The organism is Limnohabitans sp. 15K, assembly GCF_002778285.1.
Lineage (GTDB): Bacteria > Pseudomonadota > Gammaproteobacteria > Burkholderiales > Burkholderiaceae_C > Limnohabitans_A.
The window spans coordinates 1182848-1240397 of record NZ_NESM01000001.1 but is presented as its reverse complement, the minus strand read 5'-3'; the positions used below and the strand labels follow the sequence as shown (position 1 = coordinate 1240397).

50 protein-coding genes (2 of these 50 cut by a window edge) are annotated in these 57550 nt (G+C 61.0%); 25 read left to right on the top strand and 25 right to left on the bottom strand.

All coding sequences use genetic code 11. The features are described from left to right. The 6 genes from B9Z40_RS05870 to B9Z40_RS05845 all read left to right on the top strand — a co-directional run. Positions 1-755, top strand: the 3' portion of a protein-coding gene (locus B9Z40_RS05870; protein ID WP_100172955.1) for a peptidase M29. It extends 331 nt beyond the left edge of the window; the window shows 755 of its 1086 coding nt (coding positions 332-1086); the start codon falls outside the window, past its left edge; its stop codon occupies positions 753-755. Then, entirely contained in the window at positions 752-1630 is an 879-nt protein-coding gene (locus B9Z40_RS05865; RefSeq protein ID WP_233204800.1) for an alpha/beta fold hydrolase, read from the top strand. Before B9Z40_RS05870 ends, B9Z40_RS05865 begins: the two co-directional genes overlap by 4 nt. Next, positions 1630-2898, top strand: a complete 1269-nt coding sequence (locus B9Z40_RS05860; protein WP_369823410.1) for an acyl-CoA dehydrogenase family protein — start codon at positions 1630-1632, stop codon at positions 2896-2898. Before B9Z40_RS05865 ends, B9Z40_RS05860 begins: the two co-directional genes overlap by 1 nt. Further along, positions 2898-4448: a class I adenylate-forming enzyme family protein gene (locus B9Z40_RS05855; RefSeq protein WP_100172307.1), complete on the top strand. Its 1551-nt coding sequence runs from the start codon at positions 2898-2900 to the stop codon at positions 4446-4448. The genes B9Z40_RS05860 and B9Z40_RS05855 overlap by 1 nt, the downstream gene beginning before the upstream one ends. A gap of 85 nt (positions 4449-4533) precedes the next feature. Continuing rightward, complete coding sequence (locus B9Z40_RS05850) at positions 4534-5544, top strand: tripartite tricarboxylate transporter substrate binding protein (protein ID WP_100172952.1); 1011 nt, start codon at positions 4534-4536, stop codon at positions 5542-5544. Continuing rightward, complete coding sequence (locus B9Z40_RS05845) at positions 5544-6527, top strand: alpha/beta fold hydrolase (protein WP_100172306.1); 984 nt, start codon at positions 5544-5546, stop codon at positions 6525-6527. Before B9Z40_RS05850 ends, B9Z40_RS05845 begins: the two co-directional genes overlap by 1 nt. Before the next feature lie 132 nt (positions 6528-6659). Here the strand turns inward: B9Z40_RS05845 and B9Z40_RS05840 are convergent, their stop codons facing one another. The 11 genes from B9Z40_RS05840 to B9Z40_RS05790 form a co-directional block, all read right to left on the bottom strand. Next, a complete protein-coding gene (locus tag B9Z40_RS05840; RefSeq protein ID WP_100172305.1) occupies positions 6660-7436 on the bottom strand; it encodes a YecA family protein in 777 nt (258 codons plus the stop codon). Positions 7437-7453: 17 nt separating this feature from the next. Next, a complete protein-coding gene (locus tag B9Z40_RS05835) occupies positions 7454-7912 on the bottom strand; it encodes a putative toxin-antitoxin system toxin component, PIN family (RefSeq protein ID WP_100172304.1) in 459 nt (152 codons plus the stop codon). Next, positions 7909-9219 (bottom strand): class I SAM-dependent RNA methyltransferase, encoded by a 1311-nt coding sequence (locus B9Z40_RS05830; protein ID WP_199172498.1) that lies wholly within the window; start codon positions 9217-9219, stop codon positions 7909-7911. Before B9Z40_RS05830 ends, B9Z40_RS05835 begins: the two co-directional genes overlap by 4 nt. A gap of 10 nt (positions 9220-9229) precedes the next feature. Continuing rightward, on the bottom strand, positions 9230-10774 hold the full coding sequence (locus B9Z40_RS05825) for an RNA polymerase factor sigma-54 (protein ID WP_100172303.1): 1545 nt from the start codon (positions 10772-10774) through the stop codon (positions 9230-9232). A gap of 37 nt (positions 10775-10811) precedes the next feature. After that, positions 10812-11570 carry an LPS export ABC transporter ATP-binding protein gene (gene lptB, locus B9Z40_RS05820; protein WP_100172302.1) on the bottom strand — a complete coding sequence of 253 codons (759 nt, stop codon included), beginning with the start codon at positions 11568-11570 and terminating at the stop codon, positions 10812-10814. Further along, the gene (gene lptA, locus B9Z40_RS05815; protein WP_100172301.1) at positions 11567-12196 is read right to left on the bottom strand and encodes a lipopolysaccharide transport periplasmic protein LptA; all 630 of its coding nucleotides are present in this window, start codon (positions 12194-12196) and stop codon (positions 11567-11569) included. The genes lptB and lptA overlap by 4 nt, the downstream gene beginning before the upstream one ends. Before the next feature lie 148 nt (positions 12197-12344). Further along, positions 12345-13001: a thiol:disulfide interchange protein DsbA/DsbL gene (locus B9Z40_RS05810; RefSeq protein ID WP_100172300.1), complete on the bottom strand. Its 657-nt coding sequence runs from the start codon at positions 12999-13001 to the stop codon at positions 12345-12347. A gap of 30 nt (positions 13002-13031) precedes the next feature. Further along, positions 13032-13682, bottom strand: coding sequence for an SPOR domain-containing protein (locus B9Z40_RS05805; protein WP_100172299.1), 651 nt, complete (start codon positions 13680-13682; stop codon positions 13032-13034). 11 nt (positions 13683-13693) lie between these two features. Then, positions 13694-15403, bottom strand: a complete 1710-nt coding sequence (gene argS / locus B9Z40_RS05800) for an arginine--tRNA ligase (RefSeq protein WP_100172298.1) — start codon at positions 15401-15403, stop codon at positions 13694-13696. A gap of 9 nt (positions 15404-15412) precedes the next feature. Further along, positions 15413-16339, bottom strand: a complete 927-nt coding sequence (locus tag B9Z40_RS05795; RefSeq protein ID WP_100172297.1) for a LysR family transcriptional regulator — start codon at positions 16337-16339, stop codon at positions 15413-15415. Positions 16340-16412: 73 nt separating this feature from the next. Further along, entirely contained in the window at positions 16413-17342 is a 930-nt protein-coding gene (locus tag B9Z40_RS05790) for a hydroxymethylglutaryl-CoA lyase (RefSeq protein ID WP_100172296.1), read from the bottom strand. Between the two features lie 175 nt (positions 17343-17517). On the opposite strand from B9Z40_RS05790, the gene B9Z40_RS05785 reads away from it, so the two are divergent. The 5 genes from B9Z40_RS05785 to B9Z40_RS05765 all read left to right on the top strand — a co-directional run bounded on the left by B9Z40_RS05785 (position 17518) and on the right by B9Z40_RS05765 (position 23198). Beyond that, positions 17518-19749: a malate synthase G gene (locus B9Z40_RS05785; protein WP_100172295.1), complete on the top strand. Its 2232-nt coding sequence runs from the start codon at positions 17518-17520 to the stop codon at positions 19747-19749. Positions 19750-19898: 149 nt separating this feature from the next. Then, entirely contained in the window at positions 19899-20159 is a 261-nt protein-coding gene (locus B9Z40_RS05780) for a cysteine-rich CWC family protein (protein ID WP_100172294.1), read from the top strand. Further along, the gene (locus tag B9Z40_RS05775; protein WP_233204799.1) at positions 20156-21679 is read left to right on the top strand and encodes an MFS transporter; all 1524 of its coding nucleotides are present in this window, start codon (positions 20156-20158) and stop codon (positions 21677-21679) included. The genes B9Z40_RS05780 and B9Z40_RS05775 overlap by 4 nt, the downstream gene beginning before the upstream one ends. Positions 21680-21682: 3 nt before the next feature. Then, positions 21683-22450 (top strand): class II glutamine amidotransferase, encoded by a 768-nt coding sequence (locus B9Z40_RS05770; RefSeq protein ID WP_100172293.1) that lies wholly within the window; start codon positions 21683-21685, stop codon positions 22448-22450. 43 nt (positions 22451-22493) lie between these two features. Then, a complete protein-coding gene (locus B9Z40_RS05765) occupies positions 22494-23198 on the top strand; it encodes a hypothetical protein (RefSeq protein ID WP_199172497.1) in 705 nt (234 codons plus the stop codon). A gap of 35 nt (positions 23199-23233) precedes the next feature. Here B9Z40_RS05765 and gshB read toward each other — a convergent pair whose 3' ends face one another. The 3 genes from gshB to B9Z40_RS05750 all read right to left on the bottom strand — a co-directional run bounded on the left by gshB (position 23234) and on the right by B9Z40_RS05750 (position 26674). Continuing rightward, complete coding sequence (gshB, locus tag B9Z40_RS05760; RefSeq protein ID WP_100172292.1) at positions 23234-24181, bottom strand: glutathione synthase; 948 nt, start codon at positions 24179-24181, stop codon at positions 23234-23236. Positions 24182-24265: 84 nt separating this feature from the next. Further along, on the bottom strand, positions 24266-25165 hold the full coding sequence (locus B9Z40_RS05755) for a diacylglycerol kinase family protein (protein ID WP_100172291.1): 900 nt from the start codon (positions 25163-25165) through the stop codon (positions 24266-24268). A gap of 12 nt (positions 25166-25177) precedes the next feature. Beyond that, positions 25178-26674: an AMP nucleosidase gene (locus B9Z40_RS05750; protein ID WP_100172290.1), complete on the bottom strand. Its 1497-nt coding sequence runs from the start codon at positions 26672-26674 to the stop codon at positions 25178-25180. A gap of 105 nt (positions 26675-26779) precedes the next feature. Here B9Z40_RS05750 and B9Z40_RS05745 point away from each other — a divergent pair, with 105 nt between their 5' ends. After that, the gene (locus B9Z40_RS05745; RefSeq protein ID WP_100172289.1) at positions 26780-28786 is read left to right on the top strand and encodes a PhoX family phosphatase; all 2007 of its coding nucleotides are present in this window, start codon (positions 26780-26782) and stop codon (positions 28784-28786) included. A gap of 78 nt (positions 28787-28864) precedes the next feature. Here B9Z40_RS05745 and icmF read toward each other — a convergent pair whose 3' ends face one another. Then, positions 28865-32155, bottom strand: coding sequence for a fused isobutyryl-CoA mutase/GTPase IcmF (gene icmF / locus B9Z40_RS05740; RefSeq protein ID WP_100172288.1), 3291 nt, complete (start codon positions 32153-32155; stop codon positions 28865-28867). A 181-nt stretch (positions 32156-32336) separates the two neighbouring features. On the opposite strand from icmF, the gene B9Z40_RS05735 reads away from it, so the two are divergent. Next, on the top strand, positions 32337-32771 hold the full coding sequence (locus B9Z40_RS05735) for a rhodanese-like domain-containing protein (protein ID WP_100172948.1): 435 nt from the start codon (positions 32337-32339) through the stop codon (positions 32769-32771). A gap of 30 nt (positions 32772-32801) precedes the next feature. Here the strand turns inward: B9Z40_RS05735 and B9Z40_RS05730 are convergent, their stop codons facing one another. Further along, positions 32802-34247 (bottom strand): amidase, encoded by a 1446-nt coding sequence (locus B9Z40_RS05730; RefSeq protein ID WP_100172287.1) that lies wholly within the window; start codon positions 34245-34247, stop codon positions 32802-32804. Between the two features lie 60 nt (positions 34248-34307). On the opposite strand from B9Z40_RS05730, the gene B9Z40_RS05725 reads away from it, so the two are divergent. The 7 genes from B9Z40_RS05725 to B9Z40_RS05695 all read left to right on the top strand — a co-directional run bounded on the left by B9Z40_RS05725 (position 34308) and on the right by B9Z40_RS05695 (position 43202). Then, a complete protein-coding gene (locus tag B9Z40_RS05725; protein ID WP_100172286.1) occupies positions 34308-35882 on the top strand; it encodes an ABC transporter substrate-binding protein in 1575 nt (524 codons plus the stop codon). A gap of 34 nt (positions 35883-35916) precedes the next feature. Beyond that, entirely contained in the window at positions 35917-36870 is a 954-nt protein-coding gene (locus B9Z40_RS05720; RefSeq protein WP_100172285.1) for an ABC transporter permease, read from the top strand. Then, positions 36870-37751 carry an ABC transporter permease gene (locus B9Z40_RS05715; RefSeq protein WP_100172284.1) on the top strand — a complete coding sequence of 294 codons (882 nt, stop codon included), beginning with the start codon at positions 36870-36872 and terminating at the stop codon, positions 37749-37751. Before B9Z40_RS05720 ends, B9Z40_RS05715 begins: the two co-directional genes overlap by 1 nt. Then, on the top strand, positions 37748-39376 hold the full coding sequence (locus B9Z40_RS05710) for an ABC transporter ATP-binding protein (protein WP_100172283.1): 1629 nt from the start codon (positions 37748-37750) through the stop codon (positions 39374-39376). The genes B9Z40_RS05715 and B9Z40_RS05710 overlap by 4 nt, the downstream gene beginning before the upstream one ends. Before the next feature lie 23 nt (positions 39377-39399). Continuing rightward, complete coding sequence (locus B9Z40_RS05705; protein ID WP_100172282.1) at positions 39400-40899, top strand: M81 family metallopeptidase; 1500 nt, start codon at positions 39400-39402, stop codon at positions 40897-40899. A gap of 46 nt (positions 40900-40945) precedes the next feature. Then, complete coding sequence (locus B9Z40_RS05700) at positions 40946-42364, top strand: amidase (protein WP_100172281.1); 1419 nt, start codon at positions 40946-40948, stop codon at positions 42362-42364. Positions 42365-42428: 64 nt separating this feature from the next. Next, a complete protein-coding gene (locus tag B9Z40_RS05695) occupies positions 42429-43202 on the top strand; it encodes a type III pantothenate kinase (protein WP_100172280.1) in 774 nt (257 codons plus the stop codon). A gap of 34 nt (positions 43203-43236) precedes the next feature. Here the strand turns inward: B9Z40_RS05695 and B9Z40_RS05690 are convergent, their stop codons facing one another. Further along, on the bottom strand, positions 43237-43905 hold the full coding sequence (locus B9Z40_RS05690; protein ID WP_100172279.1) for a TetR/AcrR family transcriptional regulator: 669 nt from the start codon (positions 43903-43905) through the stop codon (positions 43237-43239). A 22-nt stretch (positions 43906-43927) separates the two neighbouring features. Beyond that, positions 43928-44467 carry a phasin family protein gene (locus B9Z40_RS05685; RefSeq protein ID WP_100172278.1) on the bottom strand — a complete coding sequence of 180 codons (540 nt, stop codon included), beginning with the start codon at positions 44465-44467 and terminating at the stop codon, positions 43928-43930. 109 nt (positions 44468-44576) lie between these two features. Between B9Z40_RS05685 and rfbB the strand changes: the two genes are divergently transcribed. From rfbB to slmA, 4 genes are all read left to right on the top strand, one after another. After that, positions 44577-45647 (top strand): dTDP-glucose 4,6-dehydratase, encoded by a 1071-nt coding sequence (gene rfbB / locus B9Z40_RS05680; RefSeq protein ID WP_100172277.1) that lies wholly within the window; start codon positions 44577-44579, stop codon positions 45645-45647. Beyond that, the gene (rfbD, locus tag B9Z40_RS05675) at positions 45644-46540 is read left to right on the top strand and encodes a dTDP-4-dehydrorhamnose reductase (protein WP_100172276.1); all 897 of its coding nucleotides are present in this window, start codon (positions 45644-45646) and stop codon (positions 46538-46540) included. Before rfbB ends, rfbD begins: the two co-directional genes overlap by 4 nt. A 66-nt stretch (positions 46541-46606) precedes the next feature. After that, a complete protein-coding gene (gene argB / locus B9Z40_RS05670) occupies positions 46607-47506 on the top strand; it encodes an acetylglutamate kinase (RefSeq protein ID WP_100172275.1) in 900 nt (299 codons plus the stop codon). 46 nt (positions 47507-47552) lie between these two features. Beyond that, positions 47553-48182, top strand: a complete 630-nt coding sequence (gene slmA, locus B9Z40_RS05665) for a nucleoid occlusion factor SlmA (RefSeq protein ID WP_100172274.1) — start codon at positions 47553-47555, stop codon at positions 48180-48182. Between the two features lie 73 nt (positions 48183-48255). On the opposite strand, the gene B9Z40_RS05660 is transcribed toward slmA, so the two are convergent. Beyond that, positions 48256-49242, bottom strand: a complete 987-nt coding sequence (locus tag B9Z40_RS05660) for a tripartite tricarboxylate transporter substrate binding protein (RefSeq protein ID WP_233204798.1) — start codon at positions 49240-49242, stop codon at positions 48256-48258. Positions 49243-49262: 20 nt separating this feature from the next. Then, entirely contained in the window at positions 49263-50003 is a 741-nt protein-coding gene (locus tag B9Z40_RS05655; protein WP_100172273.1) for a GntR family transcriptional regulator, read from the bottom strand. 39 nt (positions 50004-50042) lie between these two features. Between B9Z40_RS05655 and B9Z40_RS05650 the strand changes: the two genes are divergently transcribed. Then, entirely contained in the window at positions 50043-50843 is an 801-nt protein-coding gene (locus B9Z40_RS05650; RefSeq protein WP_100172272.1) for an amidohydrolase, read from the top strand. Between the two features lie 8 nt (positions 50844-50851). Here the strand turns inward: B9Z40_RS05650 and manD are convergent, their stop codons facing one another. The 5 genes in view from manD to B9Z40_RS05625 are tightly spaced (at most 52 nt apart) and all read right to left on the bottom strand, a layout consistent with a single transcriptional unit that may run on beyond the window. After that, positions 50852-52072, bottom strand: coding sequence for a D-mannonate dehydratase ManD (gene manD / locus B9Z40_RS05645; protein ID WP_100172271.1), 1221 nt, complete (start codon positions 52070-52072; stop codon positions 50852-50854). 16 nt (positions 52073-52088) lie between these two features. After that, positions 52089-53492, bottom strand: a complete 1404-nt coding sequence (locus tag B9Z40_RS05640; RefSeq protein WP_100172270.1) for a mannitol dehydrogenase family protein — start codon at positions 53490-53492, stop codon at positions 52089-52091. 50 nt (positions 53493-53542) lie between these two features. Further along, positions 53543-54595 carry a malate/lactate/ureidoglycolate dehydrogenase gene (locus B9Z40_RS05635; protein WP_100172269.1) on the bottom strand — a complete coding sequence of 351 codons (1053 nt, stop codon included), beginning with the start codon at positions 54593-54595 and terminating at the stop codon, positions 53543-53545. A 52-nt stretch (positions 54596-54647) separates the two neighbouring features. After that, positions 54648-56177 carry a UxaA family hydrolase gene (locus tag B9Z40_RS05630; RefSeq protein ID WP_100172268.1) on the bottom strand — a complete coding sequence of 510 codons (1530 nt, stop codon included), beginning with the start codon at positions 56175-56177 and terminating at the stop codon, positions 54648-54650. A gap of 45 nt (positions 56178-56222) precedes the next feature. Beyond that, positions 56223-57550, bottom strand: the 3' portion of a protein-coding gene (locus B9Z40_RS05625) for a TRAP transporter large permease (protein ID WP_100172267.1). Its footprint extends 67 nt past the window's final position; 1328 of the gene's 1395 nt are visible here — the last part of the coding sequence; its start codon lies beyond the right edge, outside the window — the gene reads right to left on this strand; the stop codon is at positions 56223-56225.

Below are 57550 nucleotides of genomic sequence, written 5' to 3'. Positions count from 1 at the left end.
TGCCCACCATCATGAAGGGCGTGGACGGCCACATGCCGCGACTGCTCATGGTGTCCAACGAGCACCCTGAAATTTTGGAGCGCACCGTGCCCGATCCGGCGCTCGAAGGCGTGGTGCGTGCCGCCATGAAGAAACTGCGTGGTGCGCAGCAGATGCACGTCACGTCTGCCGCAGGCACCGACCTGCGGGTGAACCTGAAACATGGCGACAAACAGGCGGTGGTGGGTGGTGTGTGGGGCTTTTGCCCCAAGCCGGGCATGGTGTCGCACTGGCCCGCTGGGCTGGCGCTGGCATTCCCGGCCGCAGGCAGTGTCAACGGCACGCTGGTCATGGCCCCCGGTGATGTGAACCTGACCTTCAAAAGCTATTTGCGCGACACGATCCGCCTGACGATCGAGAACGACAGCGTGGTCGCCATCGAGGGGCAGGGCGTGGATGTGGACATGATGCGCGGCTACTACAAGGCCTGGGAAGACGCCGAGGGCCACCGCGCCGCTTATGCCGTCTCGCATGTGGGCTTTGGCCTGAACCCGGCGGCGCGCTGGGACGCCATGGCGTTCTATGACAAGCGCGACTGCAACGGCACCGAGCTGCGCGCCTTTGCGGGCAACTTTTTGTATTCGACCGGGGCCAACGAGGTCGCGGGTCGCCACACGCTGGGCCACTTTGACCTGCCCATGCGCGGCTGCACCATCCGGCTCGACGACACGGTGGTGGTCGATGCGGGCCAAGTCGTGAGCGCGGCGCTGGCATGAGCACCCTGATGTCTTGCGTGGCTGTGCCCGCCTGTGGGGGCGATGCCCCCATCGCGAAGAGCTCTGAGATGACTTGTGGGAGCGACGCCCTCGTCGCGAAAAGCACGTCTGATCGCCGCGAGGGCGCGGCTCCCACAAAGCCCACGCTGGTTTTTCTGCATGGCATCGGCGGACGGGCCAGTTCGTGGACGGCCATCCAGCAGACCTGCGCCCAAGCCGGTTACGCCAGTGTCGCCTGGGACATGCCGGGCTACGGCGACAGCCCGATGATCGAGCCTTGCACTTTTGATGACTTGGCTGCTGCGCTGGCCGCGCTGATGGACGCACAGGGTTTGCAGCAAGCCGTGTTGGTGGGCCACAGTCTGGGCGGCATGGTGGCCTTGCAAATGTGGGCACGTCACCCTGAGCGCGTGGCAGGCTTGGTGCTGGCCGCCAGCAGTCCGGGTTTTGGCCAAAGCGGCGGCGATTTTCAACAAGCCTTCATCGCGCAGCGTCTGGCCCCATTGGAAGCAGGCCAAAGCATGGGCGATGTGGCCAACGGCTTGGTGCCGACCATGGTGGCACCGGGCTTTGACGGCCCGGGTCTGTCACAGGCCAAAGCCTGCATGGGCTCTATCACGCCAGCCGCCTACAAAGCGGCGCTCAGCGCGTTGGTGCAATTTGAGCAGCGCAGCGCCTTGCCCACGATCACCGTGCCCACGCTGTGCATCGCGGCCGAACACGACCGCACCGCTGCGCCCGCTGTGGTGCAGCGCATGGCCGAAAAGATTCCTCATGCGCAATACCTGTGCCTGACGGACGTGGGCCATTTGCTGACGTTTGAGCAACCCGACAGCTTTGCCGATGCATTGCTGCCTTTTTTGCGGAGCTTTTGATGACCGACGTGCAAGATAAAACTCAGCCCACCGTCATGCCCATCTGTGGCGACGATTACCCCCTGACCGAGAAGCAGCAAAAGCTGATGGCCCTGGCTCGGCAACTGGGCCGCGAGAAGTTCGTCCCGCGTGCCGCGCAGCTCGACCGCGACGCCCAGTTCCCGTTTGCCAACTACGACGACATGCGCGACTCAGGCCTGCTGGCGCTGTGCGTGCCCGAAGCGCATGGCGGCCAGGGTGCCGATTACGCCACCTATGCCATGGTCTCGGCCGAGATCGGCCGCTACTGCGGCGCCACCGCGCTCACGTTCAACATGCACGTCTGCACCATGCTCTGGAGCGGCTTGTTGTCTGAAGATCTGGAGATGACGCCCGAGCAACGCGCCAGCCACCGCACGCACCAGGCCACGCACTTTGCCCGCGTGGTGAAAGACGGCGCGATTTACGCGCAACCTTTCTCGGAGGGCGGTGCTGCAGCGTCAGGCGCTCAACCCTTCGGCACCCTCGCCGTCAAGGTCGATGGCGGCTGGAAGATCAACGGCAAAAAAATCTTCGCATCCCTGTCAGACGCGGCCGATTACTTTGGCGTGCTCTGTACCGAGAAAAAAGAGGGCGCTGACCTCTCGCGCCGAGACACCTTGTACCTGGCCATACCCCGCACCGCGCCAGGCCTGACGATCGAAGGTGACTGGGACCCGCTGGGCATGCGCGCCACCGTGTCGCGCAATTTGATTTTCAAAGACGTGTTTGTGCCCGACGACGCGGCGCTCATGCCGCAAGGCCTGTACTTTCAGGCCGCCAGCCGCTGGCCGCACATGTTCATGACGCTCTCGCCCACGTACATGGGCATCGCGCAAGCGGCGTACGACTTCACTGTGGCCTACCTGCGTGGCGAGATCCCGGGCACGGGCCCCATCAAACGCCGACAGTTCGCGACCAAACAGATCGCCGTGGCCGAGATGTTCATCAAGCTCGAACAAACCCGCAACCTCTTCTTGCGAGCCATTGAAGACGCCAAGGTCGATCCAGCCAAGTCCACCCGCCTGCGGGCCTACGCCGCGCAGTACACCATCATGGAAAACGCGCAAGACATCGCCCGCTTGGCCATCCGCACTTGCGGCGGTCAGTCCATGCTCAAAAGCCTGCCGCTCGAGCGCCTGTACCGCGATGCGCGTTGCGGCTCGCTCATGCTGCCCTGGACAGCAGAGTTGTGCATGGACCGCATTGGCCGCGAAGCCCTGTACGAACCCGGCGAAAAAGACGAGTGATGCAGGCCCCCGAGACCAGCCCCCTCGCGGCGCGCTTTGCACAGCTGGCGCAGGACTGCGGCACGCAGCCCGCCATGACCTTCCGGGGCGATGAGCGCAAGGCCAAACAGACGGGTGACAGCACCTTCGCCTGCGACTTTGCCAAGTTCTGGCGGCGCGTGGAGCGCGTCACCGCTCACCTGCAATCCACCTGGGGTGTGCAGACGGGCGACCGCGTGGCCTGGCTAGGCTTCAACCACGAGCTGCAACTGGTCACGTTGGTGGCCTGCGCCCGTTTGGGCGCGGTGTTCTTGCCGCTCAACTTTCGCCTGGCTGTGCCCGAGTTGCAGCAGGTCATGCAAGACGCTCAGCCGCGTCTGCTGGTGCACGACAGCCACCATGCCACCACGGCGCAGGCACTGCAAGGCGCGGACCTGCAGCACACGCACCACGACACCCTGATCGCCACCGCCTCACCACGCGGCCTGCCTCGGCCCACTGTGCACAGCGACCTGCCGATGCTGCTGGTCTACACCTCGGGCACCACAGGCGTGCCCAAGGGGGCGGTGCACACGCAAGCGGCGCTGTTGGCCAATGCCCGCGCCAGTGCCTGGGCGCACGACTTTGTGCCCAGCGACAAGGTGCTGTCCACGCTGCCGATGTTCCATGTGGGCGGCCTCTGCATCCAGACCCTGCCCGCGTTGTTGGCGGGGGTGGAGGTGGTGCTGCACCCGCGCTTTGACCCCACGGCTTGGCTGGATGAAATGCACACGAGCCGCCCCACGCTGTCGCTCTTGGTGCCCGCCACCATGCGTGCCTTGTTTGAACACCCGCGCTGGGCCGACACCTCGCTCGCCTGCCTGCGCGGCATCATGACCGGCTCGTCCACCTTGCCTGTGGCTTACCTCGAAACCCTGCACGCTCGCGGGGTGCCCGTGGGGCAGGTCTATGGCACCACCGAAACTGGTCCCGTGTCCATCGTGCTGCGCCTGCCCGAGGCCATGGCCCGCGTGGGCGCTTCGGGCTGGCCGCACCCGGAGGCGCAGGTCAAATTGATCGACGCCCAAGGGCAGGAAGTTGGCCCCGGAGAAACGGGCGAAGTCTGTATCCGCGCCGCCAACCTGATGCGCGGCTACTGGCGTGCCGACGGCGAACTCCACGCGGGCCTGCACGAAGGCTGGTTCCATTCCGGTGACTTAGGCCAGCGCGCCGAAGACGGCTGCATCACCATCGTGGGTCGCAGCAAAGACATGATCATCTCGGGTGGCGAGAACATCTACCCGGCCGAAATCGAAAACCAGCTCGTCACCTTGCCCGGCGTGGCCGACAACGCGGTGGTCGGCGTGGCCGATGCCCGCTGGGGCGAAGTGCCTGTGGTGGTCCTGGTGCGGAGCCCTGACGCCGCAGGGCAAGCCTTGAGCGCCGAAGCCGTTCTGCAACACCTGCAAAGCCGCATCGCCCGCTTCAAGCTGCCGCGCCGCGTGGTCTTCATGGACAGCCTGCCCAAGAGCGCTTTAGGCAAAGTGCAAAAGCCTGCTTTGCAGGCTCTTTTGACCGGGACAAACCCTTAAATCCAGCCGTTTTCTTCGCGTCTGCGACAGGATTTTTCGGCCTGCGTGGCATCATCAACTGATGCATCAAAACAAGGAGATACGCATGGTCCAACTGTCACGCCATTTCACTCGCCGCCCGGTTCTGGGCATCGCGGCTGCTATCTTGCTGTCGACCACGTCTGTGGCTTGGGCGCAAACCGCCTGGCCCAACAAGCCCGTCAAAATCGTGGTGCCTTTCACGCCTGGTGGCACCACAGACATCCTGGCCCGTGCCATTGCGCCCGAATTGAGCAAAGCATTTGGTCAACAATTCGTGGTCGAAAACAAAGGCGGTGCTGGCGGCAACCTGGGGGCCGAACAAGTGGCCAAGTCGGCGGGCGATGGCTACACTCTGCTCATGGGCACCGTGGGCACACACGGCATCAACCGCGCCCTGTACGCCAAGCTGCCTTATGACCCTTTCAAAGACTTTGCGCCCATCACCTTGGTCGCAGGCGTGCCCAATGTCATGGTGGTCAACACCGAAAAGGCAGCGGCCAACAAGATCAACACCGTCAACGACTTCATCAAATACGCCCGTGCCAACCCCGGCAAACTGAACATGGCCTCCAGCGGCAATGGCACTTCCATCCACTTGGCGGGTGAGTTGTTCAAGTCGCAAACTGGCACCTTCATGGCGCACATCCCTTACCGTGGCTCCGGCCCAGCCTTGCTGGATTTGGCGGGCGGCAGCATGGACGTGATGTTCGACAACTTGCCCTCGGCGATGCAACTCATCAAGGCGGGCAAACTCAAAGCCCTGGCTGTGACCAGCGCCCAGCGCTCGGCCGCTTTGCCTGACTTGCCCACCGTGGAAGAGGCCGCAGGGCTCAAGGGCTTTGAGGCCAGCAGCTGGTTTGGTTTGTTGGCACCTGCCGGCACACCCGCCGATGTGGTCAGCCGCATTCAGCAAGAGGTCGCCAAGTCATTGGCCACGCCTGCCATGAAAGAGCGTTTGGCCACCTTGGGCGCGATCCCCAGTGGCAACACGCCCGCGCAATTCGCAGCGCTGATTGAGTCCGAGCACAAAAAATGGGCCGAGGTCGTCAAGGCTTCGGGTGCCAAGGTCGACTGATGGCCTGGTTTGAAGGCTTCGAGCAGCAAACGCTCACGGTGGCGGGCTTGCCCGTCTGCTTTCGGCAATCGGCCCATTGGGCTGCGCAAGCGCACTTGCCGGTGATGGTGCTGCTCCACGGCTTTCCACAAACCCATGTCATGTGGCACCGCGTCGCGCAAAACCTGCGCGGCCGTTACCGCCTGGTCATGCCCGACCTGCGGGGTTACGGCGATTCGTCGCATGCCGTGGGTGATACCGAGCACGCGCACTACAGCAAACGCGCCATGGCGCAAGAGGTGGTCGGTTTGCTCGATGCCTTGGGCGTGGGCGACTTCTTTTTGTGTGGGCACGACCGTGGTGGGCGCGTGGCGCATCGGCTGGCGTTGGACCATGCCCAGCGCGTCAAGAAGTTGTGCGTCATCGACATTGCGCCCACCTTCGACATGTACAGCGGTCACTGGGGGACAGTGCCGGGCAAAACCCCGGAGGTCTCCGGCCCGGTGGCTGATCCGTACTTTGCGTTTGCGCAGGCCTACTACCACTGGTTCCACCTGACGCAGCCTGCACCACTGCCCGAGTTGATGATCGGCGGCAACCCTCAAGCCTACCTGCACGCCAAGCTGGGCGGCTGGGGCAGCCAAAGCCTAGGCTACATCGAGCCTGAGGCCTTGGCCGAATACGAGCGTGCCTTTTGCAACCCCGCGCTCAACGACAAGGGCTGGCCCGCTGCGATCCACAGTGCGGCGGAAGACTACCGCGCCAGTGCGGGCATCGACCTGCAGCACGACCGCGAAGGCCGAGAACGCGGCGACAAAATCGCTTGCGATACGCTGGTTTTGTGGGGCAGCCGAGGCGTGGTCAACCGCATGTTCAAGCCGGTTGAGTTGTGGCAAGCGCAGTGCGCTGGCCATGTTGCGGGGCAGGTCATGGCCTCTGGCCACTTCATTCCCGAAGAACTGCCCGAAGCCACCAGCGACGCGCTGGCTCAGTGTATGGTTTGATTTTGTAGGAGCTACGCCCCCGTCGCGAAAACGCTTGCAGACCACTCATCGCCCCGAGGGCGGGGCTCCTACAAATTCTGTGGGAGCGGCGCCCTCGCCGCGAAAAGGGGATACGGGTGAAGAGCTAAGCGCTCAAGCCCCGCAGCACTTTTTGTACTTCTTACCGCTGCCGCATGAGCATGCGTCGTTGCGTCCCGGTGTGGCTTCTTTGATCACTTGCGCTACGCGAGGGCCGATGTTGCGCCAGATCTCGCGCAAGTCATAAATGGCCCACAACGCTTCGCCATAAGCGTTCAAACGGTTTTCGCTCACGCTCGGCGGGCCGTCTTCTGACAATGCAGACAAGGTGGGCACATCGGTGTCGTCTTCGGTCAAGGCAACGACCGCTTCGAGCGACAAGTCGTACCACTTGGCCGCGTCCTTGTCTTTCGGGGTGGCCCATTCGTCAGGCCAGTTTTCCACGGCGAACATGAAGCCCAGCGCCCACACCTGTGCAAACGACGGGATCTCGCTGTCCTCTATTTCTTCGCGCTCTTCGGGCGGCAATGACCCAATCGCGCCGCGCACATCCATCACTTCAGGCGCATAGGCCTTGTCGTCGTCCAGCGCTTCCACGGGGGTGTCGAGCGCGAGCTTGATTTCATCAAAACGGCGCTGCCACAAGGCCATGAACTGCTGGCGCTGGGCGTCGTCGGCAAAGCTGCCACCTTCGGCCTCGTCCGGGTCAATGCCCAGCAGCATCGGCAGCCACTCGCTGTCGGGGATGGCGCGGCGGCAGCAAACCAGCGCCGCCATGAAGCCCTCACAAAACTCCCACTGCGGCGTCTCTTCAAAGCGCTCGCGCAGGTCGTCCAGGATGTTGTCCAAGGTGTCAAAGTCTTCGGCTTCCAAGCCAGCAGTGGTGTTCATGGTGTTCTTATTAAAAATCAGGCCGCATTCATTGCGACCATCGAGGAAATGGTGGGGTTCATCGCCACGCCGCAGCGCTCTAAGCGTTTTTTCATGCAAAGCACTTGTCCGTCTTTGCTGTGCAAGACTGCGGTGTGGGCTACTGCCAGGTCGATGAATTTTTGGTCGTCTGCGTCTTTGCAGGCGTAGGGCGCTTTGGGCGCGTCGGGCTGCAGCTGTGCGTACTGATCAAAGTGGCCCAGTACGGCGTTGGCGGGCAGCTCGCGGTGCGTCAGGCGTTTGACGATTTGCGGGTAGGCCAGCACACGGACCAGCTCTTCGCGCATGGCGGCGGTGGCCAGCCACTGTGTGCTGCCGCTCTCTACGCTGGTGCGCAGGGCTTCGGCCTTGGGTTCGTCAAACACCCACAGGTCGAGCACGATGTTGGTGTCCAGCACGCGGCGCACCGGGGCTTGCGCATCTGCGGCTGCGCTCATGACGCAGGCGTTTCGTCAGCCCCCGGTGTGTCGGCAGTGGGGGTGGCATTGCGCTTCAAGCTGCCTTTGACCATGTCAAAGCGGAACAGACGGCATTCGATGGGGCCGTTCCACATGGGCACGCGGCGCGACTCTTTCAAGCGCATCTTGCTGGGCAGCTTCAGGTCTGGCGTGAGCATCCAAGCGCTCCAGCCGCTGTAGTTTTTCTTCCAGTGGCTGGCCAGTTGGGCAAAGAAGTCGACGCTGTCGTCGCCGTCTTGGGTTTGGGCGGTTTCGCGGTGGTGGCTCTGCTCGGAGGCTCGTGCGTTAGCCAAGGCTCCCGGCTGGAAGTTGTCGCGCCCGCGCCCGGCCACACCCGCTGCGGCGATGCGTTCGCCATAAGGCGGGTTGAGCAGCATCACGCCGGGTGTCTCGCTGGGCGGCATGCGTTGCAGCGCATCACCACCTCGGAACTCGATCACGCCGGACACGCCAGCACGCTCGGCATTGCGCTCCGAAAAGTCGACCATGCGGAAGGCCACATCGCTACCAAAGACGGGCGCGGTGGGTTCGTGCTCCAGGTCTCGGGCTTCTTCGATCAGTCCTTGCCAGACGTGGTTCTGGAAGGGCAGTAGTTTTTCGAAACCAAAGCGACGTTGCAAACCTGGTGCGATGCCACAGGCGATTTGCGCCGCTTCGATCGGGATCGTGCCGCTGCCGCAGCAGGGGTCGTACAAGGGCACAGTGGCGTCCCAGCCGCTGGCCGCAATCATGGCGGCGGCCAGGGTTTCCTTCAACGGCGCGTCGCCCTTGTCGGTGCGCCAGCCGCGCTTGAACAGCGGCTCGCCCGAGGTGTCGATGTAGAGCGTGGCCGTTTCGGGCGTCAGGTGCGCATAGATGCGCACGTCGGGCCAGGTGGTGTCCACGCTGGGGCGCTCGCCGCGTTTGGCGCGAAAGCGATCAGCCACCGCGTCTTTGATTTTGAGCGCCGCAAAGTTCAGGCTGGTCAGTGGGCTGTGCTGCGCCGTGATGTCGATCTTGAAGGTTTGCTTGGGGGTGAACCAGATTTCCCAGGCCACTTCGCTGGCGGCGTTGTACAAGTCGTTTTCGTTGCGGTAATCGGTGACCGACAGCTGCACCAGAACGCGCTGCGTCAAGCGGCTGTGCAGGTTGATGCGCATCGCATCGCGCCACGAAGCGCGTGCCATCACGCCACCGCGCCCGGTCATCAGGTCGTGGCCTGTCAGGCCCGTGATGGCGTGGACTTCGTCGGCCAAAAAGCCCTCAACGCCAGCGGCGCAAGGCATGAACAGGTTCAATGAATTCACTCAAATACTTTCACAGGGTTTTGCGCAGGTTCGCAGGGGCGATCTTCAGGGCTTCGCGGTACTTGGCCACCGTGCGACGTGCGCAGTCGATGCCTTGCTCTTTCAGCATCTCGGAAATCTGGTTGTCCGACAGCGGTTTGGCGGGTTTTTCAGCGGCCACAAACTGCTTGATGAGCGCCCGCACGGCGGTGCTCGATGCCGCGCTGCCGCTGTCGGTGCCCAGGCCCGAGCCAAAGAAATACTTCAGCTCAAACGTGCCTTGTGGCGTGGACATGTACTTGGCCGTGGTCACACGGCTGATGGTGGATTCGTGCATGCCCAGCTCGTCCGCGATCTCGCGCAGCACCAGCGGGCGCATGGCCAACTCGCCGTGCGTGAGGAAGTTTTTTTGCCGCTCCACGATGGCAGTCGACACGCGCAAGATGGTGTCAAAGCGCTGCTGTATGTTCTTGATGAACCAGCGCGCTTCTTGCAAGCGCTGCTGCAAACCCGCGTGCGATGAGCCTTTGCTGCCGCGCAGGGCGTTGGCATAAATGTCGTGCACACGCAGTTTGGGCATCACGTCCGGGTTGAGCTGGATGCGGAACTTGGGCGTGGCGATCTTGCTGGTGTTCACAACCAGCACGTCGGGGATGATGATGTTTTGCTCGGCCTGCACAAAGGGGCGGCCGGGCTTGGGTTCGAGCCGAGCGATGAAGGGGATGGCGGCTTTGACCACCGATTCGTCCAGGCCGCAGGCCACGGCCAAACGTTTGTAATCGCGCTTGGCCAGCATTTCCAAGGGCTGGGCGCAAACGGCCAGCGCGGCTTGGGCCACTTCATCTTCCGGATCGTCTTTGAGCCAGGCTTTGATCTGGATGCGCAGGCATTCGGCCAAATCGCGAGCGCCCACGCCCACGGGTTCGAGCGATTGCAGCAAACCCAGCGCCACAGTGAAGCGGTGCACCAGCTCGTCCAGCTGCTCGTAATCGTCGCTGCCCGCCAAGCTGGCTGCCAGCTCGGGCAATGTGTCGGTCAGGTAGCCGTCGTCGTTGAGCGATTCAATCAAAAAGCGCAGGGCGGCACTGTCCACTTCGGACAGGCGCAGCGACAGCGCTTGGCGGTGCAAAAAGTCGGTCAATGAGCCTCTGCTGCGGGCCAGGTCGATGGCGTCGGCGGTTTCTTCGCCGTTGTTCTGGCGGGGTCCAGCATCGCCGCCCCATTCGCTGTCGTCGGGGCGCATGTCCACGCTGCCGTCACCGTCCCAACTCTCGGCCACATCGGTCACGGCTTCATCGTTGCTTTCGCTGGCGCTGTCATCGCTGCTGCTGCTCGACGTGCTGGCGCTTTCGCTCACGCGGTCGCCCAAGCTCATTGGGGTGTCGGTTTGGTCCAGTCCAAAAGCCTCGGAGGCGGCCTCTTCTTCGCTGCGCTCCAAAAACGGGTTGTCGTCCAGCATCTGGTCGACCTCTTGCGACAACTCCAGTGTGGACAGTTGCAGCAGGCGAATGGATTGTTGCAACTGGGGCGTGAGCGCCAGGTGCTGGGACATGCGAAGCGACAGGCCGGGCTTCATGGCTGCACTTTCATGTCAAGGAAAAGGCTCGTGTGCATCACATCCTGAAGTGTTCGCCCAGGTACACCCTGCGTACCTCGGCATTCGACACGATCTCGTCGGGCGTGCCTTCGGCAAGCACGCGCCCTTCGCTGATGATGTAGGCGTGGTCACAAATGCCCAAGGTCTCGCGCACGTTGTGGTCGGTGATCAGCACGCCGATGCCGCGCTGCTTTAAGAAGGCGATGATGCGTTGGATTTCGATGACGGCAATCGGGTCGATGCCGGCAAAGGGCTCGTCCAGCAAAATAAAGCGTGGGTCGGTGGCCAGGGCGCGGGCAATTTCCACGCGTCGCCTTTCACCGCCCGACAATGCCACGGCGGACGAATCGCGCAGGTGGTCGACCCGCAAGTCGGCCAGCAGTTCGCCCAGGCGTTTTTCGATGTCGGCGGACGACAAGGGCTCGCCCTTGGCATCGGTTTGCAGTTCCAAAATGGCGCGCACGTTTTGAGCCACCGTGAGCTTGCGAAAGATCGATGCCTCTTGTGGCAGGTAGGACAAGCCCATGCGCGAGCGCTTGTGGATGGGCATGCGGGTGACGTCTTCGCCGTCGATCATGATTTGCCCACCGTCGCCGCGCACCAAGCCGACGATCATGTAAAACGAGGTGGTTTTGCCCGCACCGTTGGGGCCGAGCAAGCCCACCACTTCGCCTTTTTCAACCTTCACCGACACATCGTGCACCACCTTGCGGCTGCCATAGGCTTTTTTCAGGTGGTGCGCCACCAAGCTGCTGCTGATGACGGGCTCGCTCATGGCTTTTTGCTTTCGGTTGCTGCTGGGCTGACCCGCAAAGCCGGAAGGGCCGAGTTGGTCGCTGGCGGCGCAGTGACCGGGGTGGTTTTACGAGGGGTGAGCACGGCCCGCACGCGTTGATCCCGAGGGTCGGTGGCTTTGGTGCCGGGTGAGGGCCGGTCGACCGTCATCACTTCGGTGGTGTTGTTGAAGACAATTTTTTGGCCTGTGATTTGATCGGCCAACACCGTGCCGCGCAAGATCCGCACTTCGGCCCGCTGGACCAGGGTCACCATGTCGGCTTGGCTGTCGTAAATCGCCATTTCGCCTTCACCCTCGGTGAACTCGTCGACGCCTTCACGCTTTTGGCGAAAGAACACGCGTTCATTGGGCGCAGCCCAGATTTGCGCGATTTGCTGGCCATTTTTGTCCTGTTGCACTTCCATGCGCGCACCGCGCAGCACCATCGTGCCTTTGTAGGCCACCACTTGGCCGGTGAAGTGGGTCAACAATTTGTTCTCGTCGTGACGCATGGCGTCCGCTTCAATCAGCAGCGGCTTGTCGCGGTCGGCTTTTTCGGCCCAAGCGGGCATGCCCAGCAAACCCATCCCTGAGGCGAAGAGGCCGATGGCGAGCTGTATTTTCATTGAGGGCATGAATCTTGCTGATAAATTTCTTTGGATTGTAGGGGCAAGCGCGGCCAGATCGGCCCTGGTGCCCGCGGTTGGCGCATAAAAAACCCGGCCAAACATGCATTTGGCCGGGTATTGTCCATGTGTGAACGTGGAGCGGGTCTCAGCTCTGTTTGGGAGGCGCCGACCGGGATTGAGCGATCAGTGATTCGGCCACTTTCAGCGCCCGGTCCATGTTGCCGGCCAAATTGCCATCGATGTAATAGCGGCCAGCCACGCCCAGAGAGGGCACGCCTTCAACCTTGAAGTCGTTTTGCAGCTGCACGGCACGCTTGAGTTTGCTGGCCACACCAAAAGACTTGTACACCTCGTTGAACTTGGTTTTGTCCACGCCTTGCTTTTCGGCCCAGGCCAGCACGCTGGCGTCGGTGTTGAGCATCAGCTTTTCCACATGGATGGCGGCAAACACTTTGGGGTGCAGCGTTTCCATCAGGTTCATCGCCTCAATCGTGAAAAACAAACGCTGCTGCGGGGCAAAGTCATCGCGGAAAGAGACGGGCATGCGGCGCACCACCACGTCTTTGGGCGCATTTTTGACCCATTGGGCAAAGTTGGGCTCAAACATGTTGCAGTGGGGGCAGCTGTACCAAAAAAACTCGATCAGCTCTATTTTGCCGGTACCAGACTCGGTGGCCACGGGGCGGTCCAAGGTCAGGAAGTCCTTGCCGGACTTGAACATAGCGGCTTGAGCCCATGCCAAAGGGGCGCTCAACCAAGCGCTGGCGGTCACGGCCAAGGTGGAAAACAAACGGCGTTTCATGTCGGTACTCCAAAGATAAGGGCGACGGGTTCAGCGTTGAACGCGCACCAAGGTGTTTTCGAGGCCACTGCCTTCCAAGCGGGTGCGGATGCGTTCTGCGGTGGTTTTGTCTGTGAACGGGCCCAAGCGTACGCGATATACCGTCCGGCCAGCCTGGTCGCGCTCAGAAACCTTCGCGTCCAAGCCCATTAAGGCGAGCTTGGCTTTTTGGGCGTCGGCATCTGCAAGGGTTCGGTACGCACCGACCTGGATCACGTAGTCAAAAGGGTCGGCCGCATTGCCGGAGGCCGCTGGTGTGGAAAGGCCTGACTTGGACTTGGCCAAGTCACCCAAGGGGTCTGCTGTAACGGCTGGGCGCGGTTCGGACTTTGCAGCATCTGCAGAGGCTTTGCCTGCCTCCCCAGATGGGGTTTTCTCTTTGCCTGAATCGGTTGTGGAGGCTGTTGGGGCAGCTGGCACCTCCGCGGGCGGTTTGGGTTGGAACACGCTGTTGGGGTTCCAGTCTTTGTTCTTCTCGGTTTCCTGAACGTCCTGGTCGTTCGTGCGGGGCTGGTTTTTGTTGGAAAACGGTGTGGGCACCTTGGTCACATAAACGGCCACGGCCAGGGCCACACCCAAGCCCAGCACCAAACCGATGATGAAGCCCAGAAAAGTACCGCCGCGTTGGCTGTGGAGTTGCATGACCTGTCCCTTTACATTTTTTGCGGGGCTGACACGCCCAGCACTTTGAGACCGTTGCGCAGCACCTGTGCGGTGGCTGCCACCAAGGCCAGGCGGGCTTGTTTGACCGCTTCGTCGTCCACCAAAATGCGCTCGGCGTCGTAGTAGCTGTGGTACAGCGAGGCCAGGTCGCGCAGGTAAAACGTCACGTCGTGCGGCGCGAAGTCGGTGGCTGCCGACGTCAGCATTTCTGGGTATTTGGCCAATGCCAACATGAGCGCGTGGGCTTGCGGGCTTTGCAGTGGCGACAGATCGACCTGGGCCAGCTTGGCAACATCACCTCCGTCTTTTTCCTTCCAGGCCGCCAGCACCGAGCAGATGCGTGCGTGGGCGTATTGAACGTAATAGACCGGGTTGTCGTTGTTCTGGGCCAGGGCCAGGTCAATGTCGAAGATGTATTCGGTGTCGGGCTTGCGTGAAAGCAAGAAGAAGCGCACCGCGTCCTTGCTGGTCCACTCGATCAAGTCGCGCAGTGTAACGTAGCTGCCCGCACGTTTGGAGATCTTGACCTCTTCGCCGCCGCGCATCACACGCACCATGGTGTGCAAGACGTAGTCGGGGTAGCCCTCGGGTATACCAACATTGGCCGCTTGCAAACCTGCACGGACCCGGGCGATCGTGCCGTGGTGGTCGGTGCCTTGGATGTTGACCACACGGGTGAAGCCGCGTTCCCACTTGGCGATGTGGTACGCCACGTCGGGTACAAAATAGGTGTAAGTGCCGTCGCCCTTGCGCATGACGCGGTCTTTGTCGTCGCCGTAGTCGGTGGATTTGAGCCACAAGGCGCAGTCTTGCTCGTAGGTCTTGCCTGCGTCCTTGAGCTTTTGCACGGCCGCATCGACCTTGCCGCTGGTGTAGAGGCTGGACTCGAGGTAGTAGTTGTCAAAGCGAACGTCAAAGGCTTTCAAGTCCAAGTCTTGTTCACGGCGCAAATAGGCCACGGCGAACTCGCGCATGCCGTCCACGTCGTTCACATCGCCGCTGGCCGTGCAGCTGCGGTCGTCGGACTGCACGGTTTTGCCCGCCAGAAAATCGTTGGCGATGTCCTGGATGTAGTCGCCGTTGTAGAAAGCCTTGCTTTCGGGATTATCGGGGTCGGTGGGCCAAGTCGCATCGCCCGGCTTGATGCCAAGAGAGCGCATGTGCGTGCTCTTGGCCAGAGTGCCGATTTGCACGCCCGCGTCGTTGTAATAGAACTCGCGGTAGATCTGTTGGCCTTGCGTGACCAGCAAGTTGCAAATCGCGTCGCCCAAAGCCGCTTGGCGGCCGTGGCCCACATGCAAGGGGCCTGTGGGGTTGGCGGACACAAACTCGACCAGCACTTTGTTGGATTGGGCCGGTTGGTCACCAAAGCATTCAGCGGCTTGCAGCACTTCGTGCACCACGGCCTGCTTGGCAGCGTCTTTCAGGCGGATGTTGATGAAGCCCGGACCCGCCAGCTCAATGGCGTCAACCCAAAGTTGAAAAGCCGGGGTGGCCAGCAGGGCTTCGCGCAGGGCTTCGCCCAGTTGCCGGGGGTTTTGCTTGAGGGCTTTGGCCAATTGCATGGCGGCCGTGCAGGCCAAGTCGCCATGGGCAGCCACTTTGGGCGATTCGAAGGCCGCGCGTGCACCAGCACCGGGTTGAAGTTTGTCGAGTTCAGCGGCCAGGGCCGTGAGCAATTGGTGTTTGGCAGAAAGCATGGGGGGATTTTACGGGGCTGGGGTTTGCCAGTAACCGGGTTGGGCGTAATGGTGTTTCAGGTGGTCAATCCAGAGCCGCACACGCAGCGGCAAGTGCTTGCGCTGAGGAAAGACCACAAAAATGCCGTTGGGTGGTGCAGCAAAGTCTTCCAGTACCGCCACCAACTGACCTGAGCGTATTTCGCCCTCCACTTCCCAGGTGCTGCGCCAGGCGATGCCGTAACCGGCCAGGCACCAGTCGTGCAGCACTTGGCCATCCGAACAGTCGAGTGGCCCCCCCGGGCGCAAGTGAACCACGCCTTGGCCATCATCGGCCGGGTTGCGGAAGGCCCAGCCTCGGGTTTGCGAGGCATCGCTCGACAGGGTCAGGCAGTCGTGCTGCAGCAAGTCGGAGGGCTGAGTCGGCGTGCCGCGCCGGGCCAGATAGGCCGGAGTGGCCACGCACAGGCGGCGGTTGTCGGCCATCCGCACACTGACCAGCGAGCTGTCGGGCAGGTCGCCTACGCGCACCGCGCAGTCAAAACCCTCGGCGGCCAGGTCCACCACCCGATCGCTGAGGTTCAGCGAAATCGACACATCGGGGTGCAGCTCGCGAAAGCGCGGCACCAGTGGGGCCACATGACGGCGGCCAAACCCGGCCGGAGCCGTGATGCGCAAATGCCCACTGGCCTTGACGCCACCCGCCGAGACACTGGCCTCGGCATTGGCCACATCGGAGAGCAAGCGCTGACAGTCTTCCAAGAAAGCGCTGCCTTCGTGGGTGAGGGTGATGCGCCGGGTGGTGCGCACCAGCAGCTTCACGCCCAGGCTTTCTTCCAGCGCATCGAGCCTGCGGCCGATGATGGCTGGTGCCACGCCCTCGGCCCGGGCTGCGGCGGTCAGGCTGCCTTTGGTGGCAACCGAGACAAAGGTTTCGAAGGCTTTGAGCTTGTCCATGCGGCCCAATTATGCGCGTCCAAGGTTGGAATGCCGGCCCTCAGATGGGTGATTGATGCGCCAGAAGCGCTGCTTAAACGCTTTTCCAGCCCTTGGGCAAACCAGCTTCGGGCGTCATGCCGTAAAGCGGCTCACCAGGCAAGCCGGCTTTGAGCGGTGCCCGTGCGGCCATGAGTTTTTCCAAGTTCACACCCGTGTCCACGCCCATGGCTTCGAACATGAAGACCAAGTCTTCGGTCACCACATTGCCCGAAGCGCCGGGCGCGTAGGGGCAACCGCCCAGGCCGCCGAGCGAGCTGTCGAAGGTGCGAACGCCTGCCTCATAAGCGGCCAGGCAATTGGCCAGGCCAAGGCCCCGGGTGTTGTGCATGTGGGCCGCGCCCGTCAAGGCACCCACTTCGCTGAACAGCGCCTTGAACAAGCGTGAGACCTGCGCCGGGTTGGCCATGCCGGTGGTGTCGGACAGGCCGATTTCGTCCACACCCGCCTCGGCCAAGCGGTTTGCCAGGTGCAGTACATCGTCTTCGGGCACTGCTCCTTGAAGCGTGCAGCCGAAAGCGGTGGACATGCCGACTTCGACGGGCACGCCGGGCGCGATCTCGTCGCGCAAGCGCAAGACGGCCCGCACCTCGTCGACCATGGCTTCGGGTGTTTTGCGCACATTGGCCATGGAGTGCGCCGGGCTGGCCGATACCGGCAAGGTGAGCTTTTGTGCCCCAGCTTGCAGCGCGGCTTGCGCGCCACGCAGGTTGGGCACCAGCGCCATCACCCGCACGCCGCTGTGGCGCAGCGCATGCTGCACCACCTGCGCGGCATCGGCCATTTGCGGCAGCAGCTGGGCGGGCACGAACGAGGCGACTTCAATTTCGCGCAGGCCCGTCGCCGCGAGTGCATCGATCCAGCGCAACTTGTCGGCTGTGGGCATGGTGGCTTTGACCGATTGCAGGCCATCGCGCGGGCCAACTTCGCTGATCAGGACGTCAGGGACGTGGATGCTTGTCATGACCAGATTAAACAACAGTGGATTTGTGCGCAAAAGTCATGGGTCTATGCAGTTTCGGCGTCTTTATCGGTGTCTAAATTTAGAATAGAGTGCTTCGTATCTTTGGCCGCTCTGCAGATGTCACTTTGCACGCCTCGGCCCGATCTGATTTTTTGACTTGACCCGAGAGGTTTTCATGACTGCACGCACCACGATCCACAACCTGCAAGTGGCCAACCCGCTGCTGAACTTCATCAACGACCAGATGCTGCCCGCCACGGGCGTGGACAAAGACAAGTTTTGGCAAGGCTTCAATGACATCGTGGCCGACTTGGCCCCGAAAAACATCGCCTTGCTGGCCGAGCGTGACCGCATCCAGACCGCCATGGACCAGTGGCACACCGCCAACCCTGGACCTGTGGCTGCAGGCAAGGCCATGAAGGACTACCGCAAGTTCCTGAGTCAGATCGGTTACCTGGTGCCCGAGCCCCGCAACGACCAAGCCACCACCGCCAACGTGGACGCCGAGCTGGCCAAGCTGGCGGGCCCTCAGCTGGTGGTGCCGATTTTGAATGCCCGCTACGCCCTGAACGCCGCCAACGCCCGTTGGGGTTCTTTGTACGACGCGCTGTACGGCACCGACGCCATTTCTGAGGCCGACGGCTGTGAAAAAGGCTCGGGCTACAACCCCAAGCGCGGCGCCAAAGTCATCGACTACTGCCGCAACGTGCTCGACCGCACGGCACCCCTGAAGACAGGCTCGCACGTGGGCAGCAAGGGCTACGCTGTCAAAGCGGGCAAGCTGGTCGTGACCTTGGCCAACGGCAAAAATTCGACCTTGGCCGATGCCAAGCAATTCGTGGGCTACACCGGTGATGCCAAGGCCCCAGCATCCGTGCTGTTTGTGCACAACGGCATCCACTTGGACCTGCAAATCAACAAGTCCACGCCGATTGGCAAGACCGACCCGGCTGGCGTGTCCGACCTGATCGCTGAAAGCGCCTTGTCCACCATCCTCGACCTGGAAGACTCCGTGGCCGCCGTGGACGCTGACGACAAAGTGCTGGCCTATGCCAACTGGCTGGGCATCTTGCAAGGCAGCCTGAGTGAAGAAGTGCAAAAGGGCGGCAAGACTTTCACGCGCACCATGAACGGTGACCGCGAATACACCAAGCCCGCTGGCAAAGGCACCGTCAAGCTGCACGGCCGCTCGCTCATGTTTGTGCGCAACGTCGGTCACCTGATGACCAACCCTGCCATCCTCTACAAAGCCGCTGATGGCAGCATGAAAGAGATCCCCGAAGGCATTCTGGACGCCATGGTCACCGTGACCTGCGCCTTGGTCGACCTGCAGAAAAAGTCCTCCCACCCCCTGCGCAACAGCCGCACGGGCAGCGTCTACATCGTCAAGCCCAAGATGCACGGCCCGGCCGAAGTCGCGTTTGCCGACGAGTTGTTTGGCCGCGTCGAAAAAGTGATCGGCATGAAGCCTTCCACCGTCAAGCTGGGCATCATGGACGAAGAGCGCCGCACCAGCGCCAACTTGAAAGCCTGTATCGCCGCCGCCAAGAGCCGTGTGGCTTTCATCAACACCGGCTTCCTGGACCGCACCGGCGACGAGATGCACACCTGCATGTTGGCCGGCCCCGTCATGCGCAAGGGCGACATCAAGAACAGCACTTGGCTGGGCGCTTATGAGAAGAACAACGTCAACGTGGGCCTGGCCTGCGGCTTGCGCGGTCGCGCCCAGATCGGCAAAGGCATGTGGGCCATGCCCGACCTGATGGCCGACATGCTTAAGGCCAAAATTGGCCACCCCCTGGCCGGTGCCAACACCGCTTGGGTGCCCAGCCCCACGGCTGCCACGCTGCACGCCATGCACTACCACCAAGTGGACGTGCCCGCCCTGCAAAAGCAGATGGAAAAGGCTGTGGCCAAGCAAGACCCGAAACAGTTGCGCGAAGACACGCTCAACGCTTTGTTGCAGTTTCCTGTGGTGGCCAAAGACGCCGCCAACTGGTCGGCTGAAGACAAACAAAAAGAACTCGACAACAACGCCCAAGGCATTTTGGGTTATGTGGTGCGCTGGATTGACCAAGGCGTGGGCTGTTCCAAAGTGCCTGACATCAACGGCGTGGGCCTGATGGAAGACCGCGCCACGCTGCGCATCAGCAGCCAGCACATGGCCAACTGGATGCAGCACGGCGTCGTGACTGAAAAGCAAGTCAAACAAACCATGGAACGCATGGCCGCTGTGGTCGATGCCCAAAACGCCGGTGATGCGGCTTACCAACCCATGGCCGGTAACTTTGCCAAGTCGGCAGCTTACAAAGCGGCTTGCGACCTGGTCTTCAAAGGCAAGGCGCAACCCAGTGGCTACACCGAGCCGCTGCTGCACGCTTGGCGCTTGAAGGTCAAAGCGGCCTGAAAGCCCAGGGGCCGGACACGGTCCGACACTTAAAAAAACGGCTCCCTCGGGAGCCGTTTTGCTGTGCATGGTTGAAAATGGTGTTTTGAGGAGGGCGCGATGCGCTGGATTGACCGGTTACCCCCATCTGAAACTGAGAGTCCGCTGTCATGACAGCACCTCTGAGCATTGACCCTTGCCACTGCCCCTTGTGCGGGCAGCCCAATGCTTGCGCCATGGCCATGCCCCAAGCTGGCGCTGAGGCCCCCGGGCCCTGCTGGTGCACGCGGGTTCAGTTCAGCGCCGATTTGCTGAAGCAAGTGCCCGAAGCGGCACGCAACAAGGCCTGCATTTGCGCGGCCTGCGTAGCGGCGTCCGAACAGTCATCCCAAGGCACAAGCCAAGGTGAAAACCAAGGCGAATACGCGTGAGCCTGGCCCAAGGCCCCCACAGCCTGCAGGCGCTGCAAGCGCGTTATGGCGATCGGCATCGCTGGTTGCTGCTGCTGTCGGTCATGCTGGGCTCGATGGCGGCGGTGATGTCGTCCACCATCATGAACGTGGCCATCCCCGACATGAGCGCGCACTTCACGCTGGGCCAAAGCCGGGTGCAGTGGGTGACCTCCGGCTTCATGGTGGCCATGACGGTGTCCATGCTCACCACGCCCTGGCTGCTGTCGCGCTACGGTTACCGCCGGGTGTACGAGGTGTGCATGTGGCTGCTGCTGGGCGGCGGTGTGGTGGGTGGCTTGGCCAACGATTTCCCTTGGGTTTTGGCAGCACGCGTGGCCGAGGGTTTGGCTGCCGGCGTGGTGCAGCCCATTCCGGCCATCATCATCTTGCGCGCTTTTGCCTCTGAGGAGCAGGGCCGTGCCAGTGGTTTGTTCGGCATGGGCGTGGTGCTGGCCCCGGCCATTGGCCCCAGCATTGGCGGTGTGCTGGTCGATGTGTTCGGCTGGCGTTCGATCTTTTTCATGGTGGTGCCGCTGGCCATGGTGGCGCTGTGGTTGTCTCGCCGCTATGTGCCCACCTCGGCTCCGGGCGGCGTGCAGGCCGATGCCGACAGCCCAGGCTTGGACTGGATTGGGCTGGCGCTGGCCAGCGCCTCGACCTTGATGCTGCTCAACGGCCTGGTGCAGCTGCGCGGCGATGACCACACGGTGGCCGTGGCCCTGCTGGTACTGGCGGGCGTGGGCATGGCCTTGTTTGTAGCCTGGCAGCGGCATTTGCTGCAGCCTGGGCGGCGCATGCGACGCGCATCTTCTGGCCGAACAGGCCAAGTCCACCAAGCGAGGAGAGGCCCGCTCATGAACCTGCAGGTGTTTGGCCACCGCCATTTCGCCATGGGGGCGTTGGTGTCTTTCACCTACGGTATCGCGCTGTTTGGCTCGACCTATTTGCTGCCGGTTTACATGCAAATGGGCTTGAGGCTGTCACCCTCCTACATTGGCGCGGCCTTGTTGCCTGCGGGTATTTTGCTGGCCGTGACCATCGCAGCCGTGGGGCGTTTGTCGCACCGCATGCCGCCCGCCCATTGGGTGAGCTGGGGCTTGGCTTTGCTGGCGCTGTCGTTTGCGCTCATGCCCTTGGTCCACCCAGCAGCGGGTTTGGCGCTGCTCTGGATTTTGGTGATCCTCGGGCGCATTGGCTTGGGCTTCATCTTGCCGTCGCTCAACCTGGGCGCGATGCGGGGCTTGCCCAAAGACCTGATCCCTCAAGCGTCGAGCGTGATCGGTTTTGTGCGCATGCTGGGTGGTGCGGCGGGCGTGAGCATTTGCGCCATCGTGCTCGAGTGGCGTTTGGCGGTGTATGCCTTGGCTTCAAGCAGTTCGGGCGACGCCGATTTGCGGGCCTTCAACGAAACCTTTGTATTTCTGGCTACGACCACCGCGCTGGCCCTGTTGGCTGCATGGAAAATGGGTGAAGCCCAAACGATTGCCAAGAAAGACTGAACCATGTGCCAACTGCTCGGCATGAATTGCAACACCCCCACCGATGTGACTTTCAGCTTCAGCGGCTTTGCGCAACGCGGTGGTATCACCGACCACCACGGCGATGGCTGGGGCATCGCCTTTTTTGAGGGGCAGGGCGTTCGCCATTTTGTGGACCACCAAAGCGCCAGCACTTCGCCCATCGCCGATCTGATCCGCCGTTACCCGATCAAAAGCCAGAACGTCATTGCCCACATTCGCAAGGCCACGCAGGGGGAGGTGAGTCTGGAAAATTGCCACCCGTTTGTGCGTGAGTTGTGGGGCCGCTACTGGGTGTTTGCGCACAACGGCAACTTGCTGGACTACGCACCACGGCTGCACGGCAGTTTCAGGCCTGTGGGGCAGACCGACAGCGAACGGGCCTTTTGCTGGCTCATGCAAGAGCTGGCCAAGTCACATGCCAGCGTGCCTACTGTGCAGGAGTTGTCGCTGACTTTGCGGGAGCTGGTGCCCCAAATTGCCCAGCACGGCACCTTTAATTTTTTGTTGTCGAATGGACAAGCCCTGTGGGCGCACGCCAGCACGAACCTGCATTACGTGCTGCGCAGACACCCGTTCACGCAAGCCACATTGAGTGATGAGGACTTGAGCGTGAATTTTGCCGATCACACGCGCGAGTCTGATCGCGTGGCGGTGGTGGTGACGCAGCCCCTGACCACCGACGAAGCCTGGGTCGCTTTGGATGCTGGAAGGGTTTACACCTTCCAAGACGGCGATCTGCTAAAGCCTTGAAACCGTCATCTGGGCGTCACTGACAAACCTATAATTTATTCGTATGACTATCAAAATGCTTTTACCGCTGGTGGCCTTGATGACTTGCTGGCATGGCAGCAGCCAAGCGGCTCGTCCATTCATGACCGACGATGCACGTTTGACCACCGAGGGTTCTTGCCAGGTTGAAAGCTGGACGCGACGCTACGCCGATCGAACAGAAAACTGGGCCTTGCCCGCCTGCAATCCAACGGGCAATCTGGAAGTCACGCTGGGCGGGGGGAGTTTCAAAGACCCACAGCAGGGCGCAAGCCAGGATCAAGTCATTCAAGCCAAAACCTTGTGGAAACGCATGACGCCCAATGGTTGGGGCGGCGGCGTGGCTCTTGGGCAATTTCGCCACCCTTCGGCCAATGTGGGGCCTAACAACCTGGGCAACACCTTTGTTTATGTGCCGCTCTCGGTGTCCTTCATGGACGACCGTTTGGTGAGTCACACCAACTTGGGTTGGTCTCGTGACAAGTCATCGCGGAACGACCAATTCAACTGGGGGATGGGGATGGAATACCAGGCCACCGGTCGCTGGTTGTTGATTGCAGAAACCTTTGGCGATGACCGACAAAAACCTTTTTGGCAAAGCGGTCTGCGTTTTGGCGTGATCCCAGGGGTTTTGCAGGTGGATGCAACCCGAGGGGCCCAATGGGGGGCGGGTTCAAAGAACCGTTGGTTGTCCATGGGTGTGCGCTTCACACCCGAAAAGCTGTTCTGACCGACCGCATCGAGCGGTTCAAAAGCGAAGTGACTTCATGATTTCAAGGCGGCCTCGACCGCATCCATGAACAGCGCCGCCACATCGCAGCCCATTTGGTCGGTGATCTCCTGAAAGCAAGTGGGGCTCGTCACGTTGATCTCAGTGAGGCTGTCACCGATGATGTCCAGACCCACCAGCATGAGACCGCGTGCGAACAGGATTGGGCCTAATGTTTCTGCGATTTCGCGGTCTCGAGCGGAAATCGGCTGCGCTACGCCTTTGCCGCCTGCAGCCAAATTGCCACGCACTTCGCCGCCTTGCGGAATACGCGCCAGACAAAACGGCACCGGTTTGCCACCGATCAGCAGCACGCGTTTGTCGCCTTGCGCGATGCCAGGCAAAAACTTTTGCACCATCACGGTTTGTGTGCCGCCTTGGTTCAGGGTTTCGATGATCACACCCAAATTCAGGCCGTCGGCACCCACCTTGAAAATGCCTGTGCCGCCCATGCCATCGAGCGGTTTCAAGATGATGGCGCCGTGTGTGGCGTGAAACTCGCGGATGTCGGCTTGGTTGCGGGTGACCAGCGTGGGCGCAATGAACTGCGGAAACTCCATGATCGCGAGTTTTTCGGGATGGTTGCGCAATGCCGCTGGGCTGTTGAAGACCCTGGCGCCTTCCCGTTCGGCCTGACTCAGGAGGTGGGTGGCGTAGAAGTATTCGCTGTCAAAAGGCGGATCGGTGCGCATGATGACCGCATCAAAGTCCTTCAAGGCAGAGCGGCTGGTGCTGGTTTCGGTGAACCAGTGGGTGGCATCGCCGGTCAGGCGGATCTCGCGCACATGGGCTGACACCGCTTCGCCTTGCTGCCAGCGCACATCGGTCATCTGGCAGGCCACCACCTGGTGACCGCGCTTTTGCGCCTCACGCATCATGGCAAAGGTCGTGTCTTTGTAAATCTTGAACGATTCCAGGGGGTCGGCAACAAACAGCAGTTTCATAAAAGGGCAGGGTCCAAAGTCAATGGGCGAACTGTGACACAGAACGCCAAAAAGGGTGTGAATCGGGTCTGAAGGCTGCGGTCATCACCGGCGCACCACCCGCAAGCTGTCGGCTTGGCACTGGATGCGCACATGCCTGGCCTCACCCAAGTATTCTCCATCAGCGGCCAAGGGCACCCCTTGAGCGCAGGCGATGTCCAGCTGCCTGTACAGCCAACAGGCGATGCGCGGGTCACCGAGGTGTCGGCCGACCAACAGCCGGGGCAGCATGAGCAGGGCGCCCAGACGGCCAAACGAGCCGGCCAGCAGCGCGTCAAGCTGGCCATCGGCCAATTGCGCATGTGGCACAGCGGGCATGCCCGAGCCGAAGGTCGGGGTGTTCAGGCTGGAGGCAAAGAGGCTGGCACCTTGGTGTTTCAAGTGCCCATCGCTGTGCAGCGTCAGGTCCCAGTGGCGCAGGTGGATCAGCTCGTGCAGTGTTGCCCAAAGGTAACGCGGCAAACCGCGCAGCCAGCTTGGGCCATTCAGGGCGCGAAGCCCGACGGCCGAATCAAAGCCTGCGGTCAGGCTTGACAGAAAAGGGGTGTCGCGCGTCTGGCCTTGCAGATCGCTCCAGCTTGCCAGCCCAGTGTCGATGCCTTGCGCGGAGCCCTGCAGCGCCAACGTCAGAGCGTGTTCCCAGGGCAGGCCATAAATGCCCCATGCCCGTGCACTGTCGTTGCCGCTGCCCATGGGCACCAGCCCTACAGTGAGCCGACGCGACAGCAGTGCGGGCAGCCAGCAGTTGAGCGTGCCATCGCCGCCGACCACCACCACGCGGCTGCCTTCGGGCCGCGAATGCAGCAGGGCTATGCTGTCCTGCAGGGCTTCGGGGGCCGCCAGTTGTGCCCCCGGCGCATGTTCGGCCAGCCACGCTCTCAGGACCGGAGCGCGCTGAGCAGCTCGGCCGCCTTGGGCGTGGGGGTTGAGCAGGACCAGGGTCATGGAGGGTTTAGTTCACTGGAAAGCCACTTCGGCAAAGCTGCGCAATTTGCGGCTGTGCAGCTGGGCCGGGCCGGCTGCGCGCAGCAACTCCAGTGCTCGGATGCCGATTTGCAGGTGCTGGTTGACCCGCTCGCGGTAGAAATGGTTGGCCATGCCCGGCAGCTTGATTTCGCCATGCAATGGTTTGTCGCTCACGCACAGCAGCGTGCCATAGGGCACCCGAAAGCGAAAGCCGTTGGCGGCAATCGTGGCGCTTTCCATGTCGAGCGCGACGGCTCGGCTTTGGCTGAAGCGCCGCTGAGGCGTGTTGTCAGGCAGCAGCTCCCAGTTGCGGTTGTCGGTGCTGGCCACGGTGCCGGTGCGCATGAGGCGTTTGAGCTCCAAGCCTTCGCATCCCGTGATCTCGGACACGGCATGCTCAAGCGCCACCTGAATTTCAGCGAGTGCCGGAATCGGAACCCACAAGGGCAGATCTTCGTCCAGCACATGGTCTTCGCGCACGTAGGCGTGGGCCAGCACGTAATCGCCCAGCTGTTGCGTGGTGCGCAGCCCCGCGCAGTGACCCACCATCAGCCAAGCATGCGGGCGCAGCACAGCGATGTGGTCGGTGATGGTTTTGGCATTGGCCGGGCCCACGCCAATGTTCACCATGGTGATCCCACTGTGCCCCTCGCGCACCAGGTGGTAAGCGGGCATTTGAGGCAGGCGCGGCGGGCTTGCGCCCAGCGCATCGTTGGGTTCGGCTGACAACCCTTTTCGGCGCGTGATCAGATTGCCAGGCTCGACAAAAGCCGAATAAACGCTGTCCTCTTTGGCCATTTCCGCGTGACCCAGCGCGATGAACTCGTCGATGTAAAACTGGTAGTTGGTGAACAGCACGTAGTTCTGAAAATGCGACGGGCTGGTGCCGGTGTAATGCCTCAAGCGGTGCAGCGAGTAGTCGGTGCGTGCCCCCGTGAACAGCGACAGCGGTTCAGCTTGGCCGTTAACGCCTCGCCAAGTCCCGTTGGCGATGCTGTCGTCCATCGCCGTCAGATCGGGCAGGTCAAACACATCGCGCATGCGGGCGCGGCGCGCGGCGCTCATTTCGCCCTCCATGTGCTCGTGTTCAGCAAATGAAAAATGCACCGGCATCGGGTCTTTGCTGGTGCCTATTTCCAGGCGCACGTTGTGGTTGCGGATCAGCAAGTCAAATTGGTCCCGCAGGTAGGGCGCAAACAAATCTGGCCGGGTGAGGGTGGTGGTGTATTGCCCCGCGTTGGCCACAAAGCCGTAACTCAAGGGCTCGTTGTCGGCGTCTTGCGGTGGCTCCCAGCCGGTAGCCGTTTCAAGCCGCACATACGGGTAACAAGCGCGCACCCGGTCTTGCATGTCATCACCGGCCACATAGCGTTGCATGGCCATCCGCAAGTGTGTCACGCTTTGCTCGTAAATGGCTTGAACCCGTGACAAAGCGTCGTCGGCGTTGTCAAAGACCTCTGGTGCGATGAAAGGTGTTGGCGTTTGCATGGATGGATTGTGCCTTCTGAGGCCGCATGCGGTTGTCATGAGATTTTCACGAAGGCCGAATAAGGTTGCGTGGTTATTCCACCAACTTTTTTAGGATGTACCCGTATGAAGTTCAATCAATTCAATCCGATGGTCATTTCCAAAGATGCAGTTCCTGCATCTTTGAGCCGTCGTACGGCGCTGAAAGTCGGCGCTGGCTTGGCCATGACCAGCATGTTCGGCTTGACCGCTTGTGGCGGCAGCTCTGCTGTGAAGGTTTCCAAAATCACATTCAACGGCATGGCCAATCCATCCACGGATGCCAACCGTGCCATGGTCTACACCAATGCCACCATCGACATCACTTACAACGACGGTTCCGTGGTCAAGGCCTCCCCTTTGAGCTACAAAACCATCTACCGCACGGGTGATGTTTTGAAGGACCCAAAAGGCAAAGACATTTTGGCTGGCGGCTACTTCAAGCCCGATGGCGTGACACCGATCATGGACACATCTGTCGCCGGTAAAGAAGAGCAGTTTTATTCGGACTCTGTCGATGGAACTTCATTGCTGAGCTTGCCTGCATCGACCGTACCTGGCATTACCGGTAATGCATTGTTTGTTGTGACCCAGTTTGAGTACAAAACCAGCAACAACGCCGGTGCCAGCATGTATGGTGCTTTGCCTGGGCCGATTGCTGTCGTGGCACTGGATCAAAACAAAACCACGGGTGAACTCGTGGCCAAGCAGTATTACAACGTGCCCACGGAGAGCGTTTACGGCATCTGGATCCCTTGCGGCGGCAGTATTTCCCCATGGAATACCCACCTCTCGAGCGAGGAGTACGAGCCCGATGCTTGGTCTGTGACAAAAACCGGTGACGCTGGTGGCTTGTTCAAGGCGTTCAGCCGCAACGCATTTGGCAGCGAAACCGCTGCGAACCCCTACCTCTACGGTCACGTTCCTGAAGTGACTGTGAATGCAGACGGCACGGCAGCTGTGCGCAAGCACTTCTGCCTGGGCCGCATTTCTCGCGAATTGGTTCAAATCATGCCTGACAACCGTACGGTGTTGATGGGTGATGACTACGTGGGGGGTGGTTTGTTCATGTTTGTGGCCGATGTGGCCAATGACTTGTCCGCCGGTACGCTTTACGCCGCCAAAGTCACGCAAACATCTGCTGCGCAGTCTGCCGACGGTGGTGTCTTCACTGTGAAGTGGATCAAGTTGGGCAGCGCCAACAGCAAAGAAATCGAAGCACTCGCCAAGAGCGTTTGGACCAACCCCAACGGTTTGAAGGCTGAAAACATCATTGATGTGAAGACCGTCGCGACAACGGGCTACAGCGCCGTCAGCTTGGACGGCGTTGCCGAGTTCACCAAGGTTCAAGCCGGCATGGAAAAAGCGGCTGCCTTCCTGGAGACGCACCGCTACGCAGGCATCGTGGGCGCCAGCATGGAGTTCACCAAGCTGGAGGGCGTGACCCTCAATGCGAAAGACAAAGTCGCTTATTTCGCCATGTCTCGCATCGAGAAGACCATGCAAGACGGCGTTGGTGATGTCAATGTGAAGAAAATTTTGTCCGGCGGTGTGTACGCCGCCAACCTCAACGATGCGCAAAAAGACACCGCCAACGGCGCCATCAACAGCGCTTGGGTGCCGACGACGTTCGCCGTTCCTGATGTCGCTGCGCCTTACGTCGGCAAGTTGCTGGGCGAAGACATCGCCGCCGATGCCGATGGCAACACGTCGGCCATTGACAAAATCTCATGCCCTGACAACGTCAAGTTCTCAGAGTCCATGCGCAACCTGTTCATTGGTGAAGACTCCGGCTACCACTTGAACAACTATGTTTGGGCGTACAACGTCGACACCAAAACCTTGAGCCGAGTCTTGTCGGTTCCTGCCGGAGGCGAGTGCACGGGCTTGCACCCTGTGGACAACCTCAACGGTTACAGCTATGTCATGTCAGGCTTCCAGCATGCCGCCGATTGGACCTTCAAGACGCCTGCCCAGGACGCCTTGAAAGCAGCCGTGTTGACCAACTATGGCCCATCCGTGCCTTCGGGTTCGCGGACTTTGGCCAAGCGTGCAGCAGTGGGCTACATCAGTGGTCTGCCTGTGATCGGTTGATCTGAGACTGGCTTGAGCACTCAGGTGCTCAAGTTGGCGTGAAAAAGCCCCGATCTCTCGGGGCTTTTTCATGGGTTTTTACATATTCCGCCGGTACTGACCACCCACCTCGAACAAGGCGTTGGTGATCTGACCGAGCGAGCAAACACGCACCGCGTCCATCAGCACCTCGAACACGTTGCCGTTGTCGATCACAGCCTGTTGCAAGCGCTTGAGCATGGCTGGCGACTCTTGCGCATGCAGGGCGTGGAAGTCGTTCAGGCGCTTGAGTTGCGACTGCTTTTCTTCCTCGGTCGAGCGGGCCAGTTCCAGCGTTTCCATGACTTCGTCGCCCTTGGGGTTGCGGAAGGTGTTGACGCCGATGATGGGCAGCTCACCCGTGTGCTTGAGCATCTCGTAGTGCATCGACTCGTCTTGGATCTTGCCGCGCTGGTAGCCGGTTTCCATCGCTCCCAAAACGCCACCGCGCTCGGCGATTTTCTCGAACTCGGCCAGAACGGCTTCTTCGAGCAACTCGGTCAGCTCTTCAATGATGAAAGCGCCTTGGCTCGGGTTCTCGTTCTTGGCCAGGCCCCACTCGCGGTTGATGATCATCTGGATCGCCATGGCTCGGCGCACCGAGTCTTCGGTGGGCGTGGTGATCGCTTCGTCAAACGCGTTGGTGTGCAGGCTGTTGCAGTTGTCGTAGATCGCGATCAGCGCCTGCAGTGTGGTGCGGATGTCGTTGAACTGGATTTCTTGCGCGTGCAGCGAACGGCCACTGGTCTGAATGTGGTACTTGAGCTTTTGGCTGCGCTCGTTCGCACCGTATTTTTCTTTCATCGCCACCGCCCAGATGCGTCGCGCCACGCGGCCCATGACGGTGTACTCGGGGTCCATGCCGTTGCTGAAGAAGAAGCTCAAGTTGGGCGCGAAGTCGTCGATGTGCATGCCACGCGCCAAGTACGCTTCCACAAAAGTGAAGCCGTTGCTCAGCGTGAAGGCCAGTTGCGAAATCGGGTTGGCCCCGGCTTCGGCAATGTGGTAACCGCTGATGGACACCGAGTAGAAGTTGCGCACGTCGTGGTGCACAAAATACTGCGCCACATCACCCATGACTTTGAGCGAAAACTCGGTCGAGAAGATGCAGGTGTTTTGGCCTTGGTCTTCTTTCAGGATGTCGGCTTGCACCGTGCCGCGCACATTGGCCAAGACCCATGCCTTGATTTTGGCGGATTCGGCTTCTGTGGGCTCGCGGCCGTTCTCGACTTTGAACTTATCGAGATTTTGGTCAATGGCCGTGTTCATGAACATGGCCAGAATCGACGGCGCGGGGCCGTTGATCGTCATCGACACGCTGGTGGTCGGGTTGCACAGGTCAAAGCCCGAGTACAGCACCTTCATGTCGTCGAGCGTGGCCACGTTCACACCCGAGTTGCCGATCTTGCCGTAGATGTCCGGACGCAGGTCGGGGTCGTTGCCGTAAAGCGTGACCGAGTCGAACGCGGTGGACAGGCGCTTGGCGGGCAAGCCTTCTGACACCAGCTTGAAGCGGCGGTTGGTGCGGAAGGGATCGCCTTCGCCCGCGAACATGCGGGTCGGGTCTTCGCCCTCGCGCTTGAAGGCAAAGGTACCAGCCGTGTAGGGGTAGCTGCCGGGCACGTTGTCGAGCATCAGCCACTTGAGCACTTCGCCATCGTCTTCGTATCGGGGCAGCGCCACCTTGCGGATGGTGGTGCCTGAGAGGCTTTTGGTGGTGAGGGCCGTGCGGATTTCCTTGTCGCGAATTTTGACCACGTACTCGTCACCCGCATAGGCTTTTTGCATGTCGGGCCACTGGGCCAGCAGCTTTTTGGCTTGAGGGTCCTGAGTTTCTTCGCGGGCCACGGCCAAATCGATGGCGGCTTCAGCCGCTTTGGCGCGGCCGGCTTTGCCCACTTCGAGCATGCGGGCGGCAGCTCGCAGTTGTTGGATTTCGCGGGCCAGGCGCGATTGCTCGACGGCGCGTTTTTTGTACCCACGCACGGTGTCGCTGATCTCGGCCAGGTAGCGGGTGCGGGCCCCGGGTACCACCGGGTTTTGGTGGGTGCTGTGGCGCACCTTGACCACGGGCAGGCGGCCTTCGGTGGTTGTCATGCCCAGATCGCTCAGACGCACTTTGAGCGCCTGGTACAGCGCGGTCACGCCGTCGTCGTTGAAGCGCGCCGCCATGGTGCCAAACACCGGCATCTGCTCGGTCGGTACGGTCCAGGCTTCCTTATTGCGCTGCACCTGCTTGGCCACATCGCGCAAGGCGTCCGATGAGCCTTTGCGGTCGAACTTGTTGATGGCCACGAATTCGGCAAAGTCCAGCATGTCGATTTTTTCGAGTTGGCTGGCTGCGCCGAACTCGGGCGTCATCACATACATGGGCACGTCCACATGCGGCACGATGGCGGCGTCGCCCTGGCCAATGCCGGAGGTCTCCACCACGATCAGGTCAAAACCCGCCACCTTGCAGGCCGCCACCACGTCGGGCAGGGCGGCAGAAATTTCGCTGCCAAAGTCACGCGTGGCAAGCGAGCGCATGAACACACGCGGGCCTTGCGACCAAGGTGAAATCGCGTTCATGCGGATGCGGTCGCCCAGCAGCGCACCACCACTCTTGCGGCGGGAGGGATCGATGGAGATCACGGCCACTCGCAGCGCATCGCCCTGGTCCAGGCGCAGGCGGCGGATCAGCTCGTCGGTGAGCGACGACTTGCCCGCACCACCGGTGCCGGTGATGCCCAGCACGGGTACTTTCTTGCTGGCAGCCTGTTCGCGCACGGCTTTGACCACAGCCGCATCGGCTTTGTCGTTTTCGAGGGCGGTGATCAGCTGCGCCAGGGCGCGCCAGTTCATCTCGCCATGACCCTGAATCGCGGCCACGTCTTTCGGAGCCAAGGGGCTGATGTCTTTGTCGCAGCGCATGACCATCTCGCCGATCATCCCGGCCAGGCCCATTTTTTGGCCGTCTTCGGGGCTGAAAATGCGCACGCCTTGGTCGGCCAGGGTGCGTATTTCAGAGGGCACGATCACGCCGCCACCGCCGCCAAACACTTGGATGTGCTCGCCACCTCGCGCCTTGAGCAAATCCACCATGTAGCTGAAATATTCGTTGTGCCCGCCTTGGTAAGAGCTGATGGCGATGCCTTGCGCGTCTTCTTGCAGGGCTGCGGTGACCACTTCGTCCACCGAGCGGTTGTGGCCGAGGTGAATGACTTCGGCACCCATGCTTTGCAGGATGCGGCGCATGATGTTGATGGCCGCATCGTGGCCGTCAAACAAAGAGGCAGCGGTAACAAAGCGCACCTTGTTCGTGGGTCGGTATTCGGCCAGGGCTTTGAATTCGGCGGACAGATCGGTCATGGGTGGCTCCGGTAACAGTCGGTATGTATCGCTTTGACGTTGACGTAAACGTCAACCAAAACCCGCATCTTAGCCGTTGCGACCTGTCCTGTCACTGACACTTTGACGCGCAGGCTTAAAGCTATGATTTGATTTCGAAAGCCTCTGAAAATGACCCTTCCAACACTTGGATGAACGCCTGATGACCATTTCTACACCGACCACACTTCCCGCACTTCAATCGGCCACGGGGTACGCAGGTGACATTTCCCCAGAACAGGCTTGGGCCTGGGTGCAATCGGGCGAAGCCGACATCGTGGACGTTCGCACCGACGCTGAGCGTGCTTGGGTGGGGTTTGTGCCTGGCGCTCATGCGCTTGCTTGGAAACAGTGGCCCAGCATGGCCATGAACCCTGACTTTGATGCAGGCATTCAGGCTTTGGGTGCGGGTGGCAAAAAATTGGTCCTGCTGTGCCGAAGCGGGGTGCGATCGATTGCTGCGGCTCAGCGTGCGACCGAGCTGGGTGTGCAGGCCTACAACATCCTCGAAGGCTTTGAAGGCGACCCCGACGCTCAGGCCCACCGAGGGGTTCAGGGTGGCTGGCGGGTACGTGGCTTGCCTTGGCAGCAAAACTGAGCCCATCCAGCTGGGAAAATCCTTAGCTGATCAGACGCCTGGCGGTCGTTGGGCCAGCATCCCCAGGTTCGCCATCTCGTAAGCGTGGGCCAGTTTCAGCAACGCCCAATCGCCTTGGGGCTTGCCGATCAAGGCCAGACCCATGGGCAAGCCGTTTGCGCCAAAGCCTGCAGGGACGCTGATCGAAGGCAGGCCTGCCAAGGTGGCATAGATCACCACCTCCATCCAGCGGTGGTAAGTGTCCATGCTTTGGCCTGCCACGTTTTGTGGCCAGCGCAGGCTTACATCAAACGGCCAAACTTGGGCCACAGGAATGGCCAGCACATCGAATTTCTCAAACAAGGTCAACATGCTTTGGTAAAAGCGCGTCCGGCTGGCACTGGCCGACATCAATTGAGCGCCGGTCAAGCCCAGTGATTGGTCGTATTCCCACAGAGCTTCGGCTTTGATGTGCGCACGGTTGGCGGGGTTGATCAAAAAAGGCGCGATGCGTGGCCCCATCAAAGCCTGCCGCCACACCAACCATGCTTGCCAAATTTGCTCGGGTGGCATGCCCAATTGGGCTTCGTCGATGGTGCAACCCATGCCCGAAAAGCTGTTCAAGGCCGATTGGCAGACCTCCAAAATCCCGCCCTCCATGGGCAGGTAGCCCTGCAAATCGCCCAGCCAACCGATGCGCTGGCCTTTGGGGTTGCTGTCCAACGACCCCGCAAACACGGCCGGGTCCTCGCTCAGGCTCGTGGGGCTGCACGGGTGCGCACCGGCTTGTGTTGACAACAGCATGGCCACATCGCGCATATGGCGTCCCATGGGGCCTTCCGTGCCCAATTGCGCAATGAACACATCTTGTACAGGCCACATGGGCACGCGGCCTTGCGAAGGCCGCATGCCGAACACATGGTTCCAGCCTGCGGGGTTGCGCAAGCTGCCCATGAAGTCCGAGCCATCGGCCACGCTCAGCATGCGTTGGGCCAGGGCCACGCCCGCGCCGCCACTGCTGCCGCCCGCTGTTTTGTCCGGGTTCCAGGCGTTGCGTGTGGCCCCAAACACTTCGTTGAAGGTGTGCGAGCCCAGGCCAAATTCGGGGGTGTTGGTCTTGCCAATGACGATGGCGCCTGCGGCTTTCATGCGCTGCGCCATCAGGCCGTCTTCGCTGGCCACAAAGTCTTTCATCAAAGGGCTGCCCAAAGTGGTGCGCAAACCCTGAACATGGGCCAGGTCTTTGACGGCTTGCGGTATGCCATGCAGCCAACCCATCGACTCACCCCGGGCCAGTTGCGCATCTCGCGCATCGGCCTGGTTGAGCAGGATCTCACTGTCCACGCGGCTGACGATGGCGTTGCTTTGGGGGTTGAGTCGGTCCACCTGCGCCAATGTCGCGAGCATCACTTCGCGGCATGAGACTTGCTTGGTGTGTATCGCACGGGACAAGTCCAGTGCACCGAGTTGGGTAATGTCCTGATAAGCAGTGGTCATGTTTCGCTTTATAATGTTCAGGACCATTGTTCAATGTCCCCGTCTTGACTGGAGTAACTGATGAAGCGTCGTTCCCTTTTTGCTGTGGCCACTTTGGCAGCAGCCCTGTTGACCCCCTTTGTTGCGCAAGCCCAGGGCAAGACCCTGCGCGTGGTGCCGCACGCCAACGTGACGATTCTGGACCCGGTCTGGTCCACCGCGTTTGTCACGCGCAACCACGGGTACATGATTTACGACACCTTGTTTGGCACCGACCTGGCTGGCAAACCCAAGCCGCAAATGGTGGACAAATGGAACGTCAGCAAGGACAACCTGACTTGGACCTTCACCCTGCGTGATGGCTTGGAATTTCACGATGGCAAAGCCGTGACCAGCGAAGACGTGGTGGCCTCCATCAAGCGCTGGAGCAGCCGCGACAGCTTTGGCGGTGTGCTGGCCAAGAGCGTGGACAGCTATGCCACGCCCGACGCCAAGACCTTTGTGATCAAGCTCAACAAGCCCTTTGGTGTGATGCTCGAAGCGCTGGGCAAGCCCTCTTCGAACGTGCTGTTCATCATGCCTGCACGCATTGCTGCCACGCCTGGCAGCGAGCAGATCAAGGAACACATTGGTTCGGGCCCTTACAAGTTCGTGCCTGGCGAATACAAACCCGGCGAGCGTCTGGTTTACGTGAAGAACGACAAATACAAACCCCGCAGCGAAGCCCCTGATGGCACCGCCGGTGGCAAAAATGTGCATCTGGACCGCGTGGAGTGGGTCATCATCCGCGACCCGCAAACCCAGTTCAATGCGTTGGTGGCTGGTGAAGTCGACATCGTCGAGCAGCCCACGTTCGAGCAATATGCTTCGCTCAAGGCCCAAAAAGACGTCCAACTGGTGGACGCCCAGCCTGCAGGCTTGCAGTTCATCCTGCGCTTCAACCACCTGCATGCCCCGTTCAACAACGTGAAGATCCGCCAGGCCGCCATGGTGGCACTGGGACAAGAAGCGCACCTCAAAACGCAGGTCGGCGCACCCGGCATGTTCACCTTCTGCAAGAGCATGTACCCCTGCGGCACGCCCTTGGCCAGCGACAAGACCGGCATTTACACAGGCATGGCCGACCCCAAAAAGGCGGCTGACATGCTGAAAGAAGCGGGCTACGACGGCACGCCTGTGGTGCTGATGCGTCCGACCGACCTGGCCGCGATCGCCAAACTGCCCCTGGTGGCCAAGCAGCAACTGGAAGCCGCGGGCTTCAAGGTCGACATGCAGCAAATGGACTGGGCCACCTTGGTGGCTCGCCGCGCCAAGAAAGACGCCCCAGCACAAGGCGGCTGGAACGCCTTCATGACCGCCTGGACAGCGGGAGACATCCTGAACCCGCTGACCATGGCCATGATGAACGCCGCGGGTGACAAGGGCTGGTTCGGCTGGCAAGACGACAAGCAAATCGAAGACCTGAAGGTCAAGTTTGCCCAGGCCACCACTGATGCGCAGAAGAAGCAGATCGCTGAACAAATTCAGCTGCGCGCCATGGAAACCGCAACACACGTTCCGCTGGGCCAGTACTTCAACCCCGCTGCCTTGCGCAAAAACATCTCGGGTCTGGTGCCTGGCGGCGCACAGGTTTACTGGAACATCAAAAAGAACTGAACTTCTTTTTAAACCCAAGAGCAGCTGAAGTTTTATGCTGAGATTCTTGCTGCAGCGCCTGCTGGCGCTGATCCCTGTGTTGTTCACGGTGGCGGTCATCGTGTTCCTGATCCTTCGGCTCACGCCGGGGGACCCGGCCGCCGTGATCGCGGGCAACAACGCCACCAACGAAGACATCGACCGCATCCGCGAGCAATTGGGCCTGACCAAGCCTTTGTTCACGCAATTTGGCATCTGGTTGATGGGTGTGCTGCAGGGTGACTTGGGCTATTCCTTTTACCTGGGCAAACCGGTCACCGAGCTGATCGCCCAGCGCATCGAGCCCACGCTGTCTCTGGCGGCGGGCACCATGGTGCTGGCGGTGCTGGTGGCGGTGCCTTTGGGCACGCTGGCCGCCTGGCGCATGGGGGGCTGGCTGGACCGCATCTTGTCCGGCTTTGCGGTGGCCGGGTTCTCGGTGCCGGTGTTTGTGATCGGCTATGTGCTGATCTACATCTTTGCCATTCAGCTGCAGTGGTTGCCTGTGCAGGGTTACCGCCGATTGTTTGGTGAGTTCTCGCAAGGGGTGGGGGCCTGGGCTTATCAGCTGGTGCTGCCTTGGTTGTCGCTGGCCACCATTTATGTGGCGCTCATTGCGCGGGTCACGCGGGCGAGCGTGTCCGAAGCCCTGACCGAAGACTACATCCGCACCGCCCGCGCCAAAGGCGTGACCGAGCAAGCGGTCTTGCTGCGCCACGCGCTCGCCAATGCGGCGGTGCCCATCGTCACGGTGATCGGCATTGGCATTGCGCTCTTGATCGGCGGCGTGGTGGTGACCGAGACGGTCTATGCCATTCCGGGCCTCGGCTCGCTCACGGTGGACGCGGTGCTCAACCGCGACTTCCCGGTCATCCAGGGCGTGGTGCTGTTTTTCAGCGTGCTGTATGTGTTGATCAATTTGTTGGTGGATTTGAGCTACCTCTGGCTCGATCCCCGGATCCGTTACTGATGAACGCCATCTTCCGAAAACTTCTCGCGCACACCACCGTCCGTTTGGGCTTGGGTGTGCTGGGCCTCTTGATCCTGATCGCCTTGGTGGCCCCTTGGTTGGGCACGGTCGACCCGGCCGCCATGGACTCGGCCAACATCAACACCGCCGCAGGTGTGGTCGGTCAGTTCGGCTTGCTGGATGGCACCAGCGTGGCCCACACCTTTTGGATGGGCAGTGACAATTTTGGCCGTGACATCTACAGCCGCGTGCTGTTTGGCACCCGCGTGTCTTTGCTGGTGGGTTTGTTCACTGCCACCGTGGCCTTGGCCGTGGGCGGCTTGTTGGGCATGCTGGCCGGTTACTTTCGCCTGATGGACGCGGTGCTGATGCGTTTCATGGACGGTCTCATGGCCATCCCCGCCATCTTGCTGGCCATTGCGCTGGTGGCGGCCTTGGGTGCCCAGATCTGGACCGTGGTGGTGGCCATCGCCATTCCGGAAATTCCGCGTGTCACGCGCCTGGTGCGTGCGCTGGTGCTGAGCTTGCGCGAGGAGCCTTTTGTCGAGGCAGCCCGAGCCTTGGCCACGCCCACACCGGTCATTTTGTTTCGCCACATCCTGCCCAACGCGATGGCGCCGCTGATTGTGCAAGGCACCTTCATCGCGGCCAGTGCGGTGCTGACCGAAGCGATTCTGAGTTTTTTGGGGTTGGGCTTGCCCGCCGACATCCCGACTTGGGGCAACATCATGGCCGAGGGCCGGGTGCAGTTCACCCAGTACCCCGGCAATGTGCTGTTCCCCGCGCTGTTTTTGGTGCCCACGGTGCTGGCCATCAACCTCTTGGGTGACGGCCTGCGCGATGTGCTGGACCCCAAATTCGCAAAGCGGAGCGGCGCATGACTCAGACCGCTTCTCAAGCCGTTCTTTCCATTCGCGGCCTCTCGGTCGCCTTGCCCGCGGGCGGTGACCGGGCACATGCCATCACCGAGGTGTCGCTCGACATCCTGCCGGGCCAGACCTTGTGTGTGGTGGGCGAGTCTGGCTCGGGCAAGTCCGTCATGGCCACCACCGTGATGGGCCTGCTGCCCAAAGAGCTGCAGCCCGTGGCGGGCGATGTTGTTCTGCAAGGCGAATCCTTGCTGAATGCCTCTGCGCTGCGGCTGCGCCAATTGCGCGGCAAGGCCATGGGCATGGTGTTTCAGGAGCCCATGACAGCCCTGAACCCGGTCATGAGCTGCGGCGACCAAGTCGACGAATTGCTGTCCACCCACACCGATTGGCCTGCCGAGCAGCGCCGTGCCGAAATCCTGCGTGTGTTTGAGCGGGTCAAGCTGCCCGACCCGGCGCGCATGCTGCGCAGCTATCCGCACCAACTCAGTGGCGGCCAGCGTCAGCGCATCGTGATCGCGATGGCGGTGATCTTGAAGCCTGCGCTCTTGATTTGCGACGAGCCGACCACCGCGCTCGACGTGACCACCCAAAAAGAAATTTTGCGTTTAATCGCCGACCTGCAGCGCGAGCAGGGCAGTGCGGTGCTCTTCATCACCCACGACATGGGCGTGGTGGCCGAGATCGCCGACCAGGTGCTGGTCATGAACCAAGGCGAAGCGGTCGAGGCAGGCCCTTGCGAGCAGGTGCTGCGCCGACCCAAGGCCAGTTACACGCGCCAGTTGCTCGAGGCCGTTCCTGGCATGACACCGCCTGCTGCCAAACCCGCTTTCAGTGGCCCGGCCTTGCTGTCGGGTCAGGGTGTCGGAAAAACCTATGCCAGCCGTGACTGGATGGGTCGCAACCGCGCCACCGCTGCGCTGCAAAATGCCCAAGTGGCGGTGCACGCAGGTGAGACCGTGGGCATTGTGGGTGAGTCGGGTTCAGGCAAGTCCACTTTTGCCCGTTGCTTGATTCGCCTGATCGACCCGACTGAGGGCCGCATCCATTGGGGTGACCAAGAAGTCGCCACCTTGGCGGAAAGCCGTTTACGGCCTTTGCGCAGCCAGGTGCAGGTGGTGTTTCAAGATCCGAACCGTTCGCTCAACCCCCGCCGCACGGTGGGCCAGTCCATGGTCGAAGGGGCCATGAACTTTGGCCAATCCCGCGCGGAGGCCGAAGCCTTGGCGGCCGAATTGATGACGCAGGTGCGTTTGCCGGTGGAGGCGCTCAAGCGTTATCCCAGCCAGTTCAGTGGTGGACAAAGACAGCGCTTGGCCATCGCCCGTGCGCTGGCGTGCCGCCCCCAAGTCCTGGTGGCCGACGAAGCTGTCAGCGCGCTGGATGTGAGCGTGCAGGCGCAAATTTTGAACCTGCTGCGCGAAATCCAGGGCCGTCTGGGTCTGGGCTTGCTTTTCATCACGCACGACTTGCGCGTGGCCGCCCAGTTGTGCGACCGCGTGGTGGTCATGCACCAGGGCCACATTGTTGAAGAAGGCCTGACGGCCGAGCTTTATGCCAATCCGCAACAAGACTACACACGCCGCCTTCTGCAGGCTGCGCCTGCTGCCTTGCCGCCCCTGAATACCGAGGCTTGAGGCCTGTCACACCCAACGTCCCCATGACCCGTATCCTGATCGCTGGTTACCAGCACGAGACCAACACCTTTGCCCCCAGCTTGGCCGATTGGACCGCTTTTCAAAGCGGCGAGGCCTTTCCAGCCTTTGTGCGTGGGCAAGCATTGCTGGACCAAATGACGGGCGTGAACATCCCGGCCGGTGGTTTCATCGATGCGGCCCGCCGTGAGGGATGGCAGCTGGTGCCTTCGGCTTGGGCCGGTGCCACGCCGTCTTCTTATGTGACGAAAGATGCGTTCGAGCGCATTTGTTCGGCCATTCTTGAAGACGTTCGCGCGGCCTTGGTGCAGGGCCTGGACGGCGTCTACCTCGATTTGCATGGCGCGGCTGTGGCCGAAAACGCCGACGACAGCGAAGGTGAGTTGATCGCGCGCATCCGCGCCGTGGTGGGCCCCAAGTTGCCCATCGTGGCCAGCCTGGACCTGCACGCCAACGTGACCGAGCGCATGTTGCAGATGTCCGATGGCCTGGTGGCTTACCGCACCTACCCGCACATTGACATGGCCGAGACTGGCGAGCGGGCCGCCATGCTGCTGCGCGAGCATTTTCGTGCAGGCGGCAAGCGCCCCATGCAGGCGCGACGCCTGCCGTTCTTGATTCCGCTCAATGCGCAAAGCACCTGGATGGCGCCGGCCAAAGACCTCTACGACGAGATGATCGCGCTGGAAACACAAACCGGTTGCATGCTCAGTTTTTGCATGGGTTTTCCGGCGTCTGATTTTGCCGAGTGCGGCCCTGTGGTCTGGGGCCACGGCCCGCAGGCCGAAGCTGCGGTGCAGCGCTTGTTTGAGCGTGTGGCCGAGCCTGGCCAGTGGCGCCCTGATGTGCTGCCTGCCCGCGAGGCGGTCACCCAAGCCTTGGCCGCGGCCGAGGTGACTTCTGCGCCCGTGGTCATGGCCGACACACAAGACAACCCGGGCGCAGGCGGTGACAGCAACACCACCGGCATGCTGCATGCCTTGCTGCAACAAGGCGCGGGCCAGCGCTGGCCTGGCCAGGTGGCGCTGGGTTTGTTGTACGACCCTGAGGCTGCCCGCATGGCCCATGCCGCAGGCGTGGGGGCCAGCTTGCAACTGGCTTTGGGCAAGGCTGTGCCCACCTTCAGCGGCGAGGTGAGCGACCCGCCCTTGCAGGGGCGCTTCACGGTGCGGGCTTTGGGGCCGGATTATTGCGAACTCAAAGGTCCGATGATGACCGGCATGAAAGCCCACATCGGACCCTGCGCCTGCCTTGAATTTGAAGGCGTCTTGATCGCCGTGGCCAGCGGCAAGATGCAAATGCTTGACCGCGAGCTGTTTCGCGCCGTGGGCATCCAGCCCGAACAGATGAAGCTGCTGGTGGTCAAAAGCTCCAACCATTTCAGGGCCGATTTCACGCCGATCGCCAGCCGCGTTTTGGTGGCCAAAGCGGCAGGACCGATGGCAGCCGATCCGGGCGATCTGCCCTGGAAAAAACTCAGTCCGAACACCCGCACCCGACCCTGACGTCCAGGCCTGCTCGGGCATTTGTAATTCTTTAGAGGAGCACCTCATGAGCGCGACACCGCAAGACCTGACCCAAGTCCCCGCCCACGAACTGTTGGCGCTTTACCGCAGCGGCCAGACTTCGCCGGTTGAAGTCACCCAGGCGGTTTTGAAGCGCATCGAGCGCGTCAACCCGCAAATCAATGCCTTCTGTCTGGTGGACGAAAAGGCCGCTTTGGACAGCGCCCGTGCCAGCGAAGCCCGTTGGCAGGCGCACCGCCAGCAAGGCGCGCCCGTGGGTGCTTTGGACGGCGTGCCCACGTCCATCAAAGATTTGATCCTGACCCAAGGCTGGCCCACCTTGCGCGGTAGCCGCACGATTGACCCGAACCAAGCTTGGGATGTTGACGCCCCGGCCACCGCCCGCTTGCGCGAAGCTGGAGCGGTCTTGCTGGGCAAAACCACTACCCCTGAGTTTGGGTGCAAGGGTGAGACCAATTCGCCCGCCACCGGCATCACGCGCAACCCCTGGAATTTGAACCACACGCCTGGCGGTTCATCGGGCGGCACGGCCGCAGCTGTTGCGGCAGGTCTTGGGCCCATTGGCGTGGGCACCGATGGCGCGGGCAGCGTGCGCATTCCGGCGGCCTTTTGCGGCAACGTGGGCCTGAAACCCAGCTTTGGCCGGGTGCCCGCCTACCCCTTGTCACCCTTTGGCTCGGTGGCGCACTTGGGCCCGCACACCATGAGCGTGCGGGATGCCGCTTTGATGACCAACGTGCTCAAGCAACCCGATGCCCGCGACTGGACATCGCTGCCCCCAGATGCGAGCGACTACACCGTGGGTCTGGAAGACGGCATCCGTGGTCTGCGGATCGCTTATTCGCCCACCTTGGGCTATGCGCAAAACGTGCACCCCGAAATTTCGGCCGCAGTCTATGCAGCCGTGCAACAACTCCAAGCCCTGGGCGCGCATGTGGAGCAGCTTGACCCCGGCTTCGAAGACCCGCTCGACATCACCACAGGCCTTTGGTTCTTGGGTGCTTACACCGTGTGGAAGGGCTTGAACGCAGAGCAGCAGGCCGTGGCCGACCCCGACTTCAAAGCCGAGGCGGAGCTGGGTGCGCAATTGAGCGCCTTGCAGATACAACAGATGAACCAGCGCCGAGGCGTTTTGGGTTCACACATGCGCCAGTTCATGCAGCGCTTTGACCTGCTGGTCACGCCTGCGGTGTCTATTCCGGCCTTTGAGGCGCGTGCAGCGGGTACCGTGCCCATGGACCCGGTGTCCATGTTGGGTTGGACGCCATTCAGCTACCCCTTCAACCTGACCCAACAACCCGCCATCACCGTGCCTTGTGGCTTGACCCAGAGCGGTCTTCCCATGGGCTTGCAGATCGTGGGTCCGATGTTTGGGGATGCGCTGGTGTTGCGTGCCGCCAGGGCCTATGAATCGGTGATGCCCGTGATTCGGCCGCGCATTTGAATTTGTTCGGTCGGAAGTACGTCAGAGGGCGTCCGTCGGAGTAGAAACTCATTATCATCGCCGCATGACATTTTTAGCCATCGATGTGGGCAATACGCGCCTCAAATGGGCGCTGTACGACCAACCCAGCCCCCATGGGCAGTTACTGGCGCAAGGCGCCGAATTCTTGGAAAACATCGACCGCTTGTCCGATGGCGCATGGGCCGAGCTGCCTAAACCCCAGCACATGCTGGGGTGTGTGGTGGCAGGCGATGCCATCAAGCGCCGTGTGCAAGAGCAAATGGACATCTGGGATGTCACCCCGCATTGGGTGGTGCCCAGCGCGCAAGAGGCTGGGCTGACCAATGGCTACGACCACCCTTCGCGCTTGGGCTCTGACCGTTGGGTGGCCATGATCGGCGCACGTCACCGCATATTGGCCGCAGGCCCATCGCGACCACTGGTGGTCGTCATGGTGGGAACGGCCGTGACCGTCGAGGCGATCGATGCCGAAGGGCGGTTCTTAGGGGGGCTGATTTTGCCCGGCCACGGCATCATGCTCAGAGCGCTTGAATCCGGTACGGCAGGTTTGCATGTGCCCACAGGTGAGGTGACCCCATTCCCCACCAACACCAGCGATGCCCTCACCAGTGGCGGCACCTATGCCATTGCCGGGGCTTGCGAACGCATGGTGCAACACCTGCGCGAGCACACCGGGCAAGAGCCCGCGTGCATCATGACCGGTGGCGCAGGTTGGAAAATGGCGCCCAGCATGTCGCTTCAATTTGAGCTGGTGGACAACCTGATTTTTGACGGTTTGCTGGCGTTGGCAGCGCTGCGTTTCAGCGAAGCGCCCTGACCTCAGCCTCAAGCGCAGGCTTTTTTCGGCGGTTTTAACGCGGCTCGTTGGCGTTGTAGGCCGAACTCAAGGCTTGCAAATGTGCCTGCAAGTCCTGGTTGGCCATGTAGGGCGTTAACAGGGCCAGCACATGCTGCGCACCGCGTGTCAGGGCCAGCCCCGCGCTGGCCGGTTCGAGCGCTTGCCGTGGGTTGCGCACATATTCATAGCTGAGCCAATACGTCACCATCACCGACATGCTGGCCGACAACGTTTCGATGCTGTCCGGGTCGATCGCCATCAAACCCTCTGAAGCCAAGGATTCAAGCAGTTGCCTGAAGGCCCGCGTTTGACGCTCCAAGACGGCATGGAAATGCGTCTCCAAATGGCGGTTGCCAGAGAGCAGGTTGTTCAGGTCGCGGTACAAAAACCGGTGGTTCCACACCTGCTCAAACAGCGAATGCAAAAAGAACCAAGCGTCCTCGATGTCGTGCACATCGGGTGCGGCATCCAGTAGGGCCAGCATGGCCACTTCGTATTGGTCAAACAACCGGTTGACCAAGGCGTCTTTGGACGCGAAGTGGTAATAAAGATTGCCCGGGCTGATGTTCAGTTCGGCCGAGATCAAGGTCGTTGAGACATTGGGCTCGCCAAATCGGTTGAACAAGGCCAGCGTGACCTCGGCAATGCGCTCGGCGGTGCGGCGGGGGGCTTTTTTGGCCATGTCGGTGCGCCGTGTCAGTCGTTCAGGCTGGCTTTGACCGGGTTTTCTTGGCGGGTGTTTTGCCTGCAGATGGGGTCGCTGTTTTAGCCACCGTTTTAACCACAGATTTCGACACGGTTTTCGCAGGGGCTTTGGCGTCCCGTGCCGATGGCGCTTTCAAGGCGGCCGCCAGTTGCGACTCCAGTTGTGCCACACGTTCGGTCAGCATCTGAATGTCCAGCAGCGTGGGCATGCCCAGGCGATGCAAAGCCTTGGCCACACGGTCTTCAAACAAATGCTCCAGCTTGTCCACGCGGCCTGTGGCCTGCTCGCCAAATCCGGTGGCCATGTGGCTCAGGCGTTCTGTCGCTTCGTGCAGGCGTTGCTGCGCTTCGGCTTGGCTTTTGCGCTGAAACGCCAAACCGTCGTTCACCAAGGCCTCAATGGCTTTGCTGCCTTGCTCTTGGGCTTTGGCCATGGCCCCCAATCCAGCCAACCACACATGCTGTGCTGGGGGTGTGGGCTGGTCCGAATGGGACTGTGAGCCCGCTTTGCTGCGTTTCGAGTTGTCTTTGGTGGCCATGTTGAACTTCCTGAACAAGATGCCACTTTAACCTGCAAGCGCGTGCAATGCTTCTAAAATCCTTCAACAGTGGTGCTGCGACCCGCAGCCCCCATTTCAAACCCTTCTTATGACCCTTCTTGTGACCGGCGGTGCCGGATTCATCGGTGCCAATTTCGTGCTCGACTGGTTGGCTGCCAGCGGCGAGAACGTCATCAACCTCGACAAACTCACCTACGCAGGCAACCCCGAAACCCTGGCCAGTCTGCAAGGCGATGCGCGCCATCAGTTGGTGCAAGGCGACATTGGCGATGCCGCCCTGGTCAGCCGCCTGCTGGCCGAGCACAAGCCCCGTGCGGTGGTCAACTTCGCCGCCGAAAGCCATGTCGACCGTTCTATCCATGGCCCGGGTGACTTCATCGAGACCAACATCGTCGGCACCTTCCACTTGCTCGAATCGGTGCGCGGTTATTGGACCGATTTGCTCGAGGCTGACAAAACGGCGTTCCGCTTTTTGCATGTCTCTACCGACGAGGTGTATGGCTCTTTGGCCAAAGGCGATCCTGCCTTTAGCGAAACCCACCGCTACGAACCCAACAGCCCCTACAGCGCGAGCAAGGCGGCCAGCGACCATTTGGTGCGCGCTTGGCACCACACCTACGGCCTGCCGGTGCTCACCACCAACTGCAGCAACAACTACGGCCCCTACCATTTCCCCGAAAAACTCATCCCGTTGATGATCGTCAACGCATTGGCGGGCAAGCCCTTGCCTGTGTACGGCGACGGCATGCAAATCCGCGACTGGCTCTATGTCAAAGACCACTGCAGTGCCATCCGCCGCGTGCTCGAAGCCGGGCGCTTGGGCGAGGTGTACAACGTGGGCGGCTGGAACGAAAAGCCCAACATCGAAATCGTGCAAACCATCTGCCAGTTGCTGGATGAAATGCGCCCCAAAGGCGACGGCACAAGCTACGCCAGCCAGATCACCTACGTCACCGATCGCCCCGGCCACGACCGCCGTTACGCCATCGATGCCCGCAAGCTCGAAGCTGAATTGGGCTGGAAGCCGGCGGAGACTTTTGACACCGGCATCCGCAAAACCGTCGAGTGGTACTTGGCCCATCCCGATTGGGTGGCGCATGTGCAAAGCGGCGCTTACCGCGACTGGGTCAGCAAGAACTACGCAGAGCGCCAAGCATGAAGATTCTGCTGCTGGGAAAAAATGGCCAAGTGGGCTGGGAACTGCAGCGCAGCCTGTCCCCTTTGGGCGAGTTGCTCGCGCTGGACCGGCACAGCACCCTGCATTGCGGAGACCTGAGCCAGCCCGAGCGCCTGGCGCAAACCGTGCGGGATTACCGACCCGATGTCATCGTCAACGCCGCCGCGCACACGGCCGTGGACAAAGCCGAGTCCGAGCCCGACTTGGCCCGCTGCCTGAACACCACCGCGCCCGCTGCGCTGGCGCAGGCTGCTGCCGAAATCGGTGCTTGGTTGGTGCATTACTCGACCGACTATGTCTTCAACGGCCAGGGCGTGTTGCCTTGGCAAGAGGGCGACGCCACCGGGCCGCTGAGTGTGTACGGGCAGACCAAACTTGAAGGCGAACAAGCCATTGCCGCCAGCGGCTGCCACCACCTGATTTTTCGCACGAGCTGGGTGTATGCGGCGCGGGGCGGCAACTTTGCCAAGACAATGCTGCGCCTGGCGGGTGAACGCGAACGCCTCACCGTGATCGATGACCAACATGGCGCACCCACCGGTGCAGACCTGATCGCCGATGTCACGGCCCACGCCATCCGCCAAGCCATGGCCAACTCGGCTCCGGCTTTGTCAGGCATCTACCATTTGGTGGCTTCGGGTGAAACCAGTTGGCACGGATATGCCAGCCATGTGATTGCACAGGCGCGTGCCCTGCAGCCCGCGCAGGCCTTGAAGGTGAGCGACATCGCCCCCGTGCCCACCAGTGCTTTCCCAACACCCGCACAGCGGCCCTTGAACTCACGCTTGAGCACCCTCAAGCTGCAACACGCTTTTGGGCTGGTGCTGCCCCCTTGGCAGCAAGGCGTCAACCGCATGCTGAGCGAGATTCTCTGAGCTGCCGCAGGCCTGTGCTGCACAATCCCTCCGACTTTTGAAACTTCTCAACCTTTGCCACGCACCATGACCGACAACACTGCTGCCCCTACCGTTGCACCGCATGACCAAGCCCAAATTTTGGCGCAGGCCATGCCCTACATCCGCAAGTACCATGGCAAGACGCTGGTCATCAAGTACGGCGGCAACGCCATGACCGACCCCGCCTTGCAGCAAGCCTTTGCCGAAGATGTGGTGCTGCTCAAGCTGGTGGGCATGAACCCGGTGGTGGTGCACGGTGGCGGCCCGCAGATCGAAACGGCCCTGAAGCGTTTGGGCAAAACCGGCGAATTCATTCAGGGCATGCGCGTGACCGATGCCGAGACCATGGAAGTGGTCGAGTGGGTGTTGGGCGGCGAAGTCCAGCAAGACATCGTGGGCATGATCAACCGCGCAGGCGGCAAAGCCGTGGGCCTGACGGGGCGTGATGGCGGCCTGATCCGCGCCAAAAAGCTGCGCTTGGTGGACAGCCAGGATCCGAACAAAGAATACGATGTCGGCCAAGTGGGTGAGATCGAAAGCATCGATCCATCGATCCTGACTTGTTTGCAAGACGACGCCTTCATTCCCGTGGTCAGCCCCATTGGTTTTGGTGTCAACAACGAAAGCTACAACATCAACGCCGACGTGGTGGCCGCCAAACTGGCCACCGTGCTGCAAGCCGAAAAATTGCTCATGCTCACCAACATCCGTGGCGTGCTGGACAAAGAAGGCCAACTGTTGACCGAGTTGACGCCCAGCCGCATTGACGAGTTGTGTGCCGACGGCACGATCAGCGGCGGCATGATCCCCAAAATCGCGGGTGCGCTGGATGCGGCCAAGAGCGGCGTCAACGCGGTGCACATCATTGATGGCCGCGTGCCGCACGCCATGTTGCTCGAGGTGCTGTCCGAGCAGGCCTTTGGCACCATGATCCGCAGCCGCTGAAGGCGAACGCAGGACTGCGCACCAGCATTAAAAAGAGGGGGGAGACATGGCCGACCAAGAACCACAAAGCGAGCGGTTTTCAGACGAAGATGCCGCGCCTGCACGCAAGCGCCCACGTCCGGGCGAGCGGCGCTTGCAGATTTTGCAAACCTTGGCCGCCATGCTGGAGCAGCCCGGTGCAGAGCGTGTCACCACGGCCAGTTTGGCCGCCAAGATCGGCGTGAGCGAAGCAGCCTTGTACCGGCACTTTGCCAGCAAGGCGCAGATGTTCGAAGGCCTGATCGACTTTGTCGACCAATCGGTGATTAGCCTGATCCGTCAGGTGACGGACCGTGAGCCCGCTGGCCCCGTGCAGGCCAGCCGCATCGTGGCCTTGCTGCTGCAGTTTGCCGAGAAAAACCCAGGCATGAGCCGCGTGATGATTGGCGATGCCTTGGTGCTGGAGCACGAACGCTTGCAAGAGCGCATCAACTTGTTGTTTGACAAGATTGAAGCGCAGCTGCGCCAATCCCTGCGTGATGCGAACGCCGCATCTGCCACGCCCACCGTGGACACCCAGGTGCAGGCCTCGCTGTTGGTGGCCTTCATGCAAGGGCGCTTACAGCGTTTTGCCCGCTCGGGTTTCAAGCGTTTGCCTTCGGAGCATTTGCAGGCGGCGCTGGCGCGGATGCTTTAAGGCATCTTGCTGAGGAGAGTGCCAAAGGATCTTCATCGTACCCATGAAAATCCGATGGGAGTAATTGCTGAAATCACTCGGTGGTGATTTGGCGCTCTTTGATCACGCGCCCCCACAAATTGATTTGCTGTTCGATGAATTTCCGGGCTTGGTCGGGTGAACTTTTTTGGAGCTCTCCGCCCAGTTGCGCCACACGGGTTTTGACTTCGGGTGAGTCCAAAGCTTGCTGAAATGCAGCCGCCAATTTTTTCACTACGGCTTCAGGTGTGTTGGCCGGCGCAAATACAGCGTTCCATTCGTATATTTCAGTGCCTGCAAGGCCTGTTTCACTCAATGTGGGCACGTCGGGCAAGATGGCAGATCGTTTGCCTGAGGTCACAGCCAGCGCCCTGAGTTTGCCAGACTGAACATGTTGCAACGTTGAGGCCAGGTTGCCAAAGAAAAGGGGTACTTGTCCGCCGATCACATCGTTCAGAGCGGGACCGCCACCCTTGTAAGGGACGTGGATCATGTCTACTTTTGCAGCCGATTCAAAGAGTGCACCTGCCAAGTGCTGGGCCGAGCCATTTCCAGAAGAGGCGTAAGACACTGCATCCTTGCTTTTACGGGCAGCGGCAGTCAGCTCGGCAATGTTCTTGGCCGGGAAGTTGGCATTGACCAAAACCACATTGGGAAACAACGCCACCACACCCACGGGTTGGAAGGCCTTCAAACTGTCATACGGCAGCTTGGGGTAAAGGGAAGGGTTAACTGAAAACGAGGAGGCATCCAGCATCAAGGTGTAGCCATCTGGGGCCGCTTTGGCGACTGCTGCGGCGCCAATTTGGCCCCCAGCGCCAGGCTTGTTGTCGACAACGATACTTTGCCCCAGTGCTTCGCCCATTTTGGGGACAATCAGCCTGGCCATGGCGTCTGCACCACCACCCGGCGGGTAAGTGACGACCAACGTGATCGGTTTGGTGGGATAGCCGGTTTGCGCTACGGCAGGTGCTGTTCCGCCAAGAATCAATGTGGTCAGCGCGATGCAGTTGAATGTTTTTTGATAAAAAGGGCCAATCATGAAATATCTCCTGAGAGTTGTTATTGCACCTGAGCGGTGTATTTGAAAGAAAAGGCGTCGCCCCGAGTAGTGCGAATTTCGACGCAACTGCCAGCCATGTCATAAGCCTGTCGTTCAACCAGAACGCAGGGGTGGGAAGCGGCAAGTCTCAGACGTTTGGCTTGGCTGGCACTGAGCTTTGCAAAGCTCAGGCTGTCTTGTGCTTTCTGGATGACAACGCCACAACGCTCCTGGTACATGGGATAGAGCAAGTCGTCCCACGCATCAGTATCGGATTCGGCCAAAGAACTAAAAAGTGGCAAGGGTAAAACGATGGTTTCAAGCAAACAGGGTTCAGACGCCAAGCTGCGAAGGCGTTCGATGTGAAGGACTTGAGCACCCTGTGACAGGCCAAAAGCTTGCGCCTCTTGCACGGTGGCAGTGCGCAAACGATTTGACAGAATATGCGAGTGTGGCGTGGTGCTGGCGCTACCATCTGCGCCGCGAAATCTAAAAAATCGCATCATGGATGCGCCACCGACACCTTTGGTGACAAAAGTGCCTTTGCCATGCCGGCGTTGCAGAACCCCATCTTCGACCAACAAAGACAGGGCTTGCCGTATTGTCCCCAGTGCCACGCCGTAGCTGTGTGCCAACACTGACTCTGCGGGAATTACTTCGCCCGGGACCCATTCACCTTGCAATATCCGATGGCGCAAAGCCAGTGCCAGTGAGCCGTAACGGCTTTGGCCTGGTAGTGGGCGGTTGAGAAGAGTGGACATGATTTGATTCTAGACATCTAGAGGACTAGAATATAGTCCATGAGTCAAACGATGTCAAAAAAATGGATTGACACCCATTTCCATGTCTTCAACGCAGGGGTAGCGATCGAGGGCGCACGGTATGCACCTCAGTACAGCGCACGCTTGGCCGACTGGATTGCGCAAGCGCAAGGTGTTGGGGTGGCTCGTGGTGTTTGGGTGCAACCGAGTTTTCTGGGCACTGACAACAGTTGGATGGTCGCTGCGCTGGAGGCCTATCCCGACATGTTGCGAGGGATTGCGGTTGTGAGCCCTGCAGCAAGTCTCGACGATTTAAGAAGCCTGCATCAAGCGGGCGTCAGAGGCATACGTTTAAATCTGTCAGGGGTATCGCATGAAATTCCAGAATGGACTCAGGCTGAAAACATTTGGCAGGCCATTCATGAATTGAATTGGCATCTCGAAGTCCACACCGATCAGGGGCAGCTGCCGCATGTGCTGACGCAGTTGCCTTCTGCTACGCCCGTGGTGGTAGACCACATGGCCAAGCCACTAGAGGCTTGCGCGACCGACCCGACTTTGCTGGCGCTCAGTCAGCGAAACAAAGTGTCACCGGTTTATGTGAAGTTCAGTGGTGCCTATCGATTGGGTGGCGTGAATTCAAACACGTTGGCGTCACTGTTATTGAGTGAACTTGGCGATAGCGCAGTTCTCTGGGGTAGCGACTGGCCCTGCACAAACTATGAGCAGTTTTCAGATTTTGAAAATTTGACCGCTCAGGCGAGAGAGTGGATTGGCTCTGAATCTCTGGAGCAAGTCATGGTGGCCAATCCCTTGAAACTGTATTGGGCTGCTGTTTAATAACCACATTACCAATTCCAAAGTGTCCCATCGTGCTGCAGCCGATTCACCGGCAAATAAGCCCTTTGGTAGGGGTACTTGGCGGCCAGCTTCTCGTCGATGTCCACCCCATGACCGGGTGACTCGCCGCAGTGCATCATGCCGCGCTCAAAACGGTAGTCGTGCGGAAAGACCGACAGCATTTCTTCGCTGTGGGGCATGAACTCTTGCACGCCAAAGTTGGGCACCCAAGTGTCAAAGTGCAGGGCCGCGCCCATGCACACGGGTGACAGGTCGGTCGCGCCGTGGCAGCCGGTGCGCACTTGGTAGAGGCTGGCCAGGTCGGCGATGCGCCTCAGGTGGGTGATGCCGCCCGCGTGGACCACGGTGGTGCGGATGTAGTCGATCAGCTGTTTTTCGATCAGGGTCTTGCAGTCCCAGATGCTGTTGAAAATTTCGCCGACCGCGATCGGTGTGGTGGTGTGGTGGCGTATCCACTGGAAGGCGTCCTGGTTTTCGGCAGGCGTCGGGTCTTCCATCCAGAACAGGCGCATGGGCTCGAGCGCCTTGCCCAGTTGCCCGGCTTCGATGGGCGTGAGGCGGTGGTGCACGTCGTGCAGCAAATGGATGTCGGGGCCCACGGCTTCGCGCACGGCTTCAAACAGGCTAGGCGTGTGGCGCAAATATTTTTCGGTGCTCCAGTCGTGTTCGCTGGGCAAGTTGCCGTCGGCGGGTTCGTACAGGCGCTTGGTTCCAGGGTTGCCGCTCACGCCATAGACCTTGTTCAGGCCCGGCACGCCGCTTTGGGCGCGGATGGCCAAGTAGCCTTCTTCTTTGTGGCGCAAGACTTCGTCCACGGTTTCAGCGGTGTCGCGGCCGTTGGCGTGGCCGTAGACCATGACCCCGGTGCGGCTGCGCCCGCCCAGCAGCTGGTACAGCGGCATGTTCGCCATCTTGGCTTTGATGTCCCACAGCGCGGTGTCCACGGCGGCAATCGCGCTCATGGTCACCGGGCCGCGCCGCCAGTAAGCGCCTTTGTAGAGGTACTGCCAGATGTCTTCGATCTGCTGCGGGTCGCGCCCGATCAGGCAGGGAATGAGGTGGTCTTCAAGGTAGCTGACCACGGCCAGTTCGCGGCCATTGAGCGTGGCGTCGCCCACGCCGTACACGCCTTGGTCGGTCTCGATCTTGAGGGTCACAAAGTTGCGGCCAGGGCTGCAGACGATGACGCGGGCGGCGGTGATTTTCATGGCGCGGCCTCCGTGCTCAGGCTTCTTGGGTCAGCAGTTGCTGGATGGCGGCGTCCACACCGTGCTGCAGCACTTGCTGGTGCCAATGCGTCACGCGAGCAATCCATGCGGCGTTGCTCGGCAGGGTGCTGCCCCACAGGTCTTCGCGGGCCAGAAGGGCACGAACGCAAGCCTCGGGCTCGGTGCGTTGGGTGGCACCCAGTGTCATGAGGCTGTCGGCTTGCGGGTCATTCAGGGCGTAGGCTTGGCCTTGCTCGTCCACGCCCAGGGTGTAGCGCAGGAACACGGCCGCGGCCAGTGCGTGGTGTTCAAACGATGCGCCTTGAGCGATCTGGCCCAACACCGAGGGTGGCCAGCGTTGCGGTATTTTTTGTGAACTGTCGGTCGCGATCTGGTGCACGCTGTGCTTGAGATACGGGTTGCCAAATCGCGCAATCAGTGCGTCGCGGTACTCGGCCCAGTCGCTGCGGCTCAGGTGCGGCGCAACTTCGCGGCTCATGAGTTGGTGCACGAATGTGCGGATGTGCGGCACCCCGATGCAACTGGCAATGAAGGGCCTGCCGGTCACGGCCCCCATGAGGGCCATGGCCGAGTGGCTGCCGTTGAGCATGCGCAGCTTGGCTTCTTCGTAGCTGTGTACATCGCCTGTCACGCGCACGCCTGCGCTTTGCAGCAGGGCGGCGTCTGTAGGGTCGGCAAAGCGGTCTTCGATCACCCATTCCCAAAAGCCTTCTGTGCTCAGCGCGCAGTGGTCTTGCAGGCCCAATGCCTCGTGCGCGGCCGCCATCACTTCGGGCGTGGCGGCAGGCACGATGCGGTCGACCATGCTGCACGGAAAAGCGCATTGCGCGTCCAGCCAGCGCAGCAGTTCGGTGTCTTGCGCTGGCGTGGCAGCTTTGACCAGCGCTTGCAGCTTGTGGCCATTGCCTTGCAAGTTGTCGCACGATGCGATGGTGATGCCGGGCAAGCCCGCTTGCTGGCGCAGACGCAAACCGTCCAACAGCAGCTGGCCCAGCACGGGTGTGTAGCCTTTTTCGGTCACGGTGAGCGTGAGCCAGCGCGTGCTGGGTGTGGCAATCGCTTGCACCACGGCATCGCGTTCGGTGGCGGCCACATTGGTGCGCCACAAAGCGCCAGGCACTTGCCACTTCACACCTTGACCATCGGCCACACGCACGGCATACAGGCCGTCTTGTGCTTTGAGTTGGTTGACCAAATCGGGCCGCGTCATGCCCACACCGTGGATGCCCCAGCGCGTGTCGCCACCGGCCAGCAGCTGGTCAAACACCATGGCCTGGTGGGCGCGGTGAAAGGCCCCCAGCCCCAAGTGCACCACGCCGGGGGCGTGGCTTGTGCGGTCATACGCAGGGGTGTGCACGGACTCGGGCAGGGTGCGGAGTGTGGCAGCAGACAGGGTCATGGCGTGAGGGGGTAAAGACCTTGAACGCAGGGCCAGCAGCCCCGGTGCGCTCAACGTTGTTGGAGTTTCTGTTCAGCCGCTTCGATCTCGGCCCAAGTGGCGTCATCGATCCAGATGCCGCTTTGTTCGCGTTCGGCGCGGGCTGTGCGTTCTGGCTCGCCCGCCAGCTTGACGCCATCGCTGCCCGGCGCATCGGGGCTTTGGCGCAGCCAGTCAGCAAAGGCCAGGGCTTCTTGTTCAAACATCGTTTGTGTGCCCAGGCGCACCGGGTCGATCAGCATCGTCAGCATGCCGTTCAACACCGCCCGTTGCTGGTCGGCTTCTCGGTGCCAGGTGCCGCTGCCTGTGAGCGCCCCGCCCAGCAGCTCGCAGGCCATGGCCATGCCAAAGCCTTTGTGGTCACCAAAGGTCATGAGTGCGCCAAACAAACCGTTCGACTGCGGCACCACCACCACGCCGGGGTCGTTGGTGGGGTGGCCGTTTTCGTCGATCAAATAGCCGGGCAGCACTTGCTCGCCCTTGTTGTGGGCCACGCGCATCTTGCCTTGCGCCACGCGGCTGGTGGCAAAGTCCAGCACAAAGGGGGCGCGGCTGCCCATGGGCACGCCGATGCAGCAGGGGTTGGTGCCAAAGCGCCCATCGCCACCGCCAAAGGGCGCGACCACGGGGCGCGAGAGCACGTTCACAAAATGCACCGACACCAAACCCTGGGCCACGGCCATTTCGGCAAAGTGGCCGATGCGGCCCAGGTGGTGGGAGCGGCTGAGCGCCACGGTGCACACGCCGTGCTGCTTGGCGCGCTCAATGCCCATCTGCATGGCTTGAACGCCGGTGATTTGGCCGTAGCCGCGCTGGCCGTCGAGGTTGAGCAGTGGGCCGGTATCCAGCAAGACCTTCACGCCCGTGTTGGGGCTCAGCCCCCCTTCGAGCACGGCGTCTACATAACGCGGCACCATGCCCACGCCATGCGAGTCGTGCCCGCTCAGGTTGGCCATGACCAGGTTGTCGGCCACCTGAGCGGCCTCCGCCGGGGCGCTGCCCGCTTGTTCGATGATGCGTGCGACTTTGGAGCGGAGGTCGCTTGCAGAAATGGTGTGGCTCATGTTCTTGCTTAATTGGTTGGGGACAGAGCTAAAGATCTGTCCCGCAAAGTCATTACATTACCGCGCCGACTTGCCACGGCACAAACTCGTTTTGGCCGTAGCCGTGGCGTTCGCTCTTGGTGGGTTCACCAGAGGCAGCTGCCAAGATCATTTCAAAAATGCGCTGGCCCATGTCGGCGATGCTCACGCCGCCGTCCACGATTTCGCCGCAGTTCAGGTCCATGTCCTCTTCCTGCTTTTTCCACAGGGCGGTGTTGGTCGAGAACTTCAGGCTGGGCGAGGGCGCGCAGCCGTAGGCACTGCCGCGCCCGGTGGTGAAGCAGATCAGGTTGGCGCCGCCCGCCACTTGGCCCGTGGCGCTCACCGGGTCGTAGCCGGGCGTGTCCATGTAGACAAAGCCTTTGGCCGTGACCGGCTCGGCGTATTCGTAGACGGCTTGCAGGTTGCTGGTGCCGCCTTTGGCCACTGCACCCAGAGACTTTTCAAGGATGGTGGTCAGGCCGCCCGCCTTGTTGCCGGGCGAGGGGTTGTTGTTCATCTCGCCGCCGTTGATGGCGGTGTAGTTTTCCCACCAGCGGATGCGCTCGATGAGTTTGTGCGCCACTTCGGGCTTGACCGCACGGCGTGTCAGCAAATGCTCGGCCCCATAAATCTCGGGTGTTTCGCTTAGGATGGCGGTGCCGCCGTGTTGCACCAACAGGTCAACCGCTGCGCCCAACGCCGGGTTGGCGCTGATGCCCGAATAGCCGTCAGACCCGCCGCACTGCAAACCCACGGTGATGTGTTCGGCGCTGCAGGGCTCACGTTTGATGGCGTTGGCGCGGGGCAGCATTTCTTCGATCAAAGCAATGCCTTTTTCCACCGTGAGGCGCGTGCCGCCCGTGTCTTGGATATTGAAGACTTTGAGCGTGTCGCCCTCGCGCAAGCTGCTGTGGGCCAGCCAGGTGTTGAGCTGGTTCGCTTCGCAGCCCAGGCCCACCACCACCACGCCCCAGAAGTTGGCGTGTGTGGCGTAACCGGCCAGCGTGCGCTCCAAAAGCTGAATGCCCAGCCCCTCTGTGTCCATGCCGCAGCCGGTGCCGTGGGTCAATGCTACGACTCCATCTACGTTCGGAAAGTTGGCCAGCGCCCCAGGGTTGTTGCGTTTGGAAAAGTGGTCTGCAATCGCGCGGGCAGCGGTGGCTGAGCAATTGACGCTCGACAGCACACCAATGTAGTTGCGCGTGGCGACACGGCCATCCGAGCGTTTGTAGCCCATGAAAGTCGCCTGCTTGCGCACTGGCTCGGGTTTCACGTCTTGCCCGATGGCGTAATCGCGCTCGAAGTTGCCTTTTTCCGCGCCCATGTTCAGGTTGTGCGTGTGCACATGCTCACCGGGAGCAATGGCCTGCGAGGCAAAGCCAATGATCTGGTTGTAGCGGCGCACCGGCTCACCTGCGGCGATGGCGCGGGTGGCGATCTTGTGACCAGGCGGGATCAGGCCGCGCACGGCCACGCCGTCCACAGTGCTGCCGCTCATGAGTTGGCTGCGGGCGATGACCACGTCATCGGCAGGGTGCAAGCGAATGAATGAATTGGACATGTTTGCAATCGGTTGGGAGCTGCGCGCAATAACGCGCCCTACAGGTCAATAAAATTGTTTGGGCAACCACAACACCAAGTTGGGGAAGTAGGTGATGATGGCCAAACTCCCCAACAAGGGGAATAGCCAAGGCAAGATGGCCACCGTCGTGCGCTCCACGCTGAGTTTGGCCACACGCGCCAACACAAACAGCACCATGCCCATCGGTGGGTGCAGCAGGCCGATCATCAAATTGAGCACCATGACCAGACCAAAGTGCACCAGGTCAATGCCCAGTTGTTGGCAGATCGGCACCAAAATTGGCACCAGAATGGTGATGGCCGCAGTCGGCTCCAAGAAGCAACCGACAAACAGCATCAGTGCGTTGGCCAGCAGTAAAAACACCCAAGGTTCTTTGGTGAAGCCCAAGACCCATTCGCTGATGGCCGTGGTCACACCCGTGGCTGTGAGCATCCAGCCAAAAATGCTGGCGGCGGCCACAATGAACAGCACGGTGGCCGTAGTTTCGACGGTGTCGAGGCTGATCTTCACGAACATCTTGAAGTTCAATGTTCGGTACCAAAAAAAGCCCAAAACAATGGCCCAAACACAGGCCGCAATCGCCCCTTCTGTGGGGGTGAACACACCCGTGGTCATGCCGCCGATCAAAATGACCGGGGTCATGATGGGCAAGACCGCCTGGAAGTTGAAGAATTTGTCGGCAGCGAACAAAACGATCAGGGCCACAAACACGGTGATTTGAGGTGGCGTGCCCATGGACGTGACCAGCCACCAAATGGACAAAGGCCAGCCCACGACCACAGCCGTTTCGGCCAGTGCCTTGATGACTTTGGGCCATTCAAATTTCACATCGGCACCCCAGCCGTTTTTGTGCGCGAAATAAGCCACTGTCAGCATCATCAGCAGTGCCATCAAGATGCCGGGCAAGATGCCCGCGAGGAACAGCGCACCCACTGACACGTTGGCCATCATGCCGTAGATCACAAAGGGCAAGCTGGGCGGAATGATGGGGCCGAGTGTGGCCGATGCCGCCGTGACGCCCACCGCAAATTCGGTGCTGTAGCCGTGGTCTTTCATGGCCTTGATTTCGATGGTGCCCAGGCCCGCCGCATCGGCAATGGCCGTGCCGCTCATGCCCGCAAACACGACAGAGCCCACGACGTTGACGTGGCCCAAGCCGCCCTTAAGCCAACCTACCAGAGCCAGCGCATAGTTGTAGATGCGGTTGGTGATGCCCGCGTTGTTCATCAGGTTGCCGGCCAGGATGAAGAAGGGCACGGCCAGCAGAGGGAAACTGTCGATGCCTGACACCATGCGGTGGATCACCACAAACGGTGGTGAACTTTCGGAAACAAAGAGGTAAATCAGTGACG

Bases quoted from the DNA above. Each gene is read 5' to 3' on its own strand.
- B9Z40_RS05865 (WP_233204800.1), top strand. From the start codon at position 752: ATGAGCACCCTGATGTCTTGCGTGGCTGTGCCCGCCTGTGGGGGCGAT.
- B9Z40_RS05860 (WP_369823410.1), top strand. From the start codon at position 1,630: ATGACCGACGTGCAAGATAAAACTCAGCCCACCGTCATGCCCATCTGT.
- B9Z40_RS05855 (WP_100172307.1), top strand. From the start codon at position 2,898: ATGCAGGCCCCCGAGACCAGCCCCCTCGCGGCGCGCTTTGCACAGCTG.
- B9Z40_RS05850 (WP_100172952.1), top strand. From the start codon at position 4,534: ATGGTCCAACTGTCACGCCATTTCACTCGCCGCCCGGTTCTGGGCATC.
- B9Z40_RS05845 (WP_100172306.1), top strand. From the start codon at position 5,544: ATGGCCTGGTTTGAAGGCTTCGAGCAGCAAACGCTCACGGTGGCGGGC.
- B9Z40_RS05840 (WP_100172305.1), bottom strand. From the start codon at position 7,436: ATGAACACCACTGCTGGCTTGGAAGCCGAAGACTTTGACACCTTGGAC.
- B9Z40_RS05835 (WP_100172304.1), bottom strand. From the start codon at position 7,912: ATGAGCGCAGCCGCAGATGCGCAAGCCCCGGTGCGCCGCGTGCTGGAC.
- B9Z40_RS05825 (WP_100172303.1), bottom strand. From the start codon at position 10,774: ATGAAGCCCGGCCTGTCGCTTCGCATGTCCCAGCACCTGGCGCTCACG.
- lptB (WP_100172302.1), bottom strand. From the start codon at position 11,570: ATGAGCGAGCCCGTCATCAGCAGCAGCTTGGTGGCGCACCACCTGAAA.
- lptA (WP_100172301.1), bottom strand. From the start codon at position 12,196: ATGAAAATACAGCTCGCCATCGGCCTCTTCGCCTCAGGGATGGGTTTG.
- B9Z40_RS05810 (WP_100172300.1), bottom strand. From the start codon at position 13,001: ATGAAACGCCGTTTGTTTTCCACCTTGGCCGTGACCGCCAGCGCTTGG.
- B9Z40_RS05805 (WP_100172299.1), bottom strand. From the start codon at position 13,682: ATGCAACTCCACAGCCAACGCGGCGGTACTTTTCTGGGCTTCATCATC.
- argS (WP_100172298.1), bottom strand. From the start codon at position 15,403: ATGCTTTCTGCCAAACACCAATTGCTCACGGCCCTGGCCGCTGAACTC.
- B9Z40_RS05795 (WP_100172297.1), bottom strand. From the start codon at position 16,339: ATGGACAAGCTCAAAGCCTTCGAAACCTTTGTCTCGGTTGCCACCAAA.
- B9Z40_RS05790 (WP_100172296.1), bottom strand. From the start codon at position 17,342: ATGACAAGCATCCACGTCCCTGACGTCCTGATCAGCGAAGTTGGCCCG.
- B9Z40_RS05785 (WP_100172295.1), top strand. From the start codon at position 17,518: ATGACTGCACGCACCACGATCCACAACCTGCAAGTGGCCAACCCGCTG.
- B9Z40_RS05780 (WP_100172294.1), top strand. From the start codon at position 19,899: ATGACAGCACCTCTGAGCATTGACCCTTGCCACTGCCCCTTGTGCGGG.
- B9Z40_RS05770 (WP_100172293.1), top strand. From the start codon at position 21,683: ATGTGCCAACTGCTCGGCATGAATTGCAACACCCCCACCGATGTGACT.
- B9Z40_RS05765 (WP_199172497.1), top strand. From the start codon at position 22,494: ATGACTATCAAAATGCTTTTACCGCTGGTGGCCTTGATGACTTGCTGG.
- gshB (WP_100172292.1), bottom strand. From the start codon at position 24,181: ATGAAACTGCTGTTTGTTGCCGACCCCCTGGAATCGTTCAAGATTTAC.
- B9Z40_RS05755 (WP_100172291.1), bottom strand. From the start codon at position 25,165: ATGACCCTGGTCCTGCTCAACCCCCACGCCCAAGGCGGCCGAGCTGCT.
- B9Z40_RS05750 (WP_100172290.1), bottom strand. From the start codon at position 26,674: ATGCAAACGCCAACACCTTTCATCGCACCAGAGGTCTTTGACAACGCC.
- B9Z40_RS05745 (WP_100172289.1), top strand. From the start codon at position 26,780: ATGAAGTTCAATCAATTCAATCCGATGGTCATTTCCAAAGATGCAGTT.
- icmF (WP_100172288.1), bottom strand. From the start codon at position 32,155: ATGACCGATCTGTCCGCCGAATTCAAAGCCCTGGCCGAATACCGACCC.
- B9Z40_RS05735 (WP_100172948.1), top strand. From the start codon at position 32,337: ATGACCATTTCTACACCGACCACACTTCCCGCACTTCAATCGGCCACG.
- B9Z40_RS05730 (WP_100172287.1), bottom strand. From the start codon at position 34,247: ATGACCACTGCTTATCAGGACATTACCCAACTCGGTGCACTGGACTTG.
- B9Z40_RS05725 (WP_100172286.1), top strand. From the start codon at position 34,308: ATGAAGCGTCGTTCCCTTTTTGCTGTGGCCACTTTGGCAGCAGCCCTG.
- B9Z40_RS05720 (WP_100172285.1), top strand. From the start codon at position 35,917: ATGCTGAGATTCTTGCTGCAGCGCCTGCTGGCGCTGATCCCTGTGTTG.
- B9Z40_RS05715 (WP_100172284.1), top strand. From the start codon at position 36,870: ATGAACGCCATCTTCCGAAAACTTCTCGCGCACACCACCGTCCGTTTG.
- B9Z40_RS05710 (WP_100172283.1), top strand. From the start codon at position 37,748: ATGACTCAGACCGCTTCTCAAGCCGTTCTTTCCATTCGCGGCCTCTCG.
- B9Z40_RS05705 (WP_100172282.1), top strand. From the start codon at position 39,400: ATGACCCGTATCCTGATCGCTGGTTACCAGCACGAGACCAACACCTTT.
- B9Z40_RS05700 (WP_100172281.1), top strand. From the start codon at position 40,946: ATGAGCGCGACACCGCAAGACCTGACCCAAGTCCCCGCCCACGAACTG.
- B9Z40_RS05695 (WP_100172280.1), top strand. From the start codon at position 42,429: ATGACATTTTTAGCCATCGATGTGGGCAATACGCGCCTCAAATGGGCG.
- B9Z40_RS05690 (WP_100172279.1), bottom strand. From the start codon at position 43,905: ATGGCCAAAAAAGCCCCCCGCCGCACCGCCGAGCGCATTGCCGAGGTC.
- B9Z40_RS05685 (WP_100172278.1), bottom strand. From the start codon at position 44,467: ATGGCCACCAAAGACAACTCGAAACGCAGCAAAGCGGGCTCACAGTCC.
- rfbB (WP_100172277.1), top strand. From the start codon at position 44,577: ATGACCCTTCTTGTGACCGGCGGTGCCGGATTCATCGGTGCCAATTTC.
- rfbD (WP_100172276.1), top strand. From the start codon at position 45,644: ATGAAGATTCTGCTGCTGGGAAAAAATGGCCAAGTGGGCTGGGAACTG.
- argB (WP_100172275.1), top strand. From the start codon at position 46,607: ATGACCGACAACACTGCTGCCCCTACCGTTGCACCGCATGACCAAGCC.
- slmA (WP_100172274.1), top strand. From the start codon at position 47,553: ATGGCCGACCAAGAACCACAAAGCGAGCGGTTTTCAGACGAAGATGCC.
- B9Z40_RS05660 (WP_233204798.1), bottom strand. From the start codon at position 49,242: ATGATTGGCCCTTTTTATCAAAAAACATTCAACTGCATCGCGCTGACC.
- B9Z40_RS05655 (WP_100172273.1), bottom strand. From the start codon at position 50,003: ATGTCCACTCTTCTCAACCGCCCACTACCAGGCCAAAGCCGTTACGGC.
- B9Z40_RS05650 (WP_100172272.1), top strand. From the start codon at position 50,043: ATGAGTCAAACGATGTCAAAAAAATGGATTGACACCCATTTCCATGTC.
- manD (WP_100172271.1), bottom strand. From the start codon at position 52,072: ATGAAAATCACCGCCGCCCGCGTCATCGTCTGCAGCCCTGGCCGCAAC.
- B9Z40_RS05640 (WP_100172270.1), bottom strand. From the start codon at position 53,492: ATGACCCTGTCTGCTGCCACACTCCGCACCCTGCCCGAGTCCGTGCAC.
- B9Z40_RS05635 (WP_100172269.1), bottom strand. From the start codon at position 54,595: ATGAGCCACACCATTTCTGCAAGCGACCTCCGCTCCAAAGTCGCACGC.
- B9Z40_RS05630 (WP_100172268.1), bottom strand. From the start codon at position 56,177: ATGTCCAATTCATTCATTCGCTTGCACCCTGCCGATGACGTGGTCATC.